41 protein-coding genes and 1 pseudogene (2 of these 42 cut by a window edge) are annotated in these 57,671 nt (G+C 39.3%); 20 read left to right on the top strand and 22 right to left on the bottom strand.

Annotation, left to right across the window (positions count from 1 at the left end):
- Positions 1–2,548, bottom strand: the 5' portion of a protein-coding gene (locus tag PGN18_RS16370) for a TonB-dependent receptor (RefSeq protein WP_335320687.1). Its footprint begins 773 nt before the window's first position; only the first 2,548 of its 3,321 coding nucleotides appear in the window; its start codon is at positions 2,546–2,548; its stop codon lies beyond the left edge, outside the window.
- A 691-nt stretch (positions 2,549–3,239) separates the two neighbouring features.
- Between PGN18_RS16370 and lpdA the strand changes: the two genes are divergently transcribed.
- From lpdA to PGN18_RS16325, 9 genes are all read left to right on the top strand, one after another.
- The gene (lpdA, locus tag PGN18_RS16365; protein ID WP_335320685.1) at positions 3,240–4,628 is read left to right on the top strand and encodes a dihydrolipoyl dehydrogenase; all 1,389 of its coding nucleotides are present in this window, start codon (positions 3,240–3,242) and stop codon (positions 4,626–4,628) included.
- Positions 4,629–4,835: 207 nt separating this feature from the next.
- The gene (locus tag PGN18_RS16360) at positions 4,836–5,165 is read left to right on the top strand and encodes a DMT family transporter (RefSeq protein ID WP_335320683.1); all 330 of its coding nucleotides are present in this window, start codon (positions 4,836–4,838) and stop codon (positions 5,163–5,165) included.
- Positions 5,166–5,232: 67 nt separating this feature from the next.
- Positions 5,233–6,072, top strand: a complete 840-nt coding sequence (locus tag PGN18_RS16355; protein ID WP_335320681.1) for an MBL fold metallo-hydrolase — start codon at positions 5,233–5,235, stop codon at positions 6,070–6,072.
- Positions 6,072–6,629 carry a GNAT family N-acetyltransferase gene (locus tag PGN18_RS16350; RefSeq protein ID WP_335320680.1) on the top strand — a complete coding sequence of 186 codons (558 nt, stop codon included), beginning with the start codon at positions 6,072–6,074 and terminating at the stop codon, positions 6,627–6,629. Before PGN18_RS16355 ends, PGN18_RS16350 begins: the two co-directional genes overlap by 1 nt.
- Before the next feature lie 344 nt (positions 6,630–6,973).
- The gene (locus tag PGN18_RS16345) at positions 6,974–7,333 is read left to right on the top strand and encodes a hypothetical protein (protein ID WP_335320679.1); all 360 of its coding nucleotides are present in this window, start codon (positions 6,974–6,976) and stop codon (positions 7,331–7,333) included.
- 353 nt (positions 7,334–7,686) lie between these two features.
- A complete protein-coding gene (locus PGN18_RS16340; protein WP_293789617.1) occupies positions 7,687–8,214 on the top strand; it encodes a ferritin in 528 nt (175 codons plus the stop codon).
- 484 nt (positions 8,215–8,698) lie between these two features.
- Positions 8,699–10,147, top strand: a complete 1,449-nt coding sequence (locus PGN18_RS16335) for a circularly permuted type 2 ATP-grasp protein (RefSeq protein ID WP_335320678.1) — start codon at positions 8,699–8,701, stop codon at positions 10,145–10,147.
- Between the two features lie 11 nt (positions 10,148–10,158).
- Entirely contained in the window at positions 10,159–11,094 is a 936-nt protein-coding gene (locus PGN18_RS16330) for an alpha-E domain-containing protein (RefSeq protein ID WP_335320677.1), read from the top strand.
- 112 nt (positions 11,095–11,206) lie between these two features.
- Positions 11,207–12,196, top strand: coding sequence for a transglutaminase family protein (locus tag PGN18_RS16325; protein ID WP_335320675.1), 990 nt, complete (start codon positions 11,207–11,209; stop codon positions 12,194–12,196).
- A 53-nt stretch (positions 12,197–12,249) separates the two neighbouring features.
- Here PGN18_RS16325 and PGN18_RS16320 read toward each other — a convergent pair whose 3' ends face one another.
- Genes PGN18_RS16320 through PGN18_RS16310 form a run of 3 tightly spaced genes read right to left on the bottom strand, consistent with a single transcriptional unit; the run spans position 12,250 to position 13,583 of the window.
- Positions 12,250–12,558 carry a MutS-related protein gene (locus PGN18_RS16320; protein ID WP_335320673.1) on the bottom strand — a complete coding sequence of 103 codons (309 nt, stop codon included), beginning with the start codon at positions 12,556–12,558 and terminating at the stop codon, positions 12,250–12,252.
- Positions 12,548–12,784, bottom strand: coding sequence for a MutS-related protein (locus PGN18_RS16315; RefSeq protein WP_335320671.1), 237 nt, complete (start codon positions 12,782–12,784; stop codon positions 12,548–12,550). The genes PGN18_RS16320 and PGN18_RS16315 overlap by 11 nt, the downstream gene beginning before the upstream one ends.
- A 1-nt stretch (position 12,785) precedes the next feature.
- Complete coding sequence (locus tag PGN18_RS16310) at positions 12,786–13,583, bottom strand: hypothetical protein (protein ID WP_335320669.1); 798 nt, start codon at positions 13,581–13,583, stop codon at positions 12,786–12,788.
- 193 nt (positions 13,584–13,776) lie between these two features.
- Here PGN18_RS16310 and asnS point away from each other — a divergent pair, with 193 nt between their 5' ends.
- Positions 13,777–15,225, top strand: coding sequence for an asparagine--tRNA ligase (asnS, locus tag PGN18_RS16305; protein WP_335320668.1), 1,449 nt, complete (start codon positions 13,777–13,779; stop codon positions 15,223–15,225).
- 166 nt (positions 15,226–15,391) lie between these two features.
- Here asnS and PGN18_RS16300 read toward each other — a convergent pair whose 3' ends face one another.
- On the bottom strand, positions 15,392–16,384 hold the full coding sequence (locus PGN18_RS16300; RefSeq protein WP_335320667.1) for a BtrH N-terminal domain-containing protein: 993 nt from the start codon (positions 16,382–16,384) through the stop codon (positions 15,392–15,394).
- A 778-nt stretch (positions 16,385–17,162) separates the two neighbouring features.
- Complete coding sequence (locus PGN18_RS16295) at positions 17,163–18,824, bottom strand: FMN-binding glutamate synthase family protein (protein WP_335320666.1); 1,662 nt, start codon at positions 18,822–18,824, stop codon at positions 17,163–17,165.
- Positions 18,825–18,905: 81 nt separating this feature from the next.
- Here PGN18_RS16295 and PGN18_RS16290 point away from each other — a divergent pair, with 81 nt between their 5' ends.
- From PGN18_RS16290 to PGN18_RS16280, 3 genes are all read left to right on the top strand, one after another.
- A complete protein-coding gene (locus tag PGN18_RS16290; RefSeq protein ID WP_335320665.1) occupies positions 18,906–19,526 on the top strand; it encodes an L-threonylcarbamoyladenylate synthase in 621 nt (206 codons plus the stop codon).
- Between the two features lie 592 nt (positions 19,527–20,118).
- A complete protein-coding gene (locus tag PGN18_RS16285) occupies positions 20,119–25,890 on the top strand; it encodes a lamin tail domain-containing protein (protein WP_335320663.1) in 5,772 nt (1,923 codons plus the stop codon).
- Between the two features lie 8 nt (positions 25,891–25,898).
- Positions 25,899–26,819 carry a PorP/SprF family type IX secretion system membrane protein gene (locus tag PGN18_RS16280; RefSeq protein WP_335320662.1) on the top strand — a complete coding sequence of 307 codons (921 nt, stop codon included), beginning with the start codon at positions 25,899–25,901 and terminating at the stop codon, positions 26,817–26,819.
- Positions 26,820–26,994: 175 nt separating this feature from the next.
- Here the strand turns inward: PGN18_RS16280 and PGN18_RS16275 are convergent, their stop codons facing one another.
- Both PGN18_RS16275 and PGN18_RS16270 read right to left on the bottom strand, forming a co-directional pair.
- Positions 26,995–28,473: an IS4 family transposase gene (locus tag PGN18_RS16275; RefSeq protein WP_335320660.1), complete on the bottom strand. Its 1,479-nt coding sequence runs from the start codon at positions 28,471–28,473 to the stop codon at positions 26,995–26,997.
- A 2,445-nt stretch (positions 28,474–30,918) separates the two neighbouring features.
- Positions 30,919–32,238: a hypothetical protein gene (locus PGN18_RS16270; protein WP_335320659.1), complete on the bottom strand. Its 1,320-nt coding sequence runs from the start codon at positions 32,236–32,238 to the stop codon at positions 30,919–30,921.
- A gap of 314 nt (positions 32,239–32,552) precedes the next feature.
- Here PGN18_RS16270 and PGN18_RS16265 point away from each other — a divergent pair, with 314 nt between their 5' ends.
- Positions 32,553–32,798, top strand: a complete 246-nt coding sequence (locus tag PGN18_RS16265; protein WP_335320658.1) for a helix-turn-helix domain-containing protein — start codon at positions 32,553–32,555, stop codon at positions 32,796–32,798.
- Positions 32,799–32,914: 116 nt separating this feature from the next.
- Here the strand turns inward: PGN18_RS16265 and PGN18_RS16260 are convergent, their stop codons facing one another.
- The 6 genes from PGN18_RS16260 to hsdR all read right to left on the bottom strand — a co-directional run bounded on the left by PGN18_RS16260 (position 32,915) and on the right by hsdR (position 41,655).
- On the bottom strand, positions 32,915–33,922 hold the full coding sequence (locus tag PGN18_RS16260; RefSeq protein WP_335320657.1) for a PIN domain-containing protein: 1,008 nt from the start codon (positions 33,920–33,922) through the stop codon (positions 32,915–32,917).
- A 1-nt stretch (position 33,923) separates the two neighbouring features.
- Positions 33,924–34,181 (bottom strand): CRISPR-associated protein Cas2, encoded by a 258-nt coding sequence (locus tag PGN18_RS16255; protein WP_335320656.1) that lies wholly within the window; start codon positions 34,179–34,181, stop codon positions 33,924–33,926.
- Positions 34,182–34,320: 139 nt separating this feature from the next.
- A complete protein-coding gene (locus PGN18_RS16250; protein WP_335320655.1) occupies positions 34,321–36,222 on the bottom strand; it encodes a restriction endonuclease subunit S in 1,902 nt (633 codons plus the stop codon).
- Positions 36,222–37,646: a class I SAM-dependent DNA methyltransferase gene (locus PGN18_RS16245; RefSeq protein ID WP_335320654.1), complete on the bottom strand. Its 1,425-nt coding sequence runs from the start codon at positions 37,644–37,646 to the stop codon at positions 36,222–36,224. Before PGN18_RS16245 ends, PGN18_RS16250 begins: the two co-directional genes overlap by 1 nt.
- A gap of 3 nt (positions 37,647–37,649) precedes the next feature.
- The gene (locus PGN18_RS16240) at positions 37,650–39,260 is read right to left on the bottom strand and encodes a hypothetical protein (protein ID WP_335320653.1); all 1,611 of its coding nucleotides are present in this window, start codon (positions 39,258–39,260) and stop codon (positions 37,650–37,652) included.
- Between the two features lies 1 nt (position 39,261).
- Complete coding sequence (gene hsdR / locus PGN18_RS16235; RefSeq protein ID WP_335320652.1) at positions 39,262–41,655, bottom strand: EcoAI/FtnUII family type I restriction enzme subunit R; 2,394 nt, start codon at positions 41,653–41,655, stop codon at positions 39,262–39,264.
- Between the two features lie 233 nt (positions 41,656–41,888).
- On the opposite strand from hsdR, the gene PGN18_RS16230 reads away from it, so the two are divergent.
- Both PGN18_RS16230 and PGN18_RS16225 read left to right on the top strand, forming a co-directional pair.
- Entirely contained in the window at positions 41,889–42,632 is a 744-nt protein-coding gene (locus PGN18_RS16230; RefSeq protein ID WP_335320651.1) for a hypothetical protein, read from the top strand.
- 3,054 nt (positions 42,633–45,686) lie between these two features.
- Positions 45,687–46,037, top strand: a complete 351-nt coding sequence (locus PGN18_RS16225; protein ID WP_335320650.1) for a hypothetical protein — start codon at positions 45,687–45,689, stop codon at positions 46,035–46,037.
- Here PGN18_RS16225 and PGN18_RS16220 read toward each other — a convergent pair whose 3' ends face one another.
- Complete coding sequence (locus tag PGN18_RS16220; protein WP_335320649.1) at positions 46,038–46,541, bottom strand: very short patch repair endonuclease; 504 nt, start codon at positions 46,539–46,541, stop codon at positions 46,038–46,040.
- A 448-nt stretch (positions 46,542–46,989) separates the two neighbouring features.
- Between PGN18_RS16220 and PGN18_RS16215 the strand changes: the two genes are divergently transcribed.
- Positions 46,990–47,622, top strand: a complete 633-nt coding sequence (locus PGN18_RS16215) for a phosphatase PAP2 family protein (protein WP_335320647.1) — start codon at positions 46,990–46,992, stop codon at positions 47,620–47,622.
- On the opposite strand, the gene PGN18_RS16210 is transcribed toward PGN18_RS16215, so the two are convergent.
- Positions 47,619–48,227, bottom strand: a complete 609-nt coding sequence (locus PGN18_RS16210; protein ID WP_335320646.1) for a Crp/Fnr family transcriptional regulator — start codon at positions 48,225–48,227, stop codon at positions 47,619–47,621. The two genes, PGN18_RS16215 and PGN18_RS16210, sit on opposite strands and share 4 nt — an antisense overlap.
- A 180-nt stretch (positions 48,228–48,407) precedes the next feature.
- Here PGN18_RS16210 and PGN18_RS16205 point away from each other — a divergent pair, with 180 nt between their 5' ends.
- A complete protein-coding gene (locus tag PGN18_RS16205; RefSeq protein ID WP_335320645.1) occupies positions 48,408–49,103 on the top strand; it encodes an HAD family hydrolase in 696 nt (231 codons plus the stop codon).
- 71 nt (positions 49,104–49,174) lie between these two features.
- Here the strand turns inward: PGN18_RS16205 and PGN18_RS16200 are convergent, their stop codons facing one another.
- Entirely contained in the window at positions 49,175–50,347 is a 1,173-nt protein-coding gene (locus PGN18_RS16200; protein WP_335320643.1) for an aldose epimerase family protein, read from the bottom strand.
- Positions 50,348–50,710: 363 nt separating this feature from the next.
- On the opposite strand from PGN18_RS16200, the gene mgrA reads away from it, so the two are divergent.
- Together mgrA and PGN18_RS16190 are read left to right on the top strand one after the other, a co-directional pair.
- Positions 50,711–51,700, top strand: a complete 990-nt coding sequence (gene mgrA, locus PGN18_RS16195; protein WP_335320641.1) for an L-glyceraldehyde 3-phosphate reductase — start codon at positions 50,711–50,713, stop codon at positions 51,698–51,700.
- Positions 51,701–52,034: 334 nt separating this feature from the next.
- Positions 52,035–52,976, top strand: coding sequence for a cation diffusion facilitator family transporter (locus tag PGN18_RS16190; protein ID WP_335320640.1), 942 nt, complete (start codon positions 52,035–52,037; stop codon positions 52,974–52,976).
- A gap of 80 nt (positions 52,977–53,056) precedes the next feature.
- On the opposite strand, the gene PGN18_RS16185 is transcribed toward PGN18_RS16190, so the two are convergent.
- The 5 genes and pseudogenes from PGN18_RS16185 to PGN18_RS16165 form a co-directional block, all read right to left on the bottom strand.
- Positions 53,057–53,986 (bottom strand): NADP-dependent oxidoreductase, encoded by a 930-nt coding sequence (locus PGN18_RS16185; protein ID WP_335320639.1) that lies wholly within the window; start codon positions 53,984–53,986, stop codon positions 53,057–53,059.
- Between the two features lie 8 nt (positions 53,987–53,994).
- Positions 53,995–55,370: pseudogene (locus tag PGN18_RS16180) on the bottom strand (NAD-dependent succinate-semialdehyde dehydrogenase).
- Between the two features lie 39 nt (positions 55,371–55,409).
- Entirely contained in the window at positions 55,410–56,567 is a 1,158-nt protein-coding gene (locus PGN18_RS16175) for a PAS domain-containing sensor histidine kinase (protein ID WP_335320638.1), read from the bottom strand.
- Between the two features lie 506 nt (positions 56,568–57,073).
- Positions 57,074–57,271, bottom strand: a complete 198-nt coding sequence (locus tag PGN18_RS16170; RefSeq protein WP_335320637.1) for a hypothetical protein — start codon at positions 57,269–57,271, stop codon at positions 57,074–57,076.
- A 222-nt stretch (positions 57,272–57,493) separates the two neighbouring features.
- Positions 57,494–57,671 carry the 3' portion of a Dabb family protein gene (locus PGN18_RS16165; protein ID WP_335320636.1) on the bottom strand. The gene runs 119 nt beyond the window's last position, so 178 of the gene's 297 nt are visible here — the last part of the coding sequence; its start codon lies beyond the right edge, outside the window; its stop codon occupies positions 57,494–57,496.

The raw sequence follows: 57,671 nt of genomic DNA, 5'->3' as shown, positions 1-57,671 counted from the left end.
CTGCAGAACCAGAAAATCCATTTGAATAAGATTTACTAATTTGTGCAGTTAATGAAGTAGCGTAACCTCTGGCTGAATTTTCAAGGACAATTGCTGAAGTTATTGCGCTATTTAATCTATTAGAACCAATGATGCGAGGACGACTAAGATCACCTTCTAAAACCACTCCATTTGGATTTGTTAAATTTGCATTACGCATCTTAACCGCATTGATATCCTTTGTATATAATCCATCGAAAGTTAACATATAACCATCGCCAATATTTTTATCAATACCTAAATTTACTCTAAAAACTTTAGGAAATTTGAAATTTTCATCCATGAAAACAACATTGGCAGGTGATGATGTTCCTGCAGTAGTTGGGAATAAATTAGCATAAGCGTTAGGATTAGCATTTAATTTAATATTAGCTAACTGTGCTATACCTGCCGCTGTATTGTTATTAATTGCACCACCAAACTGATACATACCTGTATTGGTAGGGATATTAGTTAAGAATACAAATGGAATTTTTCCGGTAAAAACTCCCATTCCACCTCTAAATACCAAAGATTTATCATCAGATGTTGCCCTAAAACCAACTCTTGGTGATAACAACACCCTACTTTTTGCCCACTTATCAGTACTATAACTTCTTAGCGTTGTATTATCATCAGCGTAAAAATTTAACTTTGATGTTGCAGGGTTATTCAATGGATCTTCATGATAAATTGGCATATCTGCACGCAAACCAAAAGTAAATTTCACATTATCACTTGCATTATATTCATCCTGGATATATGCACCAGCTTGTCCAATTTTAAGTTGAGCAGAGTATACCGCTGGCGTATTAGGTATAAGTGAATAGGTATAAGCAAAATAAACAGGAGCCTTATCCGTAATCAAATCATTGATAGAGTTAAATACATAGTAACTATTAGCCGGTGCCATAAACATGTTACCAACTTTTTGATACTCGTAAGTTAAACCTGCGGTAAAATTATGTCTACCTGCATTATAAGTAATGTTATCAGTAAAATTATATACATCATTAACAACATCATTGTTTAATGTATAAGGATCCATACCAGCAGTTATAATATTACTACCTGTTGTTCCATCATAGATATCGATAGTTGGAAAAATTTCTCCAGGGTATCCACGAGTGGCTTTATTTTTAGTAAACGCTAGTAATAATTGATTAGACCATTTATTACTCAATCTACTATTTAATTCTAACGTTCCACTTCTGGTCGTATTTAAAAAGCCATAGTTAGAGTTTTCATATGAAAAAGATTTTGGACCAAATCTGTTATTAGGCGCTCTTGAAATCGTACTAGATTGACCAGTAACTTTGAAACCTCCACCATTTGGAATACTGGTAGAATTAAGTTGTTGATCATCCGTACCTCTAAAATCACTAAACTTTAATGTCAACTTATTGCTGTTATTAATGTTCCAATCAATTTTAGCTAAGATTTTATGATTATCTCTTGCAAATGCGGGGAAATCCTGATAGCTTCCTGTTTCATAACCAAATTTAGATTTAAGATAGTCAGAAACGGTTTTCAAATCAGCAACAGTTGTAGAAGAAACCGTACCAGAGCCAGAACCATTGGTTGGGTAAAATGCAATACCGGGCGCCAAGTTCTCTTCTTTCTCAGCATTTACAAAGAAAAATAATTTGTTCTTTACAATCGGGCCACCTAAAGTAAAACCATAAGTTTTTGATTTAGAGGCCACTATTTGAGAACTAATATCGGTACCTTTAACATTTTTACCTAAAAAACTTTGATCCCTGTAAAGCCCATAAGCACTGCCATGAAAAGCGTTGGTACCACTTTTTGTTACCGCACTGATGTTAGCTCCGGTAAAACCAGCTTGACGAACATCGTATGGGGCGATATTTACTGAAATTTGATCATATGAATCCAATGAAATTGGTTGAGATCCGCCACCTGGAAGTGGATCGGTGTTTAAACCAAAGTTGTTATTTAGGTTTGCACCATCAACCTGAATGTTATTGTAACGAGCATCACGTCCACCGAAACTATTACTAGCCAAACCTGAACCAGCCTGAGGAGTTAATCTCGTAAAGTCAGAAATACTTCTTGAAATTGTTGGTAGAGATGCTAATTCACGACTAGAGATATTCGTACTCGCACCAGTTTTCTGAGCGTTTACTTTTTTCGTACCTTGAACACTAACTTCAGCTAAGGTATTACCTGAATCATCCAGTTTATAATCCAGTGTAAAAGTTTCACCCAATTTCAGAAATATATCTGATACCTTACCAGGTTTGAACCCTATGTAAGTAATTTCAACAGCATAAGGACCACCTACACGCATATTATTTATTGCGAAGCGACCATCGTTGTTGGTTGAAACAGTGTAAGTTGTTCCAGAAGGGGTGTGAATTGCTTTAACAGTTGCACCAGGCAGAGGGCCTTTGGCATCTTTTACAGAACCTGTCATTGATGATGTAGTTACCTGTGCATTTGCACCAAAAGTAATGCTTACAAATGCAACAATAACCAGTACTAATCTTAAAAGTAAAGATTTCTTCATACTTTAATTTTTAAATGTTTTTTGTTGTTAATGATAATCAAAAGGGATTTTGTAGCTGCAAATGTCCTAATAAAATTTAACACATTTTAACATTCAATGTTAAATAATTATTAAGTCGGTCATAATTTTTCAACATTTAACACATATGATATCAATTACAACTTTCAGTTTATCAATACATTGCTTAGAAAACTAATTTTTTAACAATAAAACCAGCAGTTACTTATAATTTATACATGAAAATTAAATTAACATTGGTATTTTTCTAATAATACATATCAATAAGATTTTTCAAACATTAACATTCCAGTTATTTAACTTTTAATGCGCTTACCCATATATAATTTTGCAAATCAGGGCAATCATAGCTTTCGTTTTTGACGAGTATCAGGTCAACAATATTCAACCATTGTAAATTTTAACTACTATCTGAATATTGAGCTAGCCAATTGACATTTTTTTTTTAGTTTTGGACGATGGTTAACAGAGCAGTGTCCTTTAATTTTTGGTAATGTTAAAGTTTAATGCACACGTACCAAGATAGAAATAGACACCTTATCTACATAATTATAAACACAGAACATTAAGAAACAAATATCTTTAAGCAGATTGGAACTACAGGTCATAATTAAACATCAATTATCCCCGCAACCTCCCATCTGAAAGATAAATAACAAAATAGAAAAAACAGATGAATTACGACGTTATTGTTTTAGGCAGCGGCCCTGGTGGTTATGTAGCTGCAATCAGAGCTTCTCAATTGGGACTTAAAGTAGCCATTGTTGAGCGTGAATCATTAGGTGGTATTTGTTTAAACTGGGGCTGTATCCCTACTAAAGCACTTTTAAAAAGTGCGCAGGTTTTCGAATATATCAATCATGCTGCTGATTACGGAATTACTACTGCCGGTGCAACCGCAGATTTTGCTGCAGTGGTAAAACGCAGTCGTGGTGTAGCTGACGGCATGAGCAAAGGCGTTCAATTTTTAATGAAAAAAAATAAAATTGACGTGATTATGGGAACTGGTAAAGTAAAACCAGGAAACAAATTAGAAGTTAAAGGCGCTGATGGTTCTCAAAAAGAACTGAGTGCAAAAAATATCATCATCGCTACAGGTGCGCGTTCAAGAGAATTGCCAAACCTGAAACAAGATGGCAAAAAAATTATAGGTTATCGCCAGGCGATGGTACTTCCTGAATTACCAAAAAGCATGGTGGTAGTAGGTTCTGGTGCTATCGGAGTAGAGTTTGCTTATTTCTACGCTACTATGGGCACCAAAGTAACCATTGTGGAGTTTATGGAAAACGTGGTTCCGGTTGAAGATGAGGATGTTTCAAAACAACTGTTACGCAGTTTAAAGAAAACCGGTATCGATGTAATGACTTCCGCAAGTGTCGAATCAGTTGACACCAGCGGTGCAGGCTGTAAAGTTTCTGTTAAAACAGCTTCTGGCATGCAAACCATCGAAGCTGATATCGTGCTTTCAGCAGCAGGTATTGTAGCCAATATTGAAAACATTGGCTTAGAAGAAGTAGGCATTAAAACTGAAAAAGGCAAAATTGTTACCGATGAGTTTTACAACACTTCGGTTAAAGGTTATTACGCTATAGGCGATGTGGTAGGTGGCCAGGCATTGGCACATGTGGCATCTGCTGAAGGAATTATTTGCGTAGAAAAAATTGCTGGTCAGCATGCCGAGCCTTTAGATTATAATAACATTCCGGGATGTACCTATTGCACACCTGAAATTGCATCAGTAGGATATACCGAGAAAGCAGCCAAGGCGGCTGGTTACGAATTAAAAATCGGTAAGTTCCCTTTCTCTGCATCAGGTAAGGCCAGTGCTGCTGGTGCCAAAGATGGTTTTATCAAATTAATTTTCGATGCCAAGTATGGAGAATTATTGGGGGCGCACATGATCGGTGCCAACGTTACCGAAATGATTGCCGAAATTGTGGTGGCACGTAAACTAGAAACCACCGGACACGAAATGATTAAATCTGTTCACCCTCACCCAACCATGAGCGAAGCCATTATGGAGGCTGCTGCTGATGCCTACGGAGAAGTGATCCACTTGTAAATCACCTCAATAAGATTTAAAAAGTCCCGAAAATTTTCGGGGCTTTTTTTTTGGTAAAGTAATTAACAATTTAATCGGCGAGTTACGGTTTGTTTCAAATTCTTTTCGAAACCAAACAAATGCTATCTCCCATATTCCTAAAACATTTAACACCATTATCTGTTCGGTAAATAACGAATACATAATCATTAAAATAAGGAGTACATTATGCATTGGATTTTGCTTGTCATTGCCGGACTTTTCGAGGTAGGTTTCACTACATCACTAAAATTATCAGAGGGTTTTACAAATTGGAAATGGGCTGCAGGATTTGTAGTTTGTGTGATCATCAGTTTTGTTTTCCTAACCAAAGCCATTGAACAAATCCCGTTGGGTACCGCTTATGCAATATGGTCGGGGATTGGCGCTGTTGGAACAGTTCTAGTTGGGATATTTTATTTTAAAGAAGATGCTAATTTCTGGCGAATTTTCTTCATCGGCCTTTTAATTTTATCAATTGTAGGTTTAAAACTGGTAACACCTGATAAATCATCTTAGCCAACAATTTTGCCCAATCGCATAAAACATCTTAAATTTAGCGCCTATTATTATCATATTAAAGGCGATGAAATTACATACCATAGATACCGGTTTTTTTAAATTAGATGGTGGTGCCATGTTTGGTGTTGTACCAAAAACCATTTGGCAAAAAACCAATCCTGCTGATGCAAACAATCTTTGCACCTGGGCCATGCGCTGCCTCTTGATCGAACGAAATGATGAGTTGATTTTAGTAGATACCGGAATCGGAAATAAACAGGACGAGAAATTTTTTAGTCACTATTACCTGCATGGAGAAGCCTCAATGCAGAAATCGCTGGAACAATTGGGCTTTGATATGGCAGATATTACCGATGTTTTTCTGACCCATCTCCACTTTGACCATGTTGGTGGCGCCATTGTAAGAGCGGGCGAAAAACTTTTACCAGCATTTACAAACGCCAGGTATTGGAGTAACGAAAAACATTGGCAATGGGCAGTTGAGCCTAACGCCAGGGAAAAAGCCTCCTTTTTAAAAGAGAACATTTTACCCATTCAAGAAAGCGGTCAGCTCAATTTTGTGGTTGAACAAGAGAATATAGCATGGCAAAAGGATATCAATATCACTTTTGCTTATGGCCATACCGATGCGATGATGTTGCCAAAAATAAGTTATAAAGGCCAAACTATTGTATATATGGCTGACCTCTTGCCTTCTGTAGGCCACCTCCCGCTGCCCTATGTAATGGCCTATGACATGTTTCCGTTAAAAACATTAACCGAAAAAGAAGCTTTTTTAGAAGAAGCGGTGGATAACAATTATATCCTGTTTCTGGAGCACGATCCCGTTAACGAATGCTGCACCCTGCAGCGTACCGAAAAAGGAATCCGTGTGGCTGAAACCTTCAAGCTAAGTGAAATTTAATGATCAGGCCCGCCAAACCGGAAGATGCAGCGCAAGTTGTTCCTTTGTTACTCCAGGCAATGGGCGAGCTTGCCCCGAATTTAGTCCATACAAAAGATCTGGAAACGATTGATCACATCTTTGAACATTTTTTTCAACAGCAAGGCAATCAGTACAGCTATGAAAACACCTTAGTTTTTGAAAATGCAGGAAAAGTACTTGGCTCATTAACGGCTTATGATGGCGCAAAGCTCATCGAATTGAGGAAACCCCTTTTAGCTTATCTAAATCTCCCCGACACAGGGGATAACCATTTGGATGCAGAAACACAAAGTGGCGAATTTTATCTCGATAGTATCAGCGTAGATGCCAGTACACAGGGAAAAGGTCTGGGCAAACAATTAATTACGGCAGGCATAGACTGGGGATGGCGATTGGGCCACCAAAACATTGGTTTATTGGTAGAACAAAATAATCATCGCGCCTTAAAGCTTTACCAGCAGATGGGATTTGAGATCCGGAACGAAAAGAAATTTATGGGTGGCAGCTACCACCATATGATATTTAAAGTTAACTAACACACAGTAAATGATATCAAAAATCTTTGTATTAAGGCAACGAAGCAATTTCTAAGTGTACGCGACTGGCGGTCGTATTAAAATTGTTTCGCAGGCTGAAAAACCTACTGATAATAAAGACTTTTCTTAAGTATTAAAACTGTTGAAGACATTGCAACATTAAATTATAAAATAAACAATGATCCGTTCAACACCTCCCTCCCCCCCTTCCTTCCTTCCTTCCTTCCTTCCTTCCTTCCTTCCTTCCTTCCTTCCATCCTTGATTCATTCCTCTAAACACCAATGCTAAATATTTTTAACATTTTATTTGTATTTAATCTAAATAATACCAATTTTTGTAACCGATGGAAAAAGCGTGTATAGATATTAACCAACTCGTTAACGTATTCTCAAATACCCAGGGTTCAATTTATCAATCAGATAAGTTAAATTGCTTTTACGTAGATTTTGGTGGAAAGTTTGCGCGTTACAATTGCTTGTCGCTTCAAAAACTAAAAGCGGTTGTAGAACAGATCGATGTTGAAGCGATGCTTTTAAACACCCATAAGGCAGATTTTGAATTGGTTACCTTTAACGGTTGCGAACACATCTATTTATTAAGCGCCCTCGAAATTATTGCTTTAAAAGATTTGCTACATGGCACCTTTACCATGTTTAAGCTTAATCATATCATTAGCGATTGTCTATACAGATTGGTATACTAGGTTTATGGTTCATTAGCCATTGGTCAACCCGATACGTCACATTGAACTTGTTTCAGTTTCTACCTGAAAAGATCCTGAAATAAATTCAGGATGACGACCTCGATGGAAATTGAAAACCGAGAACTGCCAACTGGAAACCGATCACCATCCTTCTGATCCTCAGCCACTATCCGTTTGGCGTTATCCATCCATTTTCCATCATTCATTCTACATCTTAAATCATTCATCCCCTCTTATTTAAACTGATTACAAATAACTAATTATCAGCAATTTAGACTAATTTCATATTGTAAATAAATTAGTATTCAGAACAAATTCAGTTTACATTTGTATTGTTATTAAAGTACAGAAATATGAAAGATCTAATGCGTATCAAATGTTTAATATCTCAGGATATCGAAACATTGTTAAATCAGCAAATTAAAAAAGAGGCTCACTCTTCATCACTATATTTATCCATGTCATCTTGGTGCGATCAAAATGGCTTCGACTATTCGGCAGATTATTTCTTAAAGCAATCTGAAGAAGAAAGAGTACACCAGCTTAAATTATTCAAATATGTATTGGATATGGGTGGTAATGCAATCTCTCCGGAAGTAAGTGGGATTAAAACAGACTTCGCTAGTTTCAGAGAAGTTTTTGAAGATGCCTTAGAAGCTGAAATTGCCATTACCCAGAGCTTCAAAAACATTGCAGCCAGATGCCACAAGGAACAAGATTTTGTAACCATGGAATTCCTGAACTGGTTCTTGAAAGAGCAACGCGAGGAAGAGTATAAAGCGCGCAGAGCTTTAGAGTTATTCGAAGTGATTGGCGAAGAAGGTACCGGAAGATGGGAAATTGACAAACATGTTAATAAAATCTCTTATTCAGAAGAATAACAACAACAAAACATATATTGAAGAGCTATCCTGAAAAGGGTAGCTTTTTTATGTACTTAGAATTCCTATGAAGGATCGTCGTTAACGACTTTTCCTCGAGAACCCTCCACTTTACTATACTTTCGCCGAGATGATAAACCATAAAAAAGAAAAGCTCCAGTGATACTGGAGCTTTCTTGGTTTTAGGTTGTTTGGTTTATGTTGATTATGAATAAGTCTTAAAGTTTTTATAAAAAAAGCGCCGTTGCCAGCGCTTTTTTTAAACCAAATATATAATAATAATTAACGAGCATTACAAAAATACAAACTTTATCCAGATTAACAATAATTTTTAATAAAAAATTTAATATTTCTGATAAAAACCTAATATTTAGACATAAAAAATCATAAAAAAGATATATAATGATTATTAAAACAAATATTAATACCTAAAATCTATTTATTTTAAACTAAAAACTATAATTTAAGAGAATATTTCAACAAAATGATAGAAGATTTTACAAAAAACTACTTTAATAATCCCAAAACTTATGATGAAATGTTCTCAAGTGGTGATAATTACAGAAATCACTATGCAAATTTCATAAACAATTTCTCTAAAGAATCACTCGAAAATTTAAATAAAAAGGAAGAACTTGCTAAAAAGCTATTCATGAGTCAGGGTATTACCTTTACTGTATATGACAGCGGCGAAGGCATCGAAAAAATATTTCCCTTTGATATTATTCCAAGAATTATTACTTCCACCGAGTGGTCTTTCATAGAAAAAGGAATAAAGCAAAGGTTAAAAGCACTAAATCTTTTCTTAAAAGACATTTATAGCAATCAATTTATCTTAAAAGACCAAATTGTACCCATAAATGTAATTTATTCCTGTCCGCATTTTTTAAGAGAGATGCATAATGTAAATGTATTGCACGATATTTACATTCATATTGCTGGCATAGACCTGATCCGAGACCATGATGGAACATTCTATGTACTGGAAGATAATCTCCGCACCCCTTCTGGTGTAAGTTATATGCTCGAAAACAGGGAAATCACTAAAAGATTATTCCCTGATCTTATCCCACAGTGCGGCGTAAGGAGCGTAACCGAATACCCTGCTATTCTATACAAAAATTTAATGGCCCTTTCACCAAGAGCAGTTTCTAATCCAACAATTGTACTGCTAAGTCCGGGCATGTACAATTCTGCTTACTACGAACATACTACATTGGCCCGCTTAATGGGTGTGGAATTGGTAGAAGGGCGCGATTTGGTAGTTAAAAACCAAAAGGTGTTTATGAAAACCACCACCGGACTACAACAGGTAGATGTAATTTATCGCCGCGTAGATGACGACTATCTCGATCCGCTGGTATTTAATCCGAACAGCGTGCTGGGCGTAGCAGGACTGATGGGCGCTTATCGTAAAGGTAACGTAGCCATTATCAATGCCGTAGGCAATGGGGTGGCCGACGATAAAGCGGTTTATACCTATGTACCCGATATGATCAGGTATTACCTGAATGAAGAACCTGTTCTGAAGAATGTTCCGACCTATCAACTCAGCAATAAAGATGAGCTTGATCACGTTTTTGCAAACATCAACTCCATGGTGATCAAAAAAACCAATGGAAGTGGCGGTTATGGCATGTTAATGGGGCATGCAGCCAGTGAAAAGGAAACTGAAGCATACAAAATTGAAGTTTTGAAAGATCCACGCAACTTTATTGCCCAACCAACCATCAGCTTGTCTTCTGCGCCATGTTTTATCAATGGTAAGCTCGCTCCACGTCGGATAGATCTCCGCCCATTTGCTTTAAACGGACCAGACGGCATTTCGATTGTACCAGGGGGTTTAACCAGGGTGGCCTTAAAAGAAGGTTCGCTCGTGGTAAACAGCTCGCAGGGCGGCGGCAGTAAAGACACCTGGGTTTTAACATCTTAAAATTACAGCATATGTTAAGTAGAGTGGCATCAAGCTTATATTGGTTAAGCAGATATGTTGAGCGCAGCGACGGTATGCTGCGCATGTTGAAAATAAATTACGCTTCCTCACAAGATACGATACAGGAATTTACCTGGAAGCCTGTGATCAGGATTTTCTCATCAGATGATGAAAATGAATTGTTAAATATCCAGCACGATAGCCGTGCGGTGATCGAATACCTGCTGTTAAACCGTGAAAACCCAAATTCGATTTTAAACATCGTTACACTTGCGCGTGAGAATGCACGGAGTGTACAAGAACATATCCCTAAAGATTTATGGCAATGCTTAAACGAATATTACCATGCGGTTAAAGACGAAAAATTATTGTGGTATGTACAAAAAGATGATCCCATTACCGCACTGGATGTACTGATTAAACAGGTAATGCTTTACCACGGCACGGCCGATAGTGTGATGGAGCGCGGAGAAAGCAGAAGTTTTATGAAAATCGGCAAACATCTGGAAAGAAGTATCCAATCTATTGATATACTTGATATTAAATTCAGTTCAATCAGCACCAACCCCGATCTGTTAACCGATATTGCCTATTGGAAACACTTATTATTATCATTAGGTGGTTATGAATTATACCTTAAAACCTACCGGCAAGGATTTGATGCGAAAAACATCATCGAACTGGTGATGCTTAATAATGATTTTCCGCGTTCGGCATTATATGCTATGAACAATATTGAACGGTATTTTAACCGGCTCAAGAGCGAAAGCAATATTGAACATTACAACAGCCTGTCATTTAAAATAGGACGTTTAAAAAGTATGATTACCTATAGCTCGGTTAATACCATGAACGAAGAACAATTACATCATTACCTCACAGAGATCAGGGCCGAACTATTTGGTATCGGAAATCTATTGAATGAATATTACTTCGCAAATTCATAACAATTAAATAAAGAATCACATATAAACACAGCGCACAGATACTACTTCCAATGATTTTACATCTGTGTTTAACCATGTTATCTGTGGTAACATATAAAAAACAAAAAAATCCATGCCAATTTTCAAAATCAAACATATCACCAATTACAAATACGAATCTCCTGTCAGGGATAGCGCTAACCAGATTATTCTGTTCCCAATCAAAGACGATTTTCAGAAAGTCATTAAACATGATTTGAATATCTCCGGAAGTCCTGAGATTGAACTTTTTATCGATTATTATGGCAATGAAGTAGGCACCTTTACCCAAAATGAACCACATACCCAACTCAAAATATACTCAAAGGTAAGTGTAGAAACTTTTGCCAAGCCCTTGCCACAGGATGATATGTTCAGCAGCGAGCAGTGGAATAGTTTAAGCGCTTTAAAATTTGAAGTACCTTATATCGATTATTTACGGCAGGAAAGTTTTGATGGAATTAGCGAGTTAAAACACATGGCCCTTGGCATTAAGGAAAATGAAGATACACCTTATCAAACGGCGATAAAATACTGCGCTTACGTGTTCAATAATTTCGAATACATTAAAGGCATAACAGCAGTTGATACCACTATTGATGAGATTTTGAAACTTAAAGCAGGTGTTTGTCAGGATTTTGCACATGTATTAACCGCCATGCTGCGCTTGACTGGAATCCCGGCGCGTTATGTAAGTGGTTATATCTGCCCCAATAAAGATGGCATGCGCGGTGAAGGCGCAACCCATGCCTGGGCAGAAGCATACTTACCCGAATATGGTTGGCTAGGTTTGGATCCTACCAATAATTGCATTGCTAATGAAAACCATGTCCGCCTGGCCGTAGGACGCAACTTCGCCGACTGCTCACCTGTAAAAGGTGTTTACAAAGGCGGCTTTGAACACATTATGGAAGTTAACGTATCTGTAGGTTATAATGATGAAGATTTCAAAGATAATGAGCCATACTTTCAGCCAAAAGAAGTGAATTACAGCAAACCCAGTGGCGCTATAACTTCCCAAAGAGCCAAAAACAGCTACCAGCAGTATATGGAAGCCATGCAGCAGCAGCAGCAACAACAGTAGGCAATTTGCAGTTCACAGTTAACAGCCAAGTTAACTGAAAAAGACAGCAGCGGTTAATTTAAATCTCTGCTGCTTAAAATTTCATTGATTTTTTCATTTTCAATAATCCACATGCCTATCCTTTCCTCGGTAACCCCGTCCTTAAGCTGATAGCTAAATATTGGCTTACCTTCTTCCATTCTGGTAAAAAGATGTTTAAACATTATATTTTCTTCAGCTTTAATGAGATCGGCAACTTCTACAATATGTGTCGAAATCATAAAATAACAGTCTTCTATTTTAGAAAACAATTTAATTATAGACAATGATCCATCAAATGCGTCTTTCACATTTGTTCCGCGGAAAAGTTCATCAAAAATCACAAAAAATATTTTTGGAAACTTTAATTTTTTCAGCAACTTGTTTTACCCTCAATACTTCATTATAAAAATGACTGTAACCCTGATTCAGGTTATCTGGAAGATTTATGGTCGATATCAGCCCCTGCCAAATGCCCGTTTCCATGTTTGCTGCAGGTACAGGAAAACCTAAATGAGCCAAATAAATGGAGATGCCAACAGATTTTAAAAAGGTTGATTTCCCTGCCATATTACTCCCGGTGAGGAAACAGATATTTTTTCCCGTTCCAAATTCGAAATCGTTGGCAACTGGATTCGCTAAAAACGGATGAAAAACACCTTTTATACACAGAAGCTGTTTTTTCCGAGCTGATCTTTGGAAGGTTTAGATTGTATTTTCTGCAGGCTTTAACTACTGAAAAATAAGCATCAAACAGATACACCAGATCAAGAAATGATCTAATTGTCTTAAATTCTTGCTTATTAAATATAAAATCAAGCCTTTCTAATTCAAATAGACTAATTTTTTTATCATTACGGTCTATAATTTCTTTGATTAAGCTTTGTTTAGACAATACAACTATAACATCTTCAATTTTTTCAACCAGTTTGGGTTTAATCTCATCATTCAATAAATTAAAAATTCCGCTCACTTTCTTCAGCAAAAATATAATTCCCGTTATTCCCTTTTCTTTTAAATAATATGCCTGGTTAGGATAAAAGAAATAGTTAACAGATTTGATCAATGCCGAAACTATGGAGTAGGATTTTACTTTGGAGTTTTGCATCAGGTAACTTTCAACAAAATCCATGTCGGTACGGTCAAGATAAAAATCGGCTGAATAGTTCGATATATATTTAATCAGCTCCTGTCGCTCATTAATACATTCAATATCAGTGGAGGGTGTCCTGAACATCTCCATCAGCTTATCATTGCCCTTAATGGTTGATGTAAAATTAAATAAGGAATAAACGCTCTTATTTAAACCATAATCCTCGAATATATTTAAATCGGTTAAGGTTTGTTTATCAATATCAAATTTACTCATGAGGCGTTTTTGGATAGATCACTTGAAATTACATAATCGATAAATCTGTTCAAGATAAGAATTTACCGCAAAAGTTCGCATTTATCAGTTCACAGTTGTCAGCCACCTAACCCTAAAAAACTGAAAACTGTATACCGAAAACTGCCAACTGATACATTTTTTTTTTAAATTTGCGCCTTTTATAAATAACAATATGATTAAGAGACAGCAAATTAAAGATTTATTAAAGTCGACAGCATTTGATACAGAAGTAACGGTTATGGGATGGGTAAGAACTTTCCGTAATAATCAGTTTATTGCCTTAAATGACGGGTCTTGCATGAGCAATATCCAGGTGGTGATCGATTTTAATAATTTACCTGATGAGCTGTTGAAAAGAATAACCACTGGTGCAGCCATTTCTGCAACGGGTAAATTGATCGAATCGATGGGTAAAGGCCAAACGGTGGAGATTAAGGCTACGAACGTAGAAATTCTGGGTGATAGTGATCCGGAGAAATTCCCTTTGCAACCTAAAAAGCACAGTCTGGAATTTTTACGCGAAATTGCACACCTTCGTTTCCGTACCAATACCTTTAATGCGGTTTTTAAGGTACGTCATGCTTTGGCTTTTGCTATCCACCAGTTTTACAACGAACGTGGCTTTGTATACATGCATACCCCGGTAATTACAGCCAGTGATGCTGAAGGTGCAGGCGAAATGTTTAAAGTAACCACTTTAGATTTCGACAATCCGCCACGTACTGAAGCGGGTAAAATAGATTTCTCGCAGGATTTCTTTGCCCGTGCAACTAACTTAACCGTATCTGGTCAGTTAGAAGGCGAGTTGGCAGCGATGGCTTTTGGCAAAATTTATACTTTCGGACCAACATTCAGGGCTGAAAACTCTAACACCACCCGCCATTTGGCTGAATTCTGGATGATTGAACCCGAGTTTGCTTTTGCTGACCTGGAGGACAACATGCAGCTTGCGGAAGACATGATGAAGTATGTCATCAAATATGCTTTAGACAACTGCAAAGAAGAATTAGAATTTTTAAACAATCGCCTGGCCGAAGAAGATAAACAAAAACCGCAAAACGAGCGCAGTGAACTGGGTTTATTGGAGAAACTGGATTTCTGCCTGGCCAATGATTTTGAACGTTTAACTTACACTGAGGCGATCAGAATCTTAAAATCTTCTAAACCGAACCAGAAGAAACAGTTTAAATACCTGATTGATGAGTGGGGAGCAGATTTACAAAGTGAGCACGAACGTTACCTGGTAGAAAAACACTTTAAAAAACCGGTAATTTTAACCGATTATCCTGCCGATATTAAATCTTTCTACATGCGCCAGAATGAGCCAGATGCTGAAGGCCGACAAACAGTTGCCGCAATGGATATCTTATTTCCAGGTATTGGAGAAATGATCGGCGGATCGCAACGCGAAGAGCGTTTAGACCGTTTAACCCAACGCATGGAAGCTTTGAATATTCCGCAAGATGAATTATGGTGGTATTTAGATACCCGTCGTTTTGGTACAGCCCCGCACGCTGGTTTTGGTTTGGGCTTCGAGCGTTTGGTATTATTCGTAACCGGAATGACCAATATACGCGATGTAATTGCTTTCCCGAGATTCCCGAAAAACGCGGAATTTTAGGTTTAGGGTTTAGGGTTTAGGGTTTAGGGTTTAGGGTTTAGGGTTTAGGGAAAAACAAATAGCCTATATCAAATAAGTCAAGTTTAAAAAACTTGACTTATTTTTTGCCTGAAAGTTTCGGCATTACCCCTTCGGGGCCAGATATTTTTAGTATTTAACCTCATGATTAGCGGCTCAGTGATATGGTCGACAATAATTCCATTGTCCTTTTTTCTTTGTCTGAAATAGTTTTCAAAATGCCGGATGCTTGTTCAATGTACTTAACATCTTTTGTTTCGCTAACCGTTTCGAATAACTGTGATACTGTTGTCCAAAGCGCTGCAATTTCGGCAAAGGATTCATACCCTGCTTTAAGCTTATCGAGCTTTAACAATCCGTAACTTTCTTTCAAAAAATCACGATACAGATTCCGGAACAATGCTCCACCTGTTCCTGCTTTTTCCATCATCATTGCAGATAGTTTAAATTCTTGTCCAATATTTTTACTGGCATTAAACCATTTAACAATTTCAGCACTTGTTTTCAAAATTCCTTTGTAAGCAATATTCGTAATGGGGGGATTCAGATATTCGATTGCATTATTTCTGATTGCCGTTGGTATCACCTCTTTTAGGGGATTCTTTTTGCTTGTTTGTTTGAGGGTATAATACAGGTTTTTTGACGCCATCGGGCCTTTTTCAGCTCTCGCCAATGTCAAACTTTTTAGGGAGGTTTTTACCTGGCCTCCTTGCTGCCTTGTATCTACTAAAAAAGCATTTTCATGGTCATAACCGTAAATCGCAGCATAGTGGCCTGCAAAATGAAAAGGGTCTGAAAAGTATTCCAAATGATAGCAATCTAATTTCAGCCCTACAGCTTGCCCGCTGTCAAGAAGCTGCTTTACGCCCTCCCACGCCTTTTGTTTTGACGAAGTTTCCTCAATTGTTAATTCGAGATTTAAATTTTTTGCAATGTTTTGTGTTAACAAATCTGTTTTTATTCTTCCGCCTATAAACGGAAAATCCATTGTTTTCATGCTCCAATAGATAAAACCGAGGCCTTCACCCAAACCAAAAAGCATGGGCTCGGAAAGTTCAATTCCCAATTGCAGCAACAAAGTTCCTGTTGCAGTGGTTTCGCAATGCTGTCCGTCAAAGGGTTTTAAATGTTCAATTTTCATTTTATTTGATAACTCGAAAACAAGATATTATATTTTTTCTGGCAGGTACCCAAACACAACGGTAAATAATCTTAAACAACAATTATGTGGCTTAGTAATCTTACTATTTGGATAGAGACGAATAAGGGTCTTCGACTACGCTACCATTGACGTTATTGCTTAATTGTTTGATATTTAGAATCTTGTAAAATATGCATTTCCATCCAACAAGGCCTTAGCACTGTATCTCCGTTCTATTTAAGTCCGGCCTAACAAATTTTTCGGACTCCACTGACCAAGCCCTATTACTTGCTTTAAAAGAAAAATTTTCAGCCGGCATTTTTTGTTACTTTTTGATGCCAAAAAGTAAGAGCCCTTCGGCGGCGGCGAGCCGAGGCAAGACCGAGCTGTATGGAATAAGAAATCAGTTACGTCATTTATATTGATTTTTATACCATAAATTATCCCTCAGGCTGACAATATTTATGTTTAAAATAATCGCCAGATGAAGATTAAAAATAATTCGAAATCAGACATCGCCCCATCGGGACGATTGATGGGTTGCCAATTGTAAAATTGGCGTTTTCGTTCCGTAGAAACGTTTGGTGATTCAAACATTGATTTCTCTCCTATCTTGCCCACCTAAACCTGATCCGATAGTTATCGGATGAGGATTTGTAGCAAAAAGCAGGAACTGAACAATCCTAAGTACTACTGCCCCTGCTTTTCAAAAAAACTAGCCAAACACCAGATTTGCGAAGTTGCCTGCGCCTATCCCCCTATGAAACTTTGCAAATCCCTAACGGCCCTCTTCGTGTACAGTATCTCCGTAAGGATTGGCATGCGAATAATCTACGGCAGAAACTTTATAATCAGTTGGTGCAAAACTCTTTGAAGTGCTTAGTGCCATCCCTAATTCGTAACGTGTTGGATATGGTGTTTTTAACAAACTACCTGCCGGGATATACGGGAAAGTCTCCAAATAACTCTGCATTACACTCGGGCTCACACGCCTGTTGATATACGCCCGGGTTAACTGATGCGTTTCCCTCAAACCTGCAGCGCCTAACAACTCTACCGCACTGGCAACGGTAAGGTTATGAAAGTTTTTAACACGAACGGTTTTATCTTCTACCACCAGCCCCTTCATTAAACTCGGATCCTGGGTAGCCACCCCTGTTGGGCAAGTATTGCTGTTACACTCTAAAGCCTGGATGCAGCCCAGCGCAAACATCATTCCACGAGCCGCATTACACATATCAGCACCTAGAGCAATATTTTTAACGAGGTCGAAACCTGTTGCTACTTTACCCGAAGCAATAATTTTAATGTGTTTTTTGAGATCAAAACCATTCAATATATCATACACAAAAGCCACCCCTTCGCGTAATGGCATCCCCACCGAATTTGAAAACTCCTGTGGTGCAGCACCTGTTCCACCTTCGCCACCATCAACGGTTATAAAATCAGGGTAAATCCCTGTTTCGATCATGGCTTTACAAATGGCATAAAATTCACTTTTACGACCAATACACAATTTAAACCCTACCGGTTTACCACCCGATAAATCGCGGAGTTTTTTAACAAACTCCAATAAACCGATAGGTGTATTAAAGGCGGAGTGTGCCGGTGGCGACAATACATCCCTACCTTCAGGCACTAAACGGATCCTCGCCACTTCAGGCGTCACCTTTTTAGCTGGCAACATCCCGCCATGTCCAGGTTTAGCACCTTGTGAAAGTTTAATTTCAATCATTTTAACCTGATCGGCTTGCGCGCGTTCCGCATAAGCGTCATAGTTAAAGGTACCATCGTCATTCCGGCAACCGAAATAACCCGTACCAATCTGCCAGATTAAATCGCCGCCAGGCTGACAGTGATAATCGCTGATTCCACCTTCGCCTGTGTTGTGTGCAAAGTTACCCAGCTTGGCACCACCATTTAAAGCAAGAATGGCATTTTGACTTAAGGAACCAAAACTCATGGCCGAAATATTATAAATACTGGCAGAGTAAGGTTTTTTACAGTCAGGTCCGCCCACGGTAACACGCGGATCCAGATTCAATTCATGGTGCGAAATGGCGGCAATGCTATGGCTTAGCCACTCATAACCATTCTCGTACACATTTAACTGAGTTCCAAATGGGATCGTATCGTTATCGGTTTTGGCCCGCTGGTAAATCAGCGAACGGTTTAACCTGTTGTAAGGCGTACCGTTGGTATCACTTTCCACAAAATATTGATATACTTTAGGCCTTAACTCTTCCATAAAATACCTTAAACGACCAAATACGGGGTAGTTCCTCACAATGCTGTGCTTAGGCTGGTATAAATCATAAATACCGAGCAGTACAAAAGGGCCCGTAAAAATAAAAGTCCACCATAAAAAGGGATGATAAAGGCCCAACATAATGGTTAGGGCAATTAAAAATGCGGCAATCGCGACGAAAGCTTTTCTCATAATCAGATTAGCAGATGTTTTGTTTATACAAAGATTAAGATTATTAAACAACTGACACCACTAAATTGTTATTTTTACGCTATGCTTATTAAAATTTATCCAGAAAACCCAAATCAAAGGGCAATAGAACAGGTTGTTGAAGTACTTAAAAAAGGTGGACTGATTATCTATCCAACAGATACGATATATGGTTTGGGCTGCGATATTACCAATCCAAAGGCTATTGAGAAAATCTGCAGAATTCGAGGCATAAAACCCGAAAAAGCAAATTTTTCCTTTATCTGCCACGATTTAAAACACATTTCAGATTATATTAAACCCATTGATAATACCACTTTCAGGGTATTAAAGAAAGCATTGCCAGGTCCCTTTACCTTTATCTTCAATGCCAACAATAACGTACCTAAACTGTTAAGCTCCAATAAAAAAACGGTGGGTATAAGGGTGCCCGATAACAATATTGCCCGTTGCATTGTAAAAGAACTGGGCAACCCGATCCTCTCTACCTCAATAAAAGATGATGACGAAGTAATCGAATATTCTACCGATCCGGAATTGATCCATGAGAAATATGAAAACCTGGTAGACCTGGTTATCGATGGTGGCTATGGTGATAATGAAGCCTCCACCGTAATTGATTGTACCACTGGCGAATTTGAAGTCATCCGTGAGGGGAAAGGAAATATTGAGGGGTATCTATAAAAGCTTTACGGTATAATAAAAAAAGGTAATTTGATCTGCTTTTTTTGGAAGTGAACGGCCATTCCCCATATGGCGGCCTCCTGCCCTGCTTTACACTTCAAGTCCTCACTCGTGCCTCGCTCCGGGCTTTTCGTTGCAATCAGGCTTATTAACAAAGTCTGTAACTATCAGAGGCAAACTTTTGTATGATAAGATCCTCGTTTATCTGTTTAAATCAGTGGAAAATATCAATAGCATGCCACCAACCAAAGTCATGACGGTTTAACTTATTTCATAAAACGATAAAAAATAATAGGAGAATTAAACAACAACCTTCTGATTTTCGTCATTGCGAGGAGGAACGACGAAGCAATCTTTATGGAAGCGATTACCGGCATAAAAGATTGCTTCGTCGTTCCTCCTCGCAATGACGACCTTTCTTCCAATGATTCTCCTGAAGAATCTACAAACCTGACAAAAAAACTGCCAACGTCTGCAAAACCATAAAATTACCCGGTATTACATTTATTTTTCCACATTCGTCCGAATTAACATTAAATTAATCTGATAATAAGGCAATTGCATATACATTTGTTGCAACAAAACTTACTATATGAAAAGACCTTTACTTCTCATTTTATTTCTTTTGGTTTTCGTGCATTATTTATCTGCCCAGGTTTCACTAACGGTACTAAATACAGCTAAATCAGAAAATTTCGACAGCATGACGGCTACAGGAACATCCACAATTACCGGATGGAGTGCTGTTAAAGCCAGCGGTACAAATACCGCAGCCGTTGGTTCAGCCCTATCATTAACGGTCTACAGCACTTCATCAAACAGTGGCGCTGCTTATAATGCGGGCACATCTGGCGCGGCCGACCGCTCGTTAGGAAGTTTAGCCTCTGGTGCTTTAGTACCCAGGTTTGGTGCCAGCTTCCAGAACAATACGGGTGCAACAGTAACTTCAATCGATTTAGCAGGCGTTATGGAACAGTGGAGAACAGGTTCAAATGCCACCGTAAACGAAAAACTAAACTTCGAATATAGCTTTAATGCCTCCAGTATTGCCGACGCATCGGCCACCTGGCTACCACTTTCCGGCATGGACCTTAATGAAAAATTAACCAGCACAACCACAGCAGCTGGTGTTGATGGAAACCTGCCAGCCAACCAAACGGCTATTTCAGGAAGCATCACTGCCATTACCTGGACAAATGGGGCTACACTTTATATCCGCTGGACAGATACCGATGATTTAGGTAGTGATGGCATTTACTCGATCGATGATTTTAGCATTACGCCAAAAGGCAGCGCTTCCACTACACCGGTTTTATCAGCGTCAAATACCGCATTGGTTTTTGGCGATCAAAACATCAATTCAAATTCTGCAGCGCAAAGTTACACTTTAGGCGCGGCCAATTTAACTGGTGGTGTTTCTGTAAATGCTACAGCGCCTTTCTTTGTTTCAAAAGACAATACTACATTCAGTAATTCGATCAGTTATACAACAGGCGAAGTGGCCACCTCACCCTTGGTGTATGTGCGTTTTAGTCCAACAGTTGCAGGCAATGCCACGGGTACAATTATCAACAGCAGCAATGGTGCCACTCCGGTTAATGTTTCCGTAAGTGGAAATGGACGATCAACCATTTTAACGGTAAACCAAACCGCTTTTGATTTTGGTGCTCAAAATACTGGGTCAAATTCAGCCGCACAAAGTTTTAATCTGAGTGCAACAGGCTTAACGGATGTGGTTAATGTAACTACTACAGCACCTTTTTATCTCTCGAAAGATAATGTTACCTATAGCACCTCTTTAGTTTATACAGTGGCAGAGTTAGCTGCAAGCAAAACGGTTTCCGTTCGCTTCAGCCCTACAACTACAGGCCCGGCATCAGGCAACATCAGTATCTCAAGTAATGGCGCAAGCACACAGAACATTGCTACAGCAGGTGTAGGTACAACACCGCCTGCAGCAACCACACATGTTGTTATTTCTGAAGTGTATGGTGGTGGCGGAAATACCGGTGCCACTTATAAAAACGACTTTATCGAATTATATAACCCTGGTAATACCGCGGTTGATTTAATCGGCTGGAGCGTGCAGTATTTAAACGCTACTGGCACAGGTACCTGGGCCAAAACAGATTTAACGGGCAGTATACCTGCAAAAAGTTTTTATCTGGTTCAGGAAGCTGTTGGAGCTGGTGGAACAGTTAATTTACCTACGCCAGATGCCATCGGGACATTAACCTTATCTGGTACAACCGGAAAAGTTATTTTAAGCAATTCAAATACGCTTCTTACCGGTGCCAATCCATCAACCGCAGCAGTGGTAGATAAGGTGGGTTTCGGCCCAACGGCTACGGGTTTCGAAACTGCACCTACACCGGCAATTTCCAATACCACCGCTATTGAACGTAAGGCAAGCGCCACATCAACTGCGGCTACGTTAGCGGTTGGCGGTGCAGAAGAGTTTAATGGTAACGGCTACGATACCGATAACAACAGTACCGATTTTGTAGTAACTGCTCCTAACCCTCAAAACAGTACCATTAAAGAGCCAACCGGTGCCAACCACCTGGTTATTTCTGAAGTGTATGGCGGTGGGGGTAACAGTGGCGCAACTTATAAAAACGACTTTATTGAATTGTACAATCCAACATTAAGCGCGGTTGATTTAACCGGCTGGAGTGTACAATATGCCAGCGCCACCGGAGCCTCGTGGCAAATCACTGCCCTATCGGGAAGCATTGCAGCAAAAGGCTTTTACCTCATCCAGCAAGCCGCTGGTTCAGGAGGTACCACCAGCCTGCCAACGCCCGATAAAATCGGCACCATCAATATGAGTGGAACCGCCGGTAAAGTATTACTAAGCAATAGTACAACCGCGCAAACCGGTATTTTACCAACCGGATCAGCAGTGATCGATTTGGTAGGTTTTGGTGCTACAGCCAACGGTTTTGAAGGTACTGCTCCGGCACCAGCCCCAACCAATACTTCATCTATAGAAAGAAAAGCAAGTGCTACATCAGATGCCACTACCATGGGTATTGGAGGTACCGAAGAATTTGCAGGTAATGGATACGATAGCGATAACAACACGGCAGATTTTATAGTAAGGACACCAAATCCTCAGAACAGTACAGTAACTGAACCTGTTTCCACTTCAGGTCCATACCTGGCAGTTGCGCCAAAAACTTTGGCTTTCAGTAACCAGGCCATCAACACTACATCAGCTTCAAAAAGTTATGTACTCTCTGCCGGTAATTTAACCAATGCCACTACGTTAACCACCGCTGCGCCTTATTCTATTTCTAAAGATAACGCTACTTTTTCTACCACCTTAAGTTACAGCGTGGCCGATTTAGCCACCAACCAAACGGTGTATGTTAAATTTAGTCCAACAACAGTAGGTAATGCAGCAGGCGCCGTTTTACACAGCAGTGCAGGCGCAACTTCGGTGTCGCTTTCATTAACAGGTCCGGCGGTAGATCCTAACCAAACCGCATTCAATTTTGAAAACTGTACAACAGTAGGCAGCTCGGCCTTGTCTGATGGCTTTTACCAATACAGCGTAGCCGGTCCGCAAACCTGGGGCTGTACCACTACCTTCGGGCACGATGCCAGCGACCCAACAGGAGTGGCAAGCGCAGGAAATGCCATTCAGATTAATGGCTATTCGAGCGGCAATATTTTAAATGAAGATTGGTTAATTTCGCCAGCCTTAAATATTTCGTCATTCAATTACGCTATTTTATCATTCTGGACCAGATCTGCTTTCGCAGGAGATAAATTGCAGCTCAAAATCTCGACCAATTATACGGGTTCAGGTAATCCGGCACTCGCCACATGGACCAGTTTGGATGGTAAATTTCCTGAAACAGGTTCCGATAAATGGACCAAATCAGATAATATCGATTTATCAGCTTATAAGGCTACACCAGTTTATGTTGCCATTGTGTATAATTCTACCACTTCATCAGCCAGCCGCTGGACGGTAGATGATTTTGCCGTAACCAATTCGAACACACCGCCAGCGGTTGATATTACGACTTCGCCTTCAAGCATCAGTTTCGGCTTCCAGGCGGCCAATACCACTTCAGCAGCCAACAGCTTTGGCTTTTCTGCAGGTAACCTCACGGGCGATGTAACTTTAACTGCTCCAGCCAACTTTACGCTGTCTAAAACCAGTAACGGAAACTACAGCAGCAGCATTACTTATCCTAAAGCCGATATCAACAATACCTCACCAACGGTTTATGCTAAATTTTCGCCAACTGCAGTAAACACCAGTTATACCGGTAATGTAACCATTGCAACTGCTGGCTCGGCAAACAAAACCGTTGCCTTTAGCGGGAATACTTTCGATATTGCCAACACTTTAGAAGTGGTTAACTGGAACATTGAATGGTTTGGTAGCCCGGCTCAAAATCCGTCAAACGATGCCTTGCAGGCCGCCAATGTTAAAACCATTGTAAACAATATCAATGCAGATATTTATGGCTTTGCAGAGGTAGTAGATACCACTTTGTTCAGAAATACGGTTTTACCGGCAGGATATGATGTGGTGTTCAGCGAATTTGGATCTTACGCCGATAATAAAGCCGATGCCGATTATCCATTGGCACAAAAACTGGCTTTTATGTACCGTACCGACCAGATTAAGCCCATATCTACTCTGGACATTTTAAGAGACACCTATAATCCTGCTGTACCGTCAACCAGTGCCGATGGTAGTGCTTACAAAAACTGGTCGTCAGGCCGTTTCCCTTATATGATGCAGGCCCAGGTAAAAATCAACAATAAGCTGGATACGGTTTATTTCGTGGAGATTCATGCCAAGGCCAACACGGGCACCACAGCCGATCAGATTGATTCGTACAACCGCCGAAAAGCGGGGAACAAACAGTTAAAAGATTGGCTAGACCAAAACCTGGCGGGTAAAAAGATCATCATCCTGGGCGATTTTAACGACGTATTGGATGCCGATAAAACCATTGCGACAATGCCTGCAGGTACCGGCACATCCTATGCTGATTTTACACAGGATGCAGCCAATTATTTCCCGGTTACCTTGCCTTTAAGTTTAGCCGGAAAGCAATCTACAGCTGGATTTAATACTGTAATCGATAACGTAATCATTACGAAGAGCCTTAACCTCAATTACATTCCGGCCTCGGCCGAGGTTTTGGATGACGTTAAAAACCTGGTAGCCAATTATAGCTCAACCACAACTGATCATTACCCGATCAGGACGAGGTATTTATTTGGCAATGGCGCCCCAACAATCAATGCAGTGCAAAACCAGTCCGTTTGTTACAGTCCAGCGAACCAAACAATTGCCTTAAGTGGAATTTCTGCAGGACCAGAAACGGCACAGAACACCACGCTTGCAGTTACTTCAGATAATGCCAACCTGTTTGATGTATTAACCATAGCGGCAAACGGTACCGATAAAGGCACCATTACTTACCACTTAAAAAACAATGTGAGCGGGGTGGCCAACATTACGGTTACTGTGATGGATAACGGCGGAACAGATTTTGGAGGAGTAGATAAAATTACCAAAACCTTCAAGCTAACAGTAATTTCAACAGCTACGGCTACCGTTACAGGCACAGCTGCAGTTTGTGTAAACGGAGGGCCGCAAACCATCACCTTTACCGGCGCAAACGGAACGGCACCTTATACCTTTACCTACAACATTAACGGTGGCGCTAACCAAACCGTAAGTACTACCGCAGCAAGCGCCTCAGTAACGGTTTCTGCACCGGGTAACGTAGCGGGCACTTTTGCTTATAATCTAGTCAATGTAAAAGATGTAAATTGCGGCCAGCCACAAACCGGAACGGCAACTATAACCGTAAATGCTTTACCGGTAGTTTCCATCAGCAGCAACAAAGGGCTAAACATTTCTAAAGGCGATGTCCTTATGTTAACTGCCACAGGCGGTGGACAGTACAGCTGGACAGGCACTGAAATCATCAATGGGCAAAACACCGCATCGGCAACCATCAGGCCAAAACAAAGCGGCACTTATAAAGTAACCGTAACCAACGCCAGTGGTTGTGTAAGCGAGCAGACCATTTCGATTACCGTAACCGAAGATTATAAGCTCGAAGCCAGTACCGTAATTACCCCAAATGGTGATGGATATAACGATAAATTTATCGTCAAAAACATCGATTATTATCCAAACAATACCTTAAAAATATTTGATAAAGCCGGGCGGATTTTATATACCAAACAAGCTTACGCCAACGATTGGGATGGAACCATAAACGGCAGTCCTTTAAACGAAGGCACGTACTATTACATTATCGATCTCGGTAAGGGCATTGGTACATTTAAAGGTTATATCAACATCATTAGAGACTAATTACAGACATGAAAGCAATTACCAAAAACATAAAGCAAATGCGTCGGGTAACGTTTCTATTTGCAGCCAGTACATTATTTGCTTGCAGCGTAAAGGCACAGCTCCTTCCACTCAATGCACAATATTTCCAAAACCGTTACCTGGTTAACCCATCCATGGCCGGTCTTAACGAAGGGTTTAACATCAATGGCAGTTTCCGCAAGCAATGGTCAAACATTCCAGGCGCACCCATTACCCAAAGCGTCACTTTAGATCAGCAGGTAAACAAAGTGGGTTGGGGTGTAAACATTTACAACGAAAAATCAGGTGGCATCCAGCGCACCAAAGCCGTTGGAACTTTTGCCTATCACCTGCCGTTAAATAGCGACGATCAGAAACTAAACTTCGGTATCTCTTTTGGCGCCAGTCAGGATAAACTGGATATGAGCAGTGTAAGGAACAGTGATATTAACGATCCATCCATTGCCCGTTTTAATGATAGGGGTTATTACCTGGATGGCGATTTCGGGATTTCTTATACCTCAAAAGGATTAACAGTTGAAGGTGCCGTACCCAACATGCGTTCGGTTTTTAGGAACGATGATTTAAACTATGCCAATAAACCTACCTTTTATTCAGCTGTGGGCTATAAGTTCACGCTGGGTTCGGGTATAAACGGCATCAGTCTGGAGCCTAAAGGGGTGTTTAGGGGCATCAAAAATTATAAAAATTTATGGGATGCCGGTTTAAATGCCAATTTTGCTAATGATAAACTGTATGTAATGGCCATGTACCACAATACGCAAAATGCTACGGTTGGTTTTGGCATGAATTACAAATCGACCTTATATTTTATGGCATATTACAATACCGCCACTTCAGCCATCAGCGGTTATACCGATGGCGATTTTGAAGTAAACATCAGGCTGAACATTGGTAAGAAGCCGTAATTTTAAAAGAAAAAGTCGTCATCCGATTACTGTCGGATCTCGCGCATGCGGGAATTTTAATGCATAACAGATTTGAAACAATTTTAAGATTGACTTTAAGTTAAAGCCGTAGATAAAAAAATCTGCGGCTTTTTTGTTGTGTCATCCGAGGGATCGTCATTGCGAGAAGGCTTTTTCAGCCGACGAGGCAATCTTTATAACAAGGATCATTAGCATGATAGATTGCCAGCCTGTTGCCGCTACTATTAGGACACATCTTAAGTTTTAAATGCCGCAAGTTTCCAGCCTTGATAGATATCTTCAAATTTATCCAATCCTCTTTTATTATAATGGGTCCTGCTGGTTGGGATTTAACATTTCCTTTCCATCCCCCAAGTCTTGCGATAATCCAACTTGCCCAGGAGAGTTTGTCTTTTCGGTATGGATTAATCGTTTTCGGTGTTTTTGGCAGATGATTTTTCTCAATAGCTTCCAGACAATCAATTTCCTGTTGATCAAACACTTCCTTGAGCTCTTGACAGTCCTCTTTGCCATAGGCCAGATAAAGCTGCATCACCCTCAGTGCTGCATTTAATACCATCAAAAATAGTTTTCTAATTGCCCATCCTGTTTCCAACTGGCTCTCTTCTATCTGAAAACCTTGTTTTTTTAGTATGCGGAACAGTTGCTCGATATACCATCGCTGTGTATACCGATAAACTATCTTCAGGGCTTCCTCTAAGCTTAAGGTGGGCTGGTCTGTGAGCAGCCTCCAGCACACGCCATCTTTGGTGTCATTATTCTTTTCCCTTGCTTCTATAGCATATAGTTCTTTTTCTTCAGCTATCTCTTTGCCAACTCCGTTCCTTGGTTTTTTGATACTTACCTTTTGACACCTTACCTCCATTTCCACGACTCTTTTGGTTTTATCTTTGCGCAGGTCGGCCGGTAAGGTTAGTAGGTATCCGCCCAGAACTGGGGCGTTCCTCAATACCGAATGTAATTTGGAACCATCAGCCAGTCTTCGGTTATCCCTGCTCCGGATGATCAAACTGGTACGGGAATCTGGAACTAAACAGAACTGCTCATAGATATCGCCCTCTCTATCCTGGATAATGGTAACATGGGCTGCCTGTGATAAAACATCTTTGGTTTTCTTGCCCGCTTTAATCCATTTATAAGATTCCTTTTCTTCAATCGCTTCTGTTTTGTAAACCTTGGTGGTATTATTCGACTTGTCCCTGGTTCTGTGCCATAACTGGAGGTCGCAATAGCCCAATATGTCTTCACTACCGGCATCAAGTACCAAACTCACATGGGAAAGAAATCCTAAACCTGTTTTATTTCCAACCAAACCAAGTCCACTTCCAGGTTTAATGTTATTGGCATTTTTGCTTAGCCCGAAGGAACTGGTATCCTGAATTACCAATACATCTTTACCCATTGTGTTTTTAACACACCGCTGTATCATCTCTTTAATCAAAACGGACTCATTAACAGCCTCATTGCCCAGAAAACGATAAAAACCTCTCTGTTCTGCTTCATTTTTTGTAGCTGAATGAATGCTGGAGCTCCTGCTTTGAAGTAGGGATGAAGATATCAGCTCTGCTCGGCGCTCTAATCGTTTATCTCCCAAAAGCCCATCAAAATCTGGTTTATGTCCTATGCGATCCATTCTGCAAAGATATTTTTTATTTGTGTCCTAATAGTAGCTGTTGCCGGCAGGCTTCGTCGCTCCTTCTCGCGATGACGACTTTTTTAGGGAGCTTTCAATAGTAGCGAAGCAAAGGATCTTTATAATACTCTCCATAACCACCCCCTGCCCCTCCTAAATTAGGAGGGGAGTTCCCCTCGTAGTTTTATAGAATCAATACATAAATGCTATTTATGCACCACGCTGTCTACCCCACGCTATCTGCACCCTGCTACCGGCCTCGCAGATTTCCGCCGGAAAAAGCACGGAAATATTTGCACCCCTCCTCATAACCCCACAGGCCAAGGCAGGGTCAAGGCGAGCGCGGTGGAACAAAGCAAGGGCTAAGAGCCTCGATGCTGCCGCAACAAAGATTTCCGTAGCTTTTTAAAAGGAATTGCGTAGCAATCTTTTATACCAATAAAAACAACATGATCACATAAAAAACGATGCAAGCCTTTCAGTTATGCCTTGTTTGTTGTTGTTTTCAATGGTAGGCATGCTTTCGCTTCGCTCAGGTTTGTTTCTTTTCTATCAAGAGAAAAGAAAGAGCCCTTCCGTGGCTAACCGGGGCAAGACAGTGCCTAGGGCAAAGCATAGCAACCGCTTTAAGATTCCCGCATGCGCGGCAATGACGGGCTCTGTTTATGAAAAGTTCAAAGATCTCTCCACTGCGGTCGAGATGACGGATTTATCGGTGAAACAACGCCCTATTAGAAACTATCCTAATACACCATGCGATCTGCACCCTGCTACCGGCCTCGCAGATTTCCGCCGGAAAAAGCACGGAAATCTTTGCAGTTCCCCCTCATTACCCCACAACCCAAGGCAGGATCAAAGCGGGAGCGGTGGAATAAAGCTAGGGTAAGAGCCTTGATACTGCCGCAATAAAGATTTCCGTAGCTTTTTACAAGGAAGGATGCAAGCCTTGATTTTTGGTTACCTTTTTATCAAGAAAAAGGTAAGAGCCCTTCGGTGGCTAACCGAGGCAAGCCCGAGCTAGGGGAAGAATATCGAGCGCCTTAAACCCCTATCCGCCTATCGGCACCTTTCCCCTGAAAGGGAAAGGACTAAAAGAGAATTCTCTTCATAACCACCCCCACCCCTCCTAAATCAGGAGGGGAGTTCCCCTCGTAGTTTTATAGAATCAATACATAAATGCTATTTATGCACCACGCTATCTGCACCCTGCTATCTGGCCTCGCAGATTTCCGCCAGAAAAAGCACGGAAATCTTTGCAGTTCCCCCTCATTACCCCACAACCCAAGGCAGGATCAAAGCGGGAGCGGTGGAATAAAGCTAGGGTAAGAGCCTTGATGCTGCCGCCATAAAGATTTCCGTAGCTTTTTACAAGGAATTGCGTAGCAATCTTTTATACCAATAAAAACAACATGATCACATAAAAAACGATGCAAGCCTTGATTTTTGGTTACCTTTTTATCAAGAAAAAGGTAAGAGCCCCTCGGTGGCTAACCGAGGCAAGACAGTGCCTAGGGCAAAGCATAGCAACCGCTTTAAGATTCCCGCATGCGCGGGAATGACGGATTTATTGATTGAAGAACGACAACCATATTAGAAACTATCACCAGCCATCATGCTATCCGCACCCTACTACCGGCCTAGGATATGATGGAAGGAGAAAACGTTAAAGCTTTTGCACCTCCTTTCAACTTATCACTGCCCAGAGGCAGCACGCCCTCCCCGATCCTTCATCGGGGCTTGTGCTGACGACCTCAAAGCTTTGACGAATTTATCCGACATCAGATCCAAGCCTTGATTTTTGGTTACCTTTTTATCAAGAAAAAGGTAAGAGTCCCTCGGCGGCGGTGAGCCGAGGCAAGCCCGAGCTAGGGGAAGAATAGCGAGCGCCTTAAACCCCTATCCGCCTATCGGCACCTTTCCCCTGAAAGGGAAAGGACTAAAAGAGAATTCTCTTCATAACCACCCCCACCCCTCCTAAATCAGGAGGGGAGTTCCCCTCATAGTTCCAAAGGAATCGATCCACGCATAATGTTTATGCTCCACGCTATCTGCACCCTGCTATCTGGCCTCGCAGATTTCCGCCGGAAAAAGCACGGAAATCTTTGCAGTTCCCCCTCATTACCCCACAACCCAAGGCAGGATCAAAGCGGGAGCGGTGGAATAAAGCTAGGGTAAGAGCCTTGATGCTGCCGCAATAAAGATTTCCGTAGCTTTTTACAAGGAATTGCGTAGCAATCTTTTACACCAATAAAAACAACATGATCACATAAAAAACGATGCAAGCCTTGATTTTTGGTTACCTTTTTATCAAGAAAAAGGTAAAAGCCCCTCGGCGGCGGTGAGCCGAGGTAAGCCCGAGCTAGGGGAAGAATAGCGAGCGCATTAAGATTGCTTCGTGCCTCGCAATGACGACCGTATTAGTGATACAGCAAACAAACACCCCCTTTACCCCCTCTTCACTTCATACCACTTCCCCACCCCCTCTACAAACTCCTCAAAAAACTCCCTATAATACCCTTTAAGCACCTGCACCCTAAAATTTACCCGGCTAAAAAACCATACCAGTTTATAATCCATTTCCGCCTCAAACAAATACCATAAATACGGTTTAGCGGTATCGCAAACCAAAAACAGACCAGGCTGATCCGTATTCAGATGCAGACTTTTCCCTTTCACTTTAATTTCAAGCTGCAGTTCATAATAATCGCCCTCATCCTTTAACACGAAACTTAAAACAGGTACCTCCATGGCGAACTCGACCAGTTTCATATCGCGCATTACAGGTTTGCCCGTAACATTACGCAGGCCATAAGTATAAAAGTAATGGGTAAAACGTTGTTGCATCAATAGCGGTAAAGCCTTGTGCCATAACTTAAAAAGGGCGAGTTGGTTGGCATCATTAATCGCATTAACTTCGGCGGTGGTATCGGTCAGGTTACCATTGGCACTAAAGCGTATGGCGGCGATCTCTTTCATGGCGAAGCAAATGCGGTTCAGCTCCTCCTGTTGTGGCGAGAGGCTGATGCCATCCACATCATGCAGATTAAACACGAAACGTTTAAAAGATTTAATCGTTTTAAGGTAAGCCGTGGCCGCAAAAACATAAGGAATTAAAAAAGGATAATGGTTGGTGTGGAAATGCTGCAGATCGGTATTGGCGAAACAATAACCAATGCTAACCGGTGCCAGGCGTGCCATATCCTGTTTACCCGAAAGCCTTTCACGTGGTACTACCGTACGTTCCGTAACATCTGGTAAATCATCACCAGTCCTAAACAAACCGCTAAACTTTTTCTTCAAGGTAATGGCAATACCGCCAGGTTTTTTAGCCACATCTACATAGCTCGATCGCTTGTTGCCCAAAGCAAAACATGCCGGCCAGTAATATGGTTGAAAATCGCAGTAACCGCCCCGCATCATGGCGCGCAAAGTAAGGTAAGCATAACGCCCAAGGTAGGTTTCATCAGTATCAATACTACAGCTCACCAGCAGGCAATCGTATTCTACCGCGATGTAAACCTTTGCTTGTTCCCCTCCCAATTTAACAGTAACGGTTAACAAACCCTGATCAAAAGAAAGCGATTGTATGGCCAAGGGCTCAGGCTTTTTACCTACACTAAATGTGCTGTGCAATCCGATTACTATCGGATCGCTAGCTATCCCATCCAGAACCGCTAACCTTAACACCCTGCTCCCCTTTTCTAAAGGCAGTTGATAAAACCGCGAAATCGGTTTCCCTGCAATTGTAAATGGTTTAGTCATCATACTCGTATGGTTTTACGAGTCTTGTTGGGGTAAAATATAAAAGTGGGCTTCTACCTACCATAGCTCCTTAAAGTTTCTCAGGCCTTACGTTGATATGGAATTACAGCAGAAACCCACTCTCATTTAGAAATGCTAAAATAGCATAAACTATACAAGAATGGGCTATAAATCTACTGTTTTGCATCAACGGCCTGAGATTTGGAGCTGCAAAACTCTTATTTATAACTCTTTATTAATTAATCAAATATAATAAAACCGCAATAAAAGGACAAATAAGTCCTAATATTTTTTCAATAATATTTGGACTTTGCATTGTGGGAAAACAATATCGGGATCAAGAATACCTAATCAAAATTGGAAAACGCATCGTAGAAATCCGTGACCTTCGAGAAATTACACAGGAGAAGCTGGCAGAATTAACCGGAATTGATACCAGACAAATAGGTCGTATTGAAAGAGCTGAAACTAACGTTTCTATCAGCAGCCTTAAATTGATCGCTGATCATCTGAAGATATCAGTGTCAGATTTACTGGATTTTTCTAAATCATTAGAAAAATAACAAGCGAAATAAAGTGGATATAATGAAGAAATAAATAGAATACTTAATCATAAAAATAAAGCCCGATCAGCGATGATTGGGCTTTTAATTTTTTCAAGTGAAAGAAAGGAATTTTATTAAATAGACTCATTTTCTTCTATGGCATCCGTCGATTCTAATTTATCTGCCGTTAAGGATAAATCATCTTCACAAGAATCAAATGTATTAAATTCCGTCGACTCCTTTTCTACTGTAGAATCAGATTGACTAAGTTCTGTAATAATTTTTTCTGAATTGCCTTGCACAAATTCTCCCACCTCTTGTATTGTTTCTTCAGTTATTTCAAATTCAAGATATTCTTTAGAATATTTAAGGAATTGATCTGTTGGGTACATATAAAATAAGTTCGGCTTACTAGCTTTAAATTCCTCAATGAGTTCAGGCCTAGGACCAATAGTTAAACCCAATTCTTTCAAATACCAGTCAATTTTTCTATCACTGGTTACAAGTATTATTGGATTATCCTGCGAAGCATTTTTTTTGAGAATCTCTTTCCAAAATACTAGGTCTCCATATCTATCCGGAATAGGCTTTTGCAAGTCGCTGAAACCTGGCGGCACTTTATTTTTATACCTAGCTTCACCCTCTTTATATATCGCCTCTAGCTCTTCATTTGTAAAAGAAGTACCAACTTTCCCTCCAATAAGGTCAGCAATCTTTTCTTTTGTAGGATTTTGAAGAATTAATTTTTTTACTTCACCTTGTTTTTCGACTAACTCCCTATCAAATTTTTCACAAAATTCAGCTATTTCATTAGTAAGTTCTTCACTAAGAAAGGGATGACTTCTTTTTTCATCTATTTGATATTTGAAGTCAGTAAGTGCTTTAATTGTGCTTTCATATTTCCGTACCTGTTCTGATATTACTATATTCAAATTTTTATGATACTCTTTTGTTACTTGATAAGGTATCCAAATTCTTTCACCAAGTTGCTCAATCAGCGCCATCAACTGACTTACAGTACCATCTGAATAGCGATATAAATCCAAGAGAACATTTGTATCAAATATAAATATTCCATTTTCCCACATACTCTTAAAATCTTCATTTTTAGGAGAATAGTGTCCAGGGTAAAGATTTCTCATCTCAAACTTTATTTAAATGTTTCTGAAACCAATCGCTAGTACCGATCACATTTCTCCATGCCGCATATTGACCAGATTTTATAACAAAAATTCTATCGTTAGCATCAATGTGCTGCAATAAATTATCTCTTACCAAACTTGCACTATGTTCTGATAATATGGCCCAAGATGATTCCGTAATCTTTGCCCATGTCCCATAAGCCCTAATTGCCTCATACAATTCGTTATAATTTCTTCCAGGAGCACGTAAATCATACATTATAATATAACATTTTCTCATGTTTTTTTAATTATTTTCTATTGAAAGTCACTTATTTAATGAAGAATATTCATACGTAAAGTAAATAATACTTTTAAAGAAACATGTAATATATTAAGTTAGTTTAATTAAATATATTTCATTTACCTTTAGCTCTCTTCAATTGCTTACCGAACCCTCTAGGCTCAATATTATTTGCCCTGATTATTTCAAGTCCTTTTTTTAGTTCATCTTCAGAATATTTACGTTTTCTATCACTCCAGCTGTAAAAATCTACAATTAACAGTTCATCTGTTAATTCTTCCTTTCTAATAATCCTATTATTCCAAACAGCATATAGCGTAGCAATAATTTCTGAAAAAGCTTCAGTCGAATTCGCTAAAAGATTAAATAGATTACTTAACTTATCGCTAACAGGTGCAAAATATCCTTCATAATACTGATCAATTTGATCTACTTTTTCTAAAGGATAATACCTATAATTTTCTTCTTTAAACCATTTCGATCGTTCCAAATTTATTGCTATACTGTGCATAAATTTATTATCGTAAGGTCCTGCTGTTTGGAAGTAATAATCAGAACCTAAATCTGCTTCTGCAATATGTTCTGAAAGATATTGCAATTTCTGAAGCTTAATATGAGTAAAGTTCGGATCGTCCTTGAATAGGGAAATAATTTTACCTCCTAAAACTTGCTTTGCAAAATTTTTCCTGTTGTCAGGTATAGCTAATTTAGCATTCCGGGCAGGTTTTCCCTTAATCGCTAAAGTCTCTTTTAAAACCTGTTGCAACAATTGCTCATTTTGTAATTGGCTTTGTTTAATGCTACTTTCTAACTCATCACATGCCTTCATTAATTCATCTAACTTAGAAGCGATTTGATTTTGCATTGATAAAGGTGGAAGGGGAATTTTTATTGAAGATAATGACTTACTTGACATGTTACTAATCCCCATACCCTTACGATAAGTATTTATATTACCACTAAAGTTTAGATAGTTAATAAAATAGTATATAAATAAATTACTAATATTACTAGATGGTCTTATTCTGTGAATATGATTTTGGAAACAGATATCATATTTCTCTTTCCAAATAGCGCATCTTCCGGCTTCACCTCCTTCACATATTAGAAGGTCTCCAAAAACAGCAGTGCATTTATCAAGTTCATTATCCTCTATTGCAATTTGTTTTACTTTATCTAGCTTGAAGTACCCCCAATATAGATTTGATGTAGTAATATAATCTCTCATCTTTCCTTTATTCCTTCCACTATCGAGAGTTTTACCAGAATTATGTTGAACCAAATCACCAATTCGACACCAAACCCAGTCTTTTGGTATTTCAAAAGGCATTTCCTCTTGCGTAATGGGCGGTAGTCCTTTTTCTTTACTTATTTTTTTATCTTTTAGCTGCTGATCTTTTTCTGCTTTTATGAGAGCTAAAAGCTGTTCCCCCGTCTCGTGGTCTTCTACTGTCTTGGGGTGACAAAGCTTACCTTGCATTGCCTCGAATAAAAAAGCTTGGCGAAGTTGTTTAACTAAAGAAATTTGTTCTTGGAATTCTAGTTCAATTAATCGGCTATCGGTTTCTAATAAATTATATTTTTCTACAAACTCTAATTGATCAGCTAATGATGGTAAAGGAATTTCGATTTTTGCGATCTCTTTTATAGGTAACGTAACGTTTGCCATTCCCTTCATTCTGGCAACTAATTCATTCTCCTTGTTAAGATTTAGAAACCTAAATAAATATGCTGAATTTAAAATTGATTTATCTTTAGGAATAATAGCACATAAAATTGAACCTAATGCAAATTTTCCAGTTTGGTAGTGTATGCGTTTAATGCTTGCGTGCCCATGTCCCGTACCAGAAACCAAAGGCACAATCACAGCTTCGTCATCAAACTGAAATTCATTATGGGATTTTCTTTCCTCACTTGTAACGACTAAAGGATATTCACCCGCTATTGCTTTTTGTATCCCTGTAATTCCCTTGGTAATGGTACACAGTTCACCTAGAGTATATTTACGGTTAGCCATTAATTTATAGCCTCCTTTAAACTCGCAAGTAAAGCATTACTTTTTTCAAAAGACTGCTGCAACATATCCATCAATTCCATACTATTGTAATTATGAGTTTCCTTAGCTTTGGTCGGGTTCTTTATATCTAAATCGTAATTACGATCAATTACAGTTTGAATATCTACTTTCCAAGCAGTTTCACTTTCTTGCCGATTATCCCACCATGCTTTTATAGGATCGAACTCTTTAGCTTGTATGGTTTTGGTTTTGCTATACGATTTTTGTCCTTCGGGCAAACGGTGCTCATAATACCAAACCTCTTTAGTTGGCGTGCCTTTATCAAAAAATAATAAATTGGTAGCTACCGTAGCATAAGGTTGGAAAACAGAGTTGGGCAGACGAATAATGGTATGGAGATTACATTCTTCTAATAGTTTTTGGCGTACACGCTGCTTTACACCGTCACCGGTTAACGAACCATCAGGCAAAACAATGCCTGCTCTTCCATCATGCTTAAGCAGGTGTATCATTAAAATTAAAAATAAATCGGCACTTTCTTTTGTACGATAATTTTGAGGGAAATTATTTTCATTATTGTTTGCTACAATGCCGCCAAAAGGTGGATTCGCCAAAATAACATTTACACGATCTCTTTCTTTGTATTCGCTTAACGGTTGATCTAAACTATCACGATAAGTTATGTTTGGTACTTCAATATCGTGTAGTATTAAATTTGTAGTAGCCAACAAATAAGGTAAAGGTTTGTATTCCCAGCCAATAATATTCTGTTGTATTTTATTACGATCATCGACACTATTTGCCTGCTTATTCAAATGCTCAATGGCACATGTTAGATAGCCCGCTGTGCCACATGCCGGGTCAAGAATCTTTTCACCTAACTGTGGATTAATTATATCGGTAATAAATTGGGTAATGGCTCTTGGCGTATAAAACTCACCACTTTTTCCGGCACTTTGTAACTCTTTTAGTATGCTTTCATAAATATCTCCAAATGCATGGCGATCCTTCGCTTTATTAAAATCTATTTCATTAAGCTTATTTAACACCTTACGGATGTTGGTCCCGCTTTTCATGTAATTGTTGTTGCCATCAAAAACCTCGCGCACTAATATAGCTCTCTTATTCCCTGTACTTATATCAATATTACGTAAAGCAGTAAACAATTTACGATCTACAAATTCCTGCAGCTCATCGCCAGTAATACCCTCGTCGTCTGCTGCCCAATTATCCCAATGGTATAATTCTGGAATTGGTGAAACATAATCATCATTTAATAATTGTAACTCCTTATCCTTATCACAAAATATCTTAAGAAAAAGCATCCAGCCCAGCTGCTCAACCCTTTGTGCATCTCCATTCAGCCCGTTATCTTGCCACATAATCTGGCGGATGCTGCTTATTACCCCTGAAATATTACTCATTTATTATTGTTGTAGTTTCATTAAATTTATCGGTTCAGGCAATACCTTTACACCTTGTGGTGAATTACCTGTTGTAAATATGCTGTGCCAGTAATGATAGTTTTGTTTTCCACCAAAAACGGAAACTGCAAGAGAATTATTTTTCCATAAGGGCAGATTACTTAAATTAATTATTGAATTGGTAATTATCTTCCATAGAACATCGCTGAATTCATTTTGAAACAACTTTTTATCGTCTATTGGAATACCTAAAGAGATAAAGTGATTTTGAATAATTTGCCCTATAAACCTTAACCAATTGTGCAGAATCTCTTCCTTGACCATTCTATATGCCCTGACATGATCTGCAGGTAAATTCTCCCCATTTTGAATTCGATTTTCTATTTTAAAAGTTCCTAATTCGAGGTCAAATTTACCAATAAATAATTCTTCTGCAATTATACTCATTAGGCGGACAATTTGTTCAGTTTCTAAGCTTCTGGGATTTTTTCCTTCATCAAGCCTGTAAGATATAGGCGTATCTAATAAATCTTGATAAATAAAAAATGGATAAAATGTTTTCTCAATTGTACTATAAGAAAGTGGTTTTTCTTTTGCTCGCCCCCCCATATCCACAAACTCAATAAGCTTATTTTCTGGATGTCTTGTTATTGCATCTCTAACGGAATCCAAGATATAACGTTTTAATTCTCTCGATTCACCTTTAAAGTAACCCACCAACTGCCTTTCAGAAAAGTTGAAATTATCCTTTTCCAATTTTAATTCTTCTTGATAACGAGTTACACGATCCCAATACAGCGTGTTACCCAAATGTCGTTGAACAGATTTATCAAAAGCAACTTGCCTTAAGGTAGTACCCGCCCTAAAATTTGTAAGTATTAATTTATCTCTATCTGGATTTATAAAAACCCTTACCGGTATATTTAGAGTATTTAACAATATTTGCGCAGCAGCTTTATGTTGTCCATCAAATATTTTAATCTCCGATTCTTCTTCACTTTTAATATCAACCCATCCTAATGAAATATGTAGTTGTGGATTGCCTGAATAAAATTCATCTACCAGTTTACTAATGTTTGAGCCAATTGCTCTAGGGTTAATAACATTGTCATGATGCAAATATTGAATAGGAAAAACTGCAAAGAAATATTTTAAACCACTTAACTTATCAATATAAACATCTTGTGTAATTATTTCAGGCCTCCCAAGTGAGGAAAATGAGTAACTTACTTTATCGTCAGATAACTTAAACCTTATTTTATCGGTCGCTCCTCCTTGAAGCTTTAAAATATCATCTAGATTTGGACTACGGTCTTCTTTCTTTTTGAGATTTTCTTGTATTTTACTAAATGCGTGAAGTATACGTGCTAAATTCAAATCTGCAGCCTGCTTTGATCGGTTAGCACTCGAAAAGGTTAGCGCGAAATTTGAAGGATCATCCTTCCCATCCAATTTTGAAGGTATTACATGATCGATATCCAAATCTGAGATATGTAGTTGCAAATCTATCTGTTCGTTTGTTATGAAACATTTACCATTTTGGATATGCCAAAGTTTTTCGATTAAAGCTGTTCTTTCAGCCGGATTGAGATTGTTTAAATAGATCGATGACATTTTATGCTATTTGATATAATTGATTTTCTAATTCTTTAATAGCTTTCAGGTAATTAGGTTTGCCTCCAAAGCTTTCTATAATTTCTAGTGCTGAGCCATAGGAAGCTACTGGATTAACTTTAAGTACCTCCAAACTTTCAATATTCGCGATTCCTTCATCGGCATACTTATCTAATAATGCGTTCAGCACATTTTTTGCCTGTTCGCCATATTTAGTAAAGTAATTACGCTTTTTAACATTATTAGCTCTTTCCTTGCGTGTAAGAGGTTGTTGATCAAAAGCTACGTGGCAGATGATATCAAATAAATCACAATTTCGATCAACGGCTTCCAATAGGGCTTCAACTGGCACACCCTGTTCTGCAAGTTCATTTATTAAGATTTCTTTTTTATCAGCAGCATTCCAAACCGTTAAAAATTCTTCAAGGCTATGGAACTTATTTTGCAACATTTCCTTTGAATAGTCTTGCAGATTAACCGTAATCAGTTTTCCGTCTTTATTAAAGTACAACTCACGGGTTACTAGAATGGAAACATCAACACCATTAACAACAATTTTTTCTCTTTTTACTTTTTGGTAGCTAGAAGCAGGCTCTCTTACAGTTGGTGATTCCTTTGGGACAAGCTTATCATCTAAATTCTCACCGCTTAATTCATCAATTATTGGTGTATCTTCTTTCTGTTCTTCATTAATAATATTGCCTAGGTCAGCATCTTGCGGTAAAGGTTTAACGCGAATAGGGTCTCCATCAAAATCTTTATCCGCAAATTTATCTGTCGCGTTTCTAAAATCAATAATGGTAAAATAGAGCTTACCATGTTCTTCATCTATTCTGGTACCTCGACCTATAATTTGTTTAAACTTAGTCATGGAGCCAATCTCTGCATCTAAAACAATAACCTTACAAGTTTTAGCATCTACACCAGTTGTCATCAATTCAGATGTTGTTGCAATTACCGGGTAAACAGATTCAGGTTCAATAAAATTATCTAGTTCCCTTTTACCTTCATCATTATCGCCAGTAATGCGCATAATGTATTTATGGTTTTTGGCAATCAAATCACTATTCTGATTGGCAAGAGCAGAACGCATCCGTTCCGCATGATCTATATCTCGACAGAATACGATCGTTTTTGCAAACCGATCGTAACCTTTTAAAAATTCAGTGATTTTCGAGGCCACAACTTCCGTGCGCTCTTCTATAACCATTGTTCGGTCAAAGTCTTTACGGTTGTAAATCTTATCTTCTACCTCATTACCGTCAATATCTTTTTTTCCTAAATCAGGTCGGTATCCTTCCAAATCTACATTCAATCCAATCCTTACTACTCTATATGGAGCGAGGAATCCATCATCAATGCCTTGTTTTAAACTGTAAGTATAAATTGGATCACCAAAATATTCACTATTGCTTGCTGTCTCGCTTTCTTTTGGCGTTGCAGTTAAACCAATTTGTGTAGCACCTTTAAAGTAACTTAAAACCTCTCTCCAGGCACTATCTTCTCTTGCACTTCCACGATGGCACTCATCTATGATAATTAAATCAAAAAAGCCTGGTGTAAATTGTTTAAATATATTTTTTTCTTCTTCCGAACCTGTCAAACCTTGATAAATAGCTAGATAGATTTCATAGCTCTTATCAATCTGTCTTTTTTGGATAACAGTCATTTTATCCTTAAAGTATTTAAAGTCGCCTCTTTTTGTTTGGTCAACTAATGAATTGCGGTCGGCGAGAAACAATATTCTTTTTTTAGTCTTCGATTTCCATAAACGATAGGCAATTTGAAATGCAGTATAGGTTTTCCCAGTACCGGTAGCCATTACCAGAAGAATACGATTTTGGCCCGATGCAATAGCTTCTAAAGTTCTGTTAACAGCATTCTGTTGGTAATATCTAGGCCTCCGCCCTGAACCATCAAAAAAGTAATCCTGCTCAATAATCTTTTCAGCCTGCTCGGTTACTATTCCTTTGTAATCTTTATACTTCTCCCAAAGCATCTGGGGTGATGGAAATTCATCAAGGTTTAGCTGTTGCTCAATTTTAGTTAAATTTGTTTTATCGTGAAAAAGAAAGCCATCACCATTTGAACTGAATACAAAAGGAATATCTAAAATCTGCGCATAATTAAGTGCCTGTTGCATTCCAGAACCAATAGAATGTTTGTTATCCTTGGCTTCAATAATTGCAATGGGAATATTTGGCTTATAGAATAAAATATAGTCTGCTCTCTTTTTAGCTCCACGAGTTGTTAGTCTACCTTTAACATAAATCTTTCCATCAGTGAAAGAAACCTCTTCAAGGTATTGAGTTAGTTTATTCCAACCTGCATCTTCAATGGCAGGAGAAATAAACTTAGTGCAAATATCACGTTCCGAGAGCAGCTTTTTAGACATAGTAAAGTGTTTTCCGAAAATAGAAAATTTTAATGTAACCAACATATTTAATCAAACTTAGCTGTAAAAGCCTGGTAAATTATTTGATATAAAAATTTTAGGCCCATTGTGCTTCCATATAATTATCAATAGCCCTTATCAAAAAAATTTCTTCACTCCTTTTAGTTGTAAAGAAAATAATATTAACTTAATGCCAATTAATCTAATTTATTTACTTTTTAAAACTACATGTTATGTCTAAAACAAATGAGACAGGCCACGCCAAAAACGTAGCCAATTTCGAAACCCTTTTGAGTTATGTAACCGGTTATGGCGCCGTGTACAACCCCAGTAATGCCAACATCCAGTTGAGCAGTTTAACCGAGAAAGCCGCCGCAGCCAAAACCATTAACGAGCAGGTGCACGATGCTGCCGCTAAAAACAGCAATGCCATAGCCCTACGCGATCTGGCTTTTGCCCCCTTAAAAAAGCTAAGTACCCGTGTGCTCAGCGCAGTTAAGGCAAACAGTGTAGCCCAACAGGTATTAGATAATGCCGTTAGCCACCACCGCAAAATACAGGGGCAAAGGGCAACCGCCAAACTCACCGCCGAAGAAAAGAATAACCTGGCCGCCAGCGGCAAGGTGGTTAACCAGATTTCTGCTTCGCAACAGAGTTACGATAACCTGCTCGATACGTTGGATAAGCAGATTAAACTCTTAGCCACCATACCGCAGTACGCCCCTAACGAGGTAGATTTGCAGCTGGTAAGCCTCACCACTTTATATAACGACTTATTGCAGAAAAACCGTGATGTAGTGGCCAATACCTCGCAGTTGAGCACCCTCCGCATTAACCGCAATAACGCGCTGTACGATGCAGAAACCGGTATTGTTGCCCTGGCACAGGATGTGAAAAACTACGTAAAATCTGTTTTCGGCTCAACCAGTCCCCAATACAAACAGATTTCGGGTATTCCGGTACGATCGCTGGAATAACCAACCAATAATACCCTAAAAAAAATCATCCCTAATTTATTTCCCTATTTCCATTTAACAAGCGCCAAACGGGTGGCTATTTCTCTCTCAGGCAGTGCTTAGCGCTAAAATGGCCCATTGCATCTCCTCAACTATCTCCTAATACCGCTAAACTACCATCTGCAACGTCTGAACTGTCGACCGAAACGTCTGAACTATCGACCGCGACGTCTGAACTATCGACCGCAACGTCTGAACTACCGACTGCAACGCCTGAACTGTCGACCGCAACATCTGAACTTTCGACCGCAACGTCTGAACTATCGACTGCAACGTCTGAACTAACGACCGCAACGTCTGAACTATCGACCGTAACGTCTGAACTATCGACCGCAACCTCTGAACTACCGACCGCAACCTCTGAACTACCGACCGCAACGTCTGAACTATCGACCGCAACCTCTGAACTGTCAACCGCAACGTCTGAACTGTCAACCGCAACGTCTGAACTACTGACTGCAACGTCTGAACTATCGACCGCAACGTCTGAGCTACGCATTAAGGTTCCCACCTGCGCGGGATCCGATAGCCATCGGATGACGACCGTCTTATAGCGATCGCCTTAGCCTGCAATATGCTCCATGCTATCTGCACCCTGCTATCCGGCCTCGCAGATTTCCGCCGGAAAAAGCACGGAAATCTTTGCACTACCCCTCATACCCCCCACAGCCCAAGGCAGGATCAAAGCGATTGCGATGGGACAAGCGAAGGTAAGAGCCTCGATGCTGCCGCAATTAAGATTTCCGTAGCTTTTTACAAGGAACGATGCAAGCCTTTCAGTTATGCTTTGTTTGTTGTTGTTTTCAATGGTAGGCATGCTTTCGCTTCGCTCAGGTTTGTTACTTTTTCATCAAGGAAAAAGTAAAAGCCCTTCGGTGGCTAACCGAGGCAAGACTGAGCCCGGGAAAAGAAAATAGCGTTTGCATTAAGGTTCCCGCATGCGCGGGATCCGATAGCCATCGGATGACGACCGTCTTATAGCGATCGCCTTAGCCTCTTATATGCTCCACGCTATCTGCACCCTGCTATCCGGCCTCGCAGATTTCCGCCGGAAAAAGCACGGAAATCTTTGCACTCCCCTTCATACCCCCACAGCCCAAGGCAGGATCAAAGCGAGCGCGTCGGGACAAGCAAAGGTAAGAGCCTCGATGCTGCCGCAATTAAGATTTCCGTAGCTTTTTACAAGGAATGATGCAAGCCTTGATTTTTTGTTACTTTTTCATCAAGGAAAAAGTAAAAGCCCTTCGGTGGCGGTTGACCTGTACCGATTTTTAATCGGTAGCCGAGGCAAGCCCAAGCTGAGGGAGAAAATTGCAGCTAATAAACTAATTAAAAGATCTCTCCCCGCCTGTACGGGCGGGCCTGTCCGCACAGGCGGGCACTGCGGTTGAGACGGATTTTTTTTGAAATAACAGAAATTAAAAGATCCTTCGCTGCCATTTACATACTATCTAAAAAAAGTCGTCATTGCGAGGAGGAACGACGAAGCCTGCCGGCAACAGGCTGGCAATCTTTCACGCTAATGATCCTCGCTATAAAGATTGCTTCGTCGGCTGAAAAAGCCTTCTCGCAATGACGGATTTGGTGGTAGAACCACGCCATATTAGAAACTATCTCTGAACATCCCGCTATAAGCTCCACGCTATCTGCACCATGCTACCGGCCTCGCAGATTTCCGCCGGAAAAAGCACGGAAATCTTTGCACTCCCCCTCATTACCCCATAGCCCAAGGCAGGATCAAAGCGATTGCGATGGGACAAGCAAAGGTAAGATCCTCGATGCTGCCGCAATAAAGATTTCCGTAGCTTTTTACAAGGAATTTCTCAGCAATCTTTTATACCGATAAAAACAACATGATCACATAAAAAACGCTGCAAGCCTTGGGTTTAAAGATTGCTTCGTCGGCTGAAAAAGCCTTCTCGCAATGACGGATTTGGTGGTAGAACAACGCCATATTAGAAACTACCTCTGAACATCCCGCTATAAGCACCATGCTATCTGCACCCTGCTACCGGCCTGGCAGATTTCCGCCGGAAAAAGCACGGAAATCTTTGCACTTACCCTCATAACCCCACAGCCCAAGGCAGGATCAAAGCGATTGCGATGGGACAAGCAAAGGTAAGAGCCTCGATGCTGCCGCAATAAAGATTTCCGTAGCTTTTTACAAGGAATTGCGCAGCAATCTTTTATACCGATAAAAACAACATGATCACATAAAAAACGCTGCAAGCCTTGGGTTTAAAGATTGCTTCGTCGGCTGAAAAAGCCTTCTCGCAATGACGGATTTGGTGGTAGAACAACGCCATATTAGAAACTACCTCTGAACATCCCGCTATAAGCACCATGCTATCTGCACCCTGCTACCGGCCTGGCAGATTTCCGCCGGAAAAAGCAAGGAAATCTTTGCAGTCCCCTTCATACCCCCACAGCCCAAGGCAGGATCAAAGCGATTGCGATGGGACAAGCAAAGGTAAGAGCCTCGATGCTGCCGCAATAAAGATTTCCGTAGCTTTTTACAAGGAACGATGCAAGCCTTTCAGTTATGCCTTGTTTGTTGTTGTTTTCAATGGTAGGCATGCTTTCGCTTCGCTCAGGTTTGTTACTTTTTCATCAAGGAAAAAGTAAAAGCCCTTCGGTGGCTAACCGAGGCAAGACTGAGCCCGGGAAAAGAAAATAGCGTTTGCATTAAGGTTCCCGCATGCGCGGGAATGACGGATTTATTGGCGGAACAATAACCGTATTATAGCGAGTGCAAAAAAATTACCCCATTACTGATAAATTGTTTCTTCAAGGGAAAGAACTGGAATAGAAAATTAATCCTTTTACCACCCCCGCCCCTCCTAAATCAGGCGGGGAGTTCCCCTCATGGTTTCAAAGTGAGCCAAATAAGTTAAATTAAGCCAATGTAATATTTATGCTTGTTTGGCATTTTTCACCAAAGTGTCACTTACCTTTGAAAGGTAACTCCAATGCCTTGCATGGCACACATAAATATCCAATAAAATCTTAACACTGATGAAAAGATTATCCCTCCTAGTTTTGCTAATTGCCACGGCATTTTATGCAAAGAGCCAAACGATGGTATTAACCAAGGATGTGGCTCAATATATTGGAAAAAACGTATCCATTTGCGATTCAGTGTACGGCACGAAAGCTTTAGATAAATTAACGCTCCTAAATTTAGGCGGTGCCTATCCAAAAGAGCTGATTACGATAGTGATTAATAAAGAAGATGAACGTAAATTCCCTTCAGAGCCTGCAAGCATGTTTATGGGAAACAACATTTGTGTTACCGGGGTAGTTTCAGAATTTAAAGGCAAAAAACAGATCGTAGTTACTGATCCGAAGCAGATTGTGGTAAAGTAATTAATTATCAACCTGCGGTATAGCTGCAATTTTGGCCGCTTCGAGGTAAAGTAAAACCTGGTTCACACAAGCAGTTAACTGTTGGTTCACTTCATGCTCCCAAAAGCGCATTACCGTATAACCTTTAGCGTTTAGCAGCTGGTTGATTTGCCTGTCGCGTTGTATATTTCTTTCAATCTTCGGAATCCAAAAACCCGGGTTCGTTTTTATAATCAATTTCTTTTCATCCCATTTGTAACCATGCCAAAAATCGCCATCAACAAATATGGCCAGCCGGTATTTATTGATCACCAGATCGGGTTTGCCCGGAAAATTTTTAGGATGAATCCTAAACCTAACATTTTTTGCCCAAAGTGCTTTACGCAATTTTAGCTCGGGCAAACTATTTTTTGCCTTAATGTTAGCCATGTTCTTGCTTCGCTGTGCTGTAGTGTAAAAACCAGCACTTTCTTCAAAGCGGGGAACTTTAATATCTTCTTCCTGGTATGGTTTGGGCTCCATCATGATGATAACCCTTGGTAAATGTGAATTGTTTAAAAATGGTACGAATATAGGATAGCCAGTAACAACCTAAGCACCTCCTCCTTTTAAAGGAGGTAGGCTTGGGCCGAAGCGTTAATACAAAAAGTATAATCTGATTGAATTGTCGAAAGGTGAGCTTTTTCAGTTGGCAGGAATTAATCCTGCCAACATCATAAGCATAGATATCCTTATTATCTAACTCAAAGATTAGCATTCACTTCAATATCTCCCAACAGATTATATAGATAGGTGTATTTCCTTGATGAATCGTTTAATTTCCTTGATGAATCTTTGTAAATGTTCCGTCCTACTGCTCACCCTGAATCAGATTTTTAACCATCTTTTTTTAAACTATCATTTATTTTTAAAGTTGATTTTTCGTATCTATCGGTATAAAATCCATAGTTTTGGCATTTATCAACTTAAGCCTATGCCTTTAAAACGAACTACCCTAATCTTCATACTTGCCATACTAATTGCTGCTTTTACCGGTTTAAGCTTCTTTATTGCCCAGCATCCCTTACTCGATTTTGACATTAAAACTTCGTTGTTTATTCAACAATACCATGCAGACTGGTTAGATAAATTAATGCTGGCCATCAGCTTTTTTGGCGAACTTCCCTACTCATTATTATCGGTAGTAATTGTGGCCATCGTATTTTATCAGCAGCAATATAAACGAGAAGGAATATTCATTTCAACAGTTTTATTATCGGGATTGATTATTTTAGGTATCAAAAATGTAATCAACCGTCCACGCCCAACTGCATTTTACGTGCGGCTGGTTGAAGTAAACCGTTTTCAAAGTTATCCAAGCGGGCATGTACTTTCTTACACACTCTTTTTTGGATTTCTGATTGTTTTGATGATTACGTTGAAAGATGTACCGAAGCTGACAAGAAATATAGTAACGTATATTTCAGCATTTTTGATGATTACCATTGCCCCATCCAGAATTTACCTGGGTGCACACTGGTTTACGGACACTGTTGGTGGGTTTTTATTAGGTTTAATTTGCCTTTTTCCACTTTGCTACTTTTATTTTAGAAAGCAAAAAGGTTAGCCATTTGCCTGCAATTTTTCTTTTTTCCTTACCCTGCTTAAAGTTTCAATCCGCATGCCTAAATAGCTTGCCAGAAATTTTAATGGCACCCTTGATTTTATTGCAGGATGACCTGATTTAAACTGCTTATACCTCATTTCAGCAGAAGGAATTCGTGATAAGATAGAGCGCTCTTGCGACATGTGGTAATGTATAGCCAATAATTTTCTGGCTAAAATATTGGTTTCAGGAAATTGCTCATACACATCATCAATAAAATGATAGGGAAGTATAAGCAGTTCTGAATCTTCCAGCGCCTGGTATTGTTCCCGGTAGGTAGGTACGAGTATCCCTGGATTTCTGATTTGTCCAATTGAGTGATTTTCATCTATAAACCATGCCGTAATATCCTTCCCTTCATCTAATATAAAAGCCCTTACCAAACCTTTAACAATAAAGAACAAATAATATCCATTAAGGTGGCTTAAGTTAGGCAAAACCTCATTCTTAGGCACGGCATATTTAAACGTTTCTTTTTTTCCTCGATCGATTATTTCTTTTCTTAATGGCTGCAGCTCATTTAAATACCTGATAAGTGCATCGCCTTCATTGTAGGCATCTGTCATAATATCTGTTTATGTTGTATTTAGAATATGCAAGTTAATTATTTGAATAGCATATTTCCAACAAACTCGGCCGGGCTTAACAGCCGGGAGTTAACATTAAACTCATGCTTTTTTAACCGTTTTTACCCTTGTTTTGCGCATTACCGCCAGGCTATTTTTATTGTTAGGTGTTTTAGCCTAATGATCAAAAAATCTGATAATTTTGTTTTCATGATAAACGATAAACCCAAAGCCTTCCTTTTTGACCTTAACGGCACCATGATCAATGATATGGTTTTTCACAACCATGCCTGGCACAATATACTTACACATGATTTAGGTGCCAACATCAGTTTTGATGCCGTTAAAAAACAGATGTATGGTAAAAACCAGGATCTGCTGGAACGTGTTTTTGGCGTTGGTCATTTCACGCAAGAACAAATTGATCAGATTTCCATCGAAAAAGAACGCAGGTATCAGACAGCGTATAAAAAGCACTTGGCATTAATAACCGGTTTAGGCGATTTTTTGGAAAAAGCAAAAAAATCAGGTATTCAAATGGCCATTGGTTCGGCAGCCATTCCTTTCAACATCAACTTTGTGCTGGATAACTTGGCTATCCGCTCTTACTTTAACGCCATAGTAAGTGCCGAAGATGTGGCCAATAGCAAACCAGATCCTGAAACCTTTACCAAGGGGGCTGAAATTTTAGGTGTAGACGCTAACCAATGTATTGTTTTTGAAGATGCACCAAAAGGTGTTGAAGCGGCACAAAATGCAGGAATGAAATGTGTTGTACTTACTACCATGCACACCAAAGAAGAATTTTCTGCTTACCCTAACATTATAGCATTTATAGAAGATTATACAGATCCTAAGTTAGAGGAACTTTTTTAAATAGATACGGCCTTCCTATGTCAGGCCGTATCTATCAGCATAATATTAGGATACTTTGTTTAACAAGATTATTATTTGCTAAACTTGTAGATGGAGCTGGTTTTATATACCTGGCCTGGTTTTAAAACCGTTGATGGGAAAGCAGGCTGATTGGGTGAATCAGGAAAGTGTTGTGTTTCCATGGCAATTGCCGTTCTGAAAGCATCTTTAGCGCCACTTTTAAAGGTATTTTTACTTTGCATAAAATTTCCGCTATAAAACTGTAAACCCGGCTCCTGGGTATAAATATCCATTACAATGCCCGATTGATCTCCTTTAACGGTTGCTGCATGAAACATACCCATGGCTTTGGTTTTATTCAGCACAAAATTATGGTCATAACCTTTGCCGAAAGTTAACTGTTCATTTTTGTCATCTATGCGTTTACCAATAGTTGTTGCCGTGGTGAAATCGAACGGTGTACCTTTAACTTTTTCTATTTTCCCTGTCGGAATCAGTGTAGAATCAACCGGTGTATATCCATCTGCATAAATCTTCACCTGGTGGTTTAAAATATCTCCGCTTCCATCACCATTTAAATTAAAAAATGCATGATTGGTTAAATTTACAACCGTGGTTTGATCTGTCTTCGCTTCGTAGTCCATTTTCAATTCATTATCATCGGTTAAGGTGTAAGTAACCTGAACATCTAAATTCCCTGGGAAACTCTCCTCTCCATCTTTTGACAGATAATGCAGAACTAACGTGTTAGCATGAGGTTGACTGGCATCCCAAACCACATATTGGAAGCCTTTTTTACCTCCGTGCAGGGTATTCTTTCCGTTGTTGGTAAACAGCGAATAAGTTTTGCCTTCAAGTGTAAATTTGCCTTTTGCAATACGGTTGCCATAACGGCCAATGGTTGCGCCAAAGTAAGGCTCGGTAGATTTTTCATAATCGCCAATGCTTTTAAAGCCCACCACCACATCAACCATTTTACCATTTTTATCTGGCATCACTAAACTCACCAGGCGCCCGCCATAATTGGTAAAAATAGCTGCTGCGCCATTTTTGTTTTTTAAGGTATACAATGCTGTTTTTTTACCATCGATTTCCTTGGTAAAAGAATCGGCAGCTAATTTTATAACTGCTACCGTATCACTTTTCACAGTATCATTTGAGGATGATTCTTTGGTTCCGGATTGACAGGATGCAAATCCTGTTGCGGCCAGGGCACATAGGCTAAATAATAATTTTGGTTTCATCAATTAGAATATTTGGTATAGATTACAATTGTAAATATATTGCATTATTTTACAAATAAAACGATTTAGGTAAATTAAAAGCAAATATTTGCTTCAGTAAAACCGGAACGATACGATTTGTAGAGCAGCAATTACAATATGTGGAAGTATAATTTAGAAGATCATTCATTTTTCAGCAGAATACATTATTGGCAGATGCTACACCTTATACTTAAAGCAGCCATATAGCTGAATTAGCGTGTACTTTAAGCCATAACCCGATTATTCGTTTTGCAATTGCATTTAAAACGCTCATCATATTCTATTTAACATGAATTAAAATCCGTTAAAACTAATTATCATTGTAGCAATCAAAATCTAAATATGAATCAAATCATTTCAACCGGGCGTTACGACAAAATGTTATATCGCCGTTGCGGAAATAGCGGACTTAAATTGCCAGCCATATCGCTAGGTTTATGGCATAATTTCGGATACGTAAATGTTTTTGAAAACAGCAAAAAACTCATTTATACGGCTTTTAATAACGGAATTACCCACTTCGATTTAGCGAATAATTATGGTCCGCCCCCTGGGTCGGCTGAAGAAGTTTTTGGAAAAATACTCCATGAAGATTTTAGGGGCTATCGTGATGAAATGATTATTTCCAGTAAAGCCGGATATACCATGTGGGATGGTCCGTACGGCGATTGGGGTTCGAAAAAGTATTTGGTTTCCAGTTTAGATCAGAGTTTAAAACGGATGAAACTGGATTATGTAGATATTTTTTACCACCATCGTCCGGATCCTGAAACACCTCTAGAGGAAACTATGGGTGCTTTAAGCCTCTTGGTTAAACAAGGAAAAGCGCTTTATGTGGGTATCTCAAATTATCAGCCGGCCGAAGCGGAAAAGGCGATTCAGATTTTAAAAGATAATGGTACGCCATGTTTAATCCACCAGCCCAAATATTCGATGTTTGAACGTTGGGTAGAAAATGGCTTGCTTGATGTTTTAGCACAAAATGGTGTAGGCTGTATTCCATTCTCGCCACTGGCGCAAGGTTTACTTACCGATAAATATTTGCATGGCATCCCATCTGATTCAAGGGTGGCGACAAGTGGTGTTTTCCTAAACGAAAGCAATATCACCCCGGAAAAATTAGCGGTAATTGCCAGGTTAAATGCGCTTGCCCAATCGCGTGGACAAAAACTGGCGCATATGGCTTTATCATGGATATTGAAAGATGATAGGGTTACAACTGTATTGATAGGTGCAAGTAAACCAGAACAGATTACAGATTCAATTAAAGCATTAGACAATGTTATATTTAACGAAGAAGAAATTAAGTTGATTGATGAGATTTTAGGGTAAAAATTCCGAAAAAAGTCGTCATCCCATTCCGAAAACTATAAAATGAATTATAGAGAGATAGCGATCTTTAGTACATGTTTAAAGATTTCTATTCAGAAATGACACTCGTTACCGGAAAGATGCTGACCACGAAATAGCTACAAGGCAATTGAAAACCATATTTCTACTTGTAAAATAAATCCGATCGCTATCGGATCAGCAGGACGATTGCACTATAAAAAGGCGCAAAAATTAGAGCTATGTTGTAGATATTCACGTATGTTTTCATCACTCATTCCAAAACCAAATGAGATTAAAAGGGTTTAAGAAATGGATCTATCACATTTCTTAATTTATGGCAAGAGCCAATAATTCCATTTATAGTGCTTTAGCAGCAAATTTACTAATTGCAGTAACTAAATTTATAGCCGGGGCTTTTACCAACAGCTCTTCAATGATTGCAGAAGGCATTCACTCTACGGTTGATACGAGCAACCAGCTTTTATTGCTTTATGGACTAAAACGAAGTGTGAAACCACCAGATAAAACCCGCCCGTTTGGTTATGGTAAAGAGCTGTATTTTTGGTCGTTTATTGTATCCGTTATGATTTTCGGCTTAGGCGGTGTGGTTTCAATTTCGCAAGGTATTGCACACATCCGTCGCCCTGAAATTTTAGGAAACCCGACATGGAACTATGTGGTATTGGGTTTATCCTTCATTTTTGAAGGCATATCACTCCTCATTGCCATCAAAGAATTTAATAAAACGCGTAAAGGTTTACCCTGGTGGAAAGCGATCATCAAAAGTAAAGATCCATCTGGCTTTTTAGTGCTTTTTGAAGATGGAGCCGCGGTTTTAGGATTAGTAATTGTTTTTATTTTCATGGTACTGAGCCATAACTTAAATTTACCATTTTTAGATGGCCTGGCTTCCGTTTTGGTGGGTACACTTTTAATTTTTGTATCATTTATACTGGCAAGAGAAAGCCGTAGCCTACTCATGGGCGAAGGCTTAACGTCAGAAACGCAGCAAAAAATTAAAAAACTGGTGGAAGATGATCAGGATGTGCTTACCGTAACCAGTGTATTATCACAATATCAATCACCAAAAGAAGTATTATTGGTACTCATTCTCACCTTCAATGCAGAATTGAACACCACTGATTTAACCCACGCAATAGACCGGTTGAGGGCTAAAATTAAACAGGAATTTAATATCATCAAGTTTGTGATTATCCAGCCACAGTCAGCCGATGTAAAGGAAAATGATTTTAGCACAGATATTTACTTGCAGTAACCATTGGATGCTTTAAGGGGGAGAGCTGGAGCTTTGCTCCAGCTCTCCCCCATGTCATTACATGCTGCCAGGAAACCCTGTTAAATTACCTGGAGTACAATTTTCCCCCTGGTATGCCCCTGTTCGCTTTCTATTTGTGCCTGTTTTGCGCTGGTAAAAGGTAAAACTTTATCAATAACGGGTTTAACTTTTCCTGAATCGATCAAACTGCCTATTTCAGTTAATTGCGCAGGAATGGATTGTGCCATAAAACCGATCAGGTGGACTTTTTTAGCTTTAGCTTCAGCTACAAATTCGGGCATCAAAGTAGTCACTACCCGTCCACCTTCTTTTAATATATTTAATGATTTAAGCTGCGTTTCTTTTCCAATGGTATCCAAAACAAGATCTACATCGTTCAACACAGACTCAAAATCTTCCATTTTATAATCTATCACTTCATCTGCGCCCAAACGCTTCAAAAAATCAGCATTGTTAGCTGATGCGGTACCGATGACGTATGCACCTTTCCATTTTGCAAATTGTACAGCGTAAGTACCTACCCCACCTGCAGCCGCATGGATCAACACTTTTTGTCCGGCTTTTAGCAAACCATGATCAAATAAACCCTGCCATGCGGTTAAACCTGCCAATGGTACAGCGGCGGCCTCTGTATGCCCTATGCTGGTGGGTTTGATACTGATGATATTTGCTTTAACTACAATATATTCAGCATAAGCACCATTTTGCGTTGGATTGGGTCTGCCGTATACTTCATCACCTTTTTTAAAGGCACTTATTTTTTCCCCAACTTCCTCAACGGTGCCAGAAACATCCCAGCCCAGGGTTAATGGTAATTTAGACGGAAATTTATCTTTACGATCACCTTGCCTAATTTTCCAATCAACCGGATTAACACTGGTTGCATGCACTTTGATCAATACTTCATCAGATGCTGGCTGAGGTACTGGAATTTCATCAATTGATAAAACGTCCGGACCGCCAAACTCGTGGATTCTAACTGCTTTCATATAGGATATTATGATTTGATATATACTGTTTTAATATTTACAAACTCATGGATGCCGAACATGCTTAATTCGCGGCCATAGCCAGACTGATTGATACCACCAAAAGGCAAAGCACTATCTGATTTTACGCTTTCGTTTACAAAACAAGAACCTGCGGCGAGCTTATTTCGGGCAATGTCTTCTGCCAGCGCGCTATTTCTGGTAAAAACAGCTGCCCCCAATCCGAAATTAGTATCGTTGGCCATACGGATGGCATCATCAGTATCTTTTGCGGTGATAATGGCTGCTACCGGGCCAAATATCTCCTCATCATATGCCAACACGCCTTTTTTTACATTGGTCAAAATAGTGGGCTGGTAATAGGCATGATTACCAGGCATAATTGGAACCTCGCCTCCAAGGATACATTTTGCACCTTGTTCTATGCTCTTTAAAACCTGTTGATGCAATTCATCACGAAGTTCGGCCCTGGCCATTGGCCCAAGATCTGTTTCGGGCTTTAATGGATCGCCAGTTCTTTTACGTTCCATTTCTGCTTTAAAAGTTGGGTAAATTTTTCCTCTACCGATGCCATCACGATGAAGCGTTTAGCTGCGATGCAACTTTGCCCGTTATTGATTAAGCGGGCTTCGGCGCATATTTTTGCTGCCCTTTCTAAATCTGCATCTTCCAAAATAATATACGGATCACTGCCGCCAAGTTCCAATACTGTTTTTTTTATCAGTTTACCTGCTTGTTCAGCTACTTTTTTGCCTGCTTCGGTACTTCCGGTCAGGGTTACCGCTTTGATGTACGAATTTTCAATTACTTTCGTGATTGCGTTACTGCTACAAACCAACGTTCTAAAAATATTTGGAGGAAATCCTGCATCTTCAATTATTTTTTCTATTTCGAGCGCACAACCTGTAACGCCAGATGAATGTTTTAACACTGCAGCATTACCGGCCATTAGCGCAGGAGCCAGAAAGCGAAACACTTGCCAGAAAGGGAAATTCCAGGGCATAATGGCCAATACCACACCTATAGGCTGAAAACTCACATAACTTTTGGATGCTTCTGTTTTGATCATCTGATCGGCTAGAAATTCCGATCCGTTTTTAGCATAATATTCGCAAACGGAGGCACATTTAAGTATTTCGGCCACACCAGCTTTTAAGGGTTTGCCCATTTCTAAAGCCATTAATTTTGCCAGCTGATCTTTACGCTCAGTTAATATGCTCGAAGCTTGTAGTAGTAATCCGGAACGGGCTTGAAAATCAGTTTCTTTATAATTTAACCAGGCCTGATGCGCATGATCAATTTTATGATCAATGATATTTGCAGTATCCGCCTGGTAATTTTTTATGATTGCCCCGTTGATGGGGTTTATAGATGAAATGCTCATTTAATGATAACAAATGAGCATTTTAATTGTGTTGTTTATTTAAACATTATCAGCCTGAGCAAGCGGAACACAGAAATGAAAAGAAGAACCCACACCGTAATCACTTTCTGCCCAGATTCTACCTTGATGCAGATTTATAATCTCGGCGCTGAGATACAAACCTATTCCAAAGCCTGAAATGGTTTTGGTCTGTTGACTTGAGACACGAAAAAACCGGTCAAAAAGTTTTTCCAGATCATGTGGCTCTATGCCAATGCCATGATCAGTTACAGAAACATGTACTTCATTCTCGCTGATTTCTGATTGAATCAAAACTGTACTATTTAGATCTGAATATTTTACGGCATTGCTGATGAGGTTTGAAATGACAGAAGCAATTTTGTCTTTATCAGCATAAATCGATTTAGCAATATGTGACTCGAAATTGATATGGTTGGCGGGATAGATCAATCTTAAATCATCCACTACATCCAGGATTACTTTATCAAGATCAAAATGCGACAGGTTCAATTGAATTTCTCCGGATTCTAAGCGTGATACGTTCAAAAAAGAACTGATTAGCGTACTCATTTTACGGATTTGCTTTTGAACCTTACCCAGCGTATTTACAACAAAAAGATCTGCTAAATTTCTACTCTGCATCAATTGGATGTAGGCACTAATGGAAGTTAAGGGCGTTTTTAATTCATGGCTTACCATGCTAATAAAATCATTTTTTTGCTGTTCTTCTTTTATGCTGATTAGCATTTGTTCCTGATCCAGCGCTTCGCGTTGTAGTTCAGTTTCTTTAATGGCTTTTTTAGCTTTTACCATATCGGTCACATCGCTCGCAGTATGAAGGATACAATAAGGAATTCCAGATTCATCCTTAATGGGCCGGTATTCATAAGTATAATAAGCTGTTTGCAATTTCCCGTCCCGCATTGTTTCAGCTGGTATGGCATCACCTTTATCTGTAACGCCTGTGAGCAATACATTTTTTAGCATGTTGATAAAAGGTTGCCCCTTCAATTCAGGCACGGCATCTTCCAGTGGTTTGCCAATAATAGAACGGTCTTTGCCCCAAAAACTAATCATGGCATCATTCGCCATTTCGATGACAATATGCTCTGATGTATATATGGCTGTTGCATCTTTTGATAACGAAAGCACCTCTAAAAGCTGATCATTACTTAAAACTCTTGAATAACTTTCCATGTATACAGTAGAAATTAAAACCCGGCTATACTTAAAATCTGATAATCAATTAAACTAAGTATCATACAAGCCTAACTTCACAAATGTTTGGATACTCCTATATTTTTTTGACTTTTAGCATACCAAATTAATTTTTAATGTTGTACTTACTTAGCAAAGTTAAGATGCCTGATTTTTTTTCAGCTGTTCTTGTTCGTTTGACAATTAGCGAAGCCACTGCCAGAATACTGACATTGGGATTGTTCATGAACTTCCATTTATTCAGGCGATATCCATGAACAGGAATGGTCCGTATGTTACAGCGATCAGATCGGGTCAGGCATGAAGGTATATCACCCCTGCTTCTATCGCGTTATATGGTACTGATTTTATCCTATAAACACTTAAAAAAACAACCTCATCTCATTTTTGCAAACTTATTTTTAGCCGATTTGTATGAACACAAAAAGCATCACAAAGCCTGTGGCGATAAAAAAAGAATATTGCAAGTAGATTGTTGGAATAAATCAAAGAATAATTAATATGGTTCCCGATTTAGATAGTTTAAAATAATAGTGATACTCTCCGTAACGGTTTATTTTTTCGATTTCACATACTTTGCCAGACTTACCATATTCATCGGAAAGAAAATCGCCAATTTTGATACTGTCCAGTTGGTTGATATTAAGCGATGCTCTTTTAATTAATGTAGCTCTTTTTTCCATAATGATTGCGTTTTGAAGCATTTACGCATTCAAAGGCACTTTGGATTTATCAGTAGATAAAATACTTAAAAATAAGTATCAACCATATCATCATCATATCATGCATATCCGTAATTTGAATACGGTGTTACTTTTAGCTTACAGGACGAACTTTCCTTCTAAATTTCGTATTGCGGTACAATGATTAAAAAAAAATGCCTCCGGTTATCGAAGGCATGGTATTTATTCTGCATCGTAAATGACGACCTTTTCAAAGTAAATTCTGAATTCATCTAAGAAAGCCTTATGCAATGGATGAACCTGGTAAACATCATGTGCGGCCAGATCTTCAAACATTAAAAGCAGACTGAAGGTATAAGTGGTATCTACAACAGCACGCTCAATAGGTGCAGGCACACCG

Origin of the sequence: Pedobacter terrae (assembly GCF_036946585.1) — a bacterium.
Classification (GTDB): Bacteria; Bacteroidota; Bacteroidia; order Sphingobacteriales; family Sphingobacteriaceae; genus Pedobacter; species Pedobacter terrae_C.
This window is presented reverse-complemented; position numbering and strand designations above follow the sequence as displayed.

Coding starts and splice junctions, on each gene's coding strand:
- PGN18_RS16190 (WP_335320640.1), top strand. CDS start 52,035: ATGGCAAGAGCCAATAATTCCATTTATAGTGCTTTAGCAGCAAATTTA.
- PGN18_RS16175 (WP_335320638.1), bottom strand. CDS start 56,567: ATGGAAAGTTATTCAAGAGTTTTAAGTAATGATCAGCTTTTAGAGGTG.
- PGN18_RS16355 (WP_335320681.1), top strand. CDS start 5,233: ATGAAATTACATACCATAGATACCGGTTTTTTTAAATTAGATGGTGGT.
- lpdA (WP_335320685.1), top strand. CDS start 3,240: ATGAATTACGACGTTATTGTTTTAGGCAGCGGCCCTGGTGGTTATGTA.
- hsdR (WP_335320652.1), bottom strand. CDS start 41,655: ATGTCTAAAAAGCTGCTCTCGGAACGTGATATTTGCACTAAGTTTATT.
- PGN18_RS16260 (WP_335320657.1), bottom strand. CDS start 33,922: ATGAGAAATCTTTACCCTGGACACTATTCTCCTAAAAATGAAGATTTT.
- PGN18_RS16185 (WP_335320639.1), bottom strand. CDS start 53,986: ATGAAAGCAGTTAGAATCCACGAGTTTGGCGGTCCGGACGTTTTATCA.
- PGN18_RS16270 (WP_335320659.1), bottom strand. CDS start 32,238: ATGATGACTAAACCATTTACAATTGCAGGGAAACCGATTTCGCGGTTT.
- PGN18_RS16285 (WP_335320663.1), top strand. CDS start 20,119: ATGAAAAGACCTTTACTTCTCATTTTATTTCTTTTGGTTTTCGTGCAT.
- PGN18_RS16250 (WP_335320655.1), bottom strand. CDS start 36,222: ATGGCTAACCGTAAATATACTCTAGGTGAACTGTGTACCATTACCAAG.
- PGN18_RS16350 (WP_335320680.1), top strand. CDS start 6,072: ATGATCAGGCCCGCCAAACCGGAAGATGCAGCGCAAGTTGTTCCTTTG.
- PGN18_RS16325 (WP_335320675.1), top strand. CDS start 11,207: ATGCCAATTTTCAAAATCAAACATATCACCAATTACAAATACGAATCT.
- PGN18_RS16295 (WP_335320666.1), bottom strand. CDS start 18,824: ATGAGAAAAGCTTTCGTCGCGATTGCCGCATTTTTAATTGCCCTAACC.
- PGN18_RS16240 (WP_335320653.1), bottom strand. CDS start 39,260: ATGTCATCGATCTATTTAAACAATCTCAATCCGGCTGAAAGAACAGCT.
- PGN18_RS16210 (WP_335320646.1), bottom strand. CDS start 48,227: ATGACAGATGCCTACAATGAAGGCGATGCACTTATCAGGTATTTAAAT.
- PGN18_RS16220 (WP_335320649.1), bottom strand. CDS start 46,541: ATGATGGAGCCCAAACCATACCAGGAAGAAGATATTAAAGTTCCCCGC.
- PGN18_RS16290 (WP_335320665.1), top strand. CDS start 18,906: ATGCTTATTAAAATTTATCCAGAAAACCCAAATCAAAGGGCAATAGAA.
- PGN18_RS16230 (WP_335320651.1), top strand. CDS start 41,889: ATGTCTAAAACAAATGAGACAGGCCACGCCAAAAACGTAGCCAATTTC.
- PGN18_RS16225 (WP_335320650.1), top strand. CDS start 45,687: ATGAAAAGATTATCCCTCCTAGTTTTGCTAATTGCCACGGCATTTTAT.
- PGN18_RS16255 (WP_335320656.1), bottom strand. CDS start 34,181: ATGTATGATTTACGTGCTCCTGGAAGAAATTATAACGAATTGTATGAG.
- PGN18_RS16335 (WP_335320678.1), top strand. CDS start 8,699: ATGATAGAAGATTTTACAAAAAACTACTTTAATAATCCCAAAACTTAT.
- PGN18_RS16275 (WP_335320660.1), bottom strand. CDS start 28,473: ATGGATCGCATAGGACATAAACCAGATTTTGATGGGCTTTTGGGAGAT.
- PGN18_RS16315 (WP_335320671.1), bottom strand. CDS start 12,784: ATGGCAGGGAAATCAACCTTTTTAAAATCTGTTGGCATCTCCATTTAT.
- PGN18_RS16310 (WP_335320669.1), bottom strand. CDS start 13,583: ATGAGTAAATTTGATATTGATAAACAAACCTTAACCGATTTAAATATA.
- PGN18_RS16245 (WP_335320654.1), bottom strand. CDS start 37,646: ATGAGTAATATTTCAGGGGTAATAAGCAGCATCCGCCAGATTATGTGG.
- PGN18_RS16215 (WP_335320647.1), top strand. CDS start 46,990: ATGCCTTTAAAACGAACTACCCTAATCTTCATACTTGCCATACTAATT.
- asnS (WP_335320668.1), top strand. CDS start 13,777: ATGATTAAGAGACAGCAAATTAAAGATTTATTAAAGTCGACAGCATTT.
- PGN18_RS16200 (WP_335320643.1), bottom strand. CDS start 50,347: ATGAAACCAAAATTATTATTTAGCCTATGTGCCCTGGCCGCAACAGGA.
- PGN18_RS16345 (WP_335320679.1), top strand. CDS start 6,974: ATGGAAAAAGCGTGTATAGATATTAACCAACTCGTTAACGTATTCTCA.
- PGN18_RS16170 (WP_335320637.1), bottom strand. CDS start 57,271: ATGGAAAAAAGAGCTACATTAATTAAAAGAGCATCGCTTAATATCAAC.
- PGN18_RS16330 (WP_335320677.1), top strand. CDS start 10,159: ATGTTAAGTAGAGTGGCATCAAGCTTATATTGGTTAAGCAGATATGTT.
- PGN18_RS16360 (WP_335320683.1), top strand. CDS start 4,836: ATGCATTGGATTTTGCTTGTCATTGCCGGACTTTTCGAGGTAGGTTTC.
- PGN18_RS16300 (WP_335320667.1), bottom strand. CDS start 16,384: ATGAAAATTGAACATTTAAAACCCTTTGACGGACAGCATTGCGAAACC.
- PGN18_RS16340 (WP_293789617.1), top strand. CDS start 7,687: ATGAAAGATCTAATGCGTATCAAATGTTTAATATCTCAGGATATCGAA.
- mgrA (WP_335320641.1), top strand. CDS start 50,711: ATGAATCAAATCATTTCAACCGGGCGTTACGACAAAATGTTATATCGC.
- PGN18_RS16280 (WP_335320662.1), top strand. CDS start 25,899: ATGAAAGCAATTACCAAAAACATAAAGCAAATGCGTCGGGTAACGTTT.
- PGN18_RS16205 (WP_335320645.1), top strand. CDS start 48,408: ATGATCAAAAAATCTGATAATTTTGTTTTCATGATAAACGATAAACCC.